Raw genomic sequence first — 42,228 nt, 5'->3', positions numbered from 1 at the left:
TCTGAGGCAGCACCTGGCACGGCTGGGACGGAAGTCGCTGTCGTTCTCAAAATCGGTGGAGCTGCATGACAAAGTCATCGGGCATTATCTGAACATAAAACACTATCAATAAGTTGGAGTCATTACCGCGATGCTGATGCGTCTTTATGTAGAATGTGACACAGGTGAGCGCAGGGGCAACGGCACTCAATCTGGCGTAGCAATGCCTTCTTGGCAAACCGTTGAAGAGGCACGTGTGTTGCTAGGGGTGAAATGATGCAGTTCTCGCCAGGGCAGTTTGTAATTCACAACAAGAAGCGCCTTGCGGAACGAAGGTAGACGTACTGACTGAGGTTCACTCCCCTCTCGACTGGTGGCGTAATGCCGCCAGGTTTTGATTCATATATGCCGTCCGTTAACGCATTTATATCTGACATACCTAATTTATCCTGATTCTTTTTTACACAAAGTAAAAGCATCACTTAATGCGATATGTGGATGCCGATAGTTTCAGGCTAATGTTATAAGTTTTGCAATCGTTGCCAGTTTGGACACCACAGAAATGTCAGATGTAATTCCAAAAAGAAAGATTTCCGTCCTGAACGCACAATAAGGTTTGTCGAAAGGCAAATTATAGATTTGTAATTTCGAGCACCATATGGAGAAGTTTTTTATACTTTTACGAACATAGTGACCTTTAGGAAAAGCTTAAAATAACACCAAACCTAAAGGGGAATAAGAATGAAACATCTCGCTTTTATTACTGCTGTAGCCGGACTCGGTATGTCTGTTCAGGCCCCAGCTCAGATATATGAATCGGCCTTTAAAGACACGAACGGTATTGAGATCCACGCCCCGTCTTCTCGTCTTATGCTTAATCCGGCATCACCGGTAACTTTGACACTTATTTCAGGTCTTGATCGTTTCGTTAATGTCAAAGTCACGAAAGACACTGGAACTGTCATTCTTAATACTACGACTACACGGACGGGTGTATCAGACCGACTAACAGCTGCTGACGGTAGTGAGTTCTACGGCAAAAAAGTAACTTTGCCTGCTTTGGGTGAAGGCAAATTTGTCGTTCAGATAAACGTGTTAGATCTCAATCAGAAGCCTGTAGCGACCTATAACTATAACTGGCTAATTGATGTCACCCCTCCAGCGGCAAATGCTCTTACCGCTAATACTGGTTCTGGCTCTACCGCTGGTGACGTGTGGAAGCTTGGATTAGAGGCAACGGGGCAGTATGACTTCACCTCTTCGGGCGTAAGTGATGCAAATGGTATTGATAAGGGCCTAATATATATTTACAGGCAGGACGGTAGCCTCTACAGCACTACACAGATGCAGTATGACGTATCCGGCCAAAAGATGTACCACACTTACTCTAAGAATTCAGTTAAGGGAACCGGAATACCAGACAGCAACCTGGATGAAGACTTTACTGCAAAAGTTGTTATCTTCGATAACGCAGGTAATAGCCGAACGCTGCCAACTCAAAAATTTCGCTACGACAACACGCTGGGTGAGATGACACTGTGGGCCGTTCATGATCCAAATACGTCTTCCAGCGTCGTACCCGGGGTTTCTAATTATCCGGCTTACAAAGCCGGTATGGTCGTTAACGAAAACCCTATTCGATTAGTCTACCGGATCCCAAAATCTAACTACCGTGCTTATTCAGAAGGTGGGCTTCAGTTCATCAATCAATATTCCGCCCCCAAAGAGATAGCTGTAGACAGCACTTATGCTTATGTTGAAATGACTCTTCCCTATGGCTCAATTAATGGGGATATGGCTCGTATGGCGAACTTTGGCCAGTGGGGAGGGTATTATCCGTCATACAGCCTCGTTCTAAACCCATCTGCAAACCAAACGCCTGCATTTGCGGGTACCTGGGTAGATTTCCTCGATGATAAGGGGAACTGGGTTAAGTGGAAGGATTTTGAGAGTGTGGCTTCATCACGACTGCCAATTAAAATTTCCCGACTTCGTTTTAACGTTGAAGCCCGGCCCTTTGCACAAGAGATCGGCGGTAAGGCGACCTGCACCATTCCGGCAGGAAAAACCTCGTGTGAAGCGCCTGAGACGTTTGATATGGCCTTGGGTACCCAGGGCTACAATAGGATCCTTTACTTCGTTCGCAGCATCAGCAATCCCATTTTGCGGTCTGAGCAATGGATTATGACACGCTGGAACAATAAACAACTGCCGGTAATAAACTCGATATCATATGACGAGACTAACAAGCAGCTGGATGTACTGGCGTCACTTGAAGGCGATGGTAACTGGTTCGACTCGGTCTCATTGAGGGAATTTTATCTTTCCGATAAGAACACCGGTACCCGGATGTCACCCACAGGCGTAATCAAATCTCGTATCTCAGGTAACTACACGATTGCTTATGATTTATCCCGTCAGTCTGAAGGAAAATACAACGTTGAGGTCAACATCAGGGACTTCTTCCAGAACCAGACCAATAAAACTTTCGGAGAAATTGCTCTGGATAACACTCCTCCGACAGTGGCCATAACATTCGACGGAAAGCCGGTAAAAGACGATACGGTAGTGTACGGCCTGGAGAACCTCAGGATCGCTCTGGCAGATAATCTGACAACCCCGAGGATAACCCGTCTTCAGCTCGTAGGTGGCCCCACAGCTGATAACGTTGAGCTTACGTGGTCACCGGCAGGCAAAGATACATACATGCCTGAGTATCCGAGGCTGTTCCCAAATTTCGAACCATCTGAAAATTATTCAATTAGCGTAACAGTTGCCGATAGTCAGTCGAATACCAAAACCTATACTCAGAAGTTCAGTTATCTACCGAATAACCTTGTGCAGTTACATAATCTACGCACATTATCGGTCAGTTCGCCTCTCAAAACGACAGATGGCGTACCCCTTGCGTACCTGTCCACTAACGTTCTGCGTAAGACAAATGGAGAAATTGCTAAAGGGGTCCAGAACGCAACGCTGACTGTGCGGAAGGATGCAGCCTTCGGTATTAAATTTAACGGGGCACAGGCGGCTCCAGGTGAGTCAGTTGAGGTGCAAATAGATATGGGCCAGGGGGATAATCTTCTGTTACCCGTTTATCCTTCCGAAAATGGGAAAGTTGGCACCTCAGAATTCATGATTCAGATCGACGAGTTGAAGTAACTACCCGGAGCCGACAGTAAAACTGACGGCTTCAATTTTACTGCCCTCCTTGACTCCGATCAGCCAGTACGTCTTCAGAGATTCGCAAGGAAGAACCGAAAGAAAAGTTACTTTAATCGTACGTTTCCAGCGATGCTTTTAAAAGACAATGCACACTCGTTGATTACGACAATGGGAGTGAGTGTCGAAACCCTTGAGTAAGGATACCCGGTAAATATACAGCCCCGGGGATCCTCTTCCTTCAACCGGGGATGACAACGGTAGTGAGTCCGGCAACTCACTCCCGTTGTCACTTCTCTGACATATCGTCATACGAGCTTACTCAAGTGCATCCACAAAGATGGGATCGTTTTGAATCTAAACTGGTACTGGTTAGCCAGTCACTTGCATCTATTCCCCCGTCGATACTTAAGTGACAATTGTAGTGATCTGCAATACTGGTGTCTCAGAAACACTGACGACGGTAGAGACTCAATACCCTAACCCCTGACAACAGGAGTGAGCTTAGAGGTGTTACGCTGCTGTCACTTAATGCTTGGGAATTGCCTGACTCACAACCATTGTCATCCGGAGCTACTGATTAACGTTGAACCGCTGGACTTTAATGACAGTGGTAGTGATGGATAGGCTCATTTCCATTGTCGTCATTTTATCGGACAAGCCTCTTCGTCCTACAGGTTTAAGCTGACAATGGTAGTGATTGGATGATCTCACTACTGTTGTCACTCAGTTCTTTGAGCGGACCCTTCCCTCGGTTGGTCGGCATTAACAACGGTAGTGACTCGATTGGCTCACTGCCATTGTCATCGTGTAAATGACGTACCTTATCAGCTCAGCTGAAAGCAATGACAACGGAAGTGACTCTAATTGCTCACTGCCATTGTCGTCGTGTCTATTGAGAGCCTTATCAGTGCACCTGAAAAGCAATGACAACGGTAGTGATTCTAATGGCTCACTACCGTTGTCACCGTGTGTATTGAGAGGATGGTCCACTTAACTGGACGTCTATGACAATGGTAGTGACTTTAATAGCTCACTACCATTGTCGGCGTGTGAATTGAGAGGATGATCAGCTCAGCTGTACGGCCATGACAATAGTAATGACTTAATGAGCTCACTACCGTTGTCACCCTGTTAATTAAGAGGCTCATCTGCTCTTCTGGAAGGCTATGACAACGGAAGTGACTTGCTGGGCTCAGTGCCATTGTCGCCGTATGAATTGAGAGGATCATCCGCTCTTCTGGATGGCAATGACAACGGTAATGACTTAATAGGCTCACTACCGTTGTCATCCTGTAAGTTAAGAGGTTGATCTGCTCAACGGGACGACTATGACAACGGTAGTGACTTGCTGGGCTCACTACCATTGTCACCCTGTGAATTGAGAGGTAGATCCGCTTAACCAGACGTCCATGACAACGGTAGTGACTTTCTGGGCTCAATACCGTTGTCACCCTGTGATTTAAGAGGTTGACCCGCTCTACTGGACGGCCATGACAACGGTAGTCACTTTCTGGGCTCACTACCGTTGTCGCCACATAGAATGAGAGGAGCATCAGCTCAGCTGAACGGCAATGACTACAGTAATGAGCTGGATGAAGCATAACCATTGACATCTGGCCCAACCGGAAGCCGTATTCGCCAATCCAATCGAGATTCACAATGGCCGTGACTCGCCGCATTAAGTTCCGGTGTCCTCCCAAAGCTGAACGCACACTCGGAGGACAATGACAATGCCAGTAAGGTACACATCATTACCATTGTCACTATAGCTACCAGAGAAGCCGGGATTTGAATGTCGATGGTAGTGAGTGGGTCAACTCACTGCCATTGTCACCCCGTTACGATATTTTCCGTTGGATGTACTGGCCAATGAAGTAAAGCGTAGAAACCGGGTGTTAACAGGTGACTCAGGAGAAAGCGTTGAATTCGCAATCTCGATCTACATAGGGTGGTAGAGAACAATGACAACGGTAATGACTTTTGACTCATTACCGTTGACGTGAAAGAGCGGGCTGGGACTAACGAAAATCGAAGAAGTAATTTAGCACCCGGAGCCTGAACCGCCGGGTTAACTTTAGCTGGCGTTGCTGTTCTTTTTCTGGCTTCGAAGACTACGAATATAGCGCAGTTCTTCAGCGGTTAAATCATGGACGGTAAGAACATCATCGCCGTCTATCGGGTCAGCTGGTGGGCATAACTCACCTTCTAAAACAGAAGACCCTGAGTTCTCTTCTTCATCTTCAACCACTTCTAAAGGAGGCTGAGTATTGTTCAAATTCAGATCGGGATCCCGCTTATGAATCTGGAAGTATACTTTTCCGTCTTTCTTAATTTCGGTGTACTGGAGGTATCCTATCGATGCCAACTCTTCAAGAGCCTTTCTCACGGTAGCATTCTGACTATTTGCTCGTGTTTTGAGGTTCAGACGATTTTTCAGCCGAGTAAGGGATATCGGTATAGGATTTGGCGGTAATGACTCTATGAACGTATAGAGAGCCTGGGCGCTTTCCTTCTTGGCCAACTCCTTAATTGCCTTCAGCTGCATCAAAACCTTATGATCGTATTGATAGAGCTCGAAAATCTTAGGATCAACCTGAAGGACAACCTGATCTGATTCCGGGTCTAACAGGGCAGACTGTACCAGATGCGTTGTATAGACTTTGGACGAGTTATTACTGGTGAACGACAAGGTAACGGATGCTAACCTGCGTAAGGAGGCGTCTATACGTTTTCTGGACGCTGTAGATGAGCGATAATTTTCAGGCGTACATAGCTTGAGGAATTCAGTGAATTTTAAGCTTATCGTGTCATTGTTAATCGGATGATTGGCATAGGTTCGAATGATGCCCATCCACGTCTTAAAATCTACTGACATATCAAGACGCTCACCGACAATTGAAATATTGGTGAACCCCTCGCTCTCCATTAAAGAGAGCGTCTGTAACTCTTTCGTTGCGTCAAAGCCAACCGTTTTATATTCCCGATTTTGACGCCCCACACTCTTTGGTGATGGGACGAACAGCCCGAGCCGCATCAAAGCAATAGACTGCACCGTACGGTTGCTGTTAGGACGCAAAATGATGTCTTTACCTGATTCTTTCTCTCTAACAGAGAAAGCCCTGGTGACCAGGTCCTGCTGCTCAGTATCTTTCTCTTTAGTCATAATAAGTTATCACTGAATGTGTAAACAGATTGGTGAATAGTAAGCCCCAGCGAACTCTATGTCACTGGATGGATCATTGTGATGATCCATATCTGTGCATAAGTTCTACCTAAAAAAACGACTCCACTCATTAAAACTTGGCAAAAACTCTTTGCATACAATGACCTGCAACTCTTATCAACAACGGATCAGATCAAGTTAAAAAGATCTAATGAAAAGTCACTACTATTGTCGCTCTGATCACTACTGATGTCAAAAAACTCATTACCAACGTTATAATAATCACTACCAATGTCAAAATAATCACTACTGTTGTCACTGATCACGTCTCAGGCCTTGTGCCGTCTGGCCTGGAGGCAGCGGGGATCTCTTTTGATCTATCAGGAACACTAAGGTACTAATTATTGGAACTACCTTGTGGAAAATGGGGATAAATAAATGCTTAGTTCTTATACAGGTCTCAACTTGCCTCCCTGATAAAAACTGTCGTCAAAGCTAAATCACAGCCACAGGCATTTTCGGTGGATAAATTTTTGAGAAATAGAAGCATACATGCAGACTCGTGTCGCAAGTAATTGAAAGTAATAATTTATTTAAATAATGCGAGTCACCTTACCTTACAGTGGAAGTTTAAGTCTAACCTCACTACCATTGTCACTTAAAATCATTACCAACGTCGAAATAGTCTCTACCATTGTCTTTTAAGTCACTCCCGTTGTCACTTATGTCGCTACTGTTGTCAGTGACAATGCTCCAGCCCAGTAACCATGCGGCCTACAGCGTACCGGGATCTTCTTTGTACTCTCTGGCACCTTTGGGATCATTTATTGGATCTACATGAGGGATAAAATCTTTTGACGATTTCGTAGTGCAGTTATACCAGCGACTTAGCAAGACAAAAGCTGCAATTTAGTGACGAGTTACTAGTCTGCCCAACAAGAGCAATGCAGAGAAGATATGTGGTGAAATGACCATGGTAGTGAGTCTAATCACTACCATGGTCCGCAGTAAGCGTTACTTACGCAATGAACGTCGGACTGATTTGCAACAACATGGGCTACGGCGCATCAGAAGACGGCCGTTGTGCTTCAGCAAAACAGCCCTGCTTTATTTTAATTCTTCAATGTTAATCATGAACTCAGATCTGCCTGTAAGGCCGGATACAGCAGGGAAAATAGGAAAGCTACGGCTGTCCCCGAGCCCCAAATCCAGTTGAAGCTCTTTGCTTTCACCTGGCATCGCAGAAACACCATTTACAGTCACGCCGAATGCAGCGTCCTTACGGACAGTAAGCACTGCGTCCTGAAGCCCTGTAGCGATTGAACCATCCTTTTTACGCAGCTGGCTGGCATACAGAACAGCCAGAGGAGTATTGTCAGATGTTTTGAGAGAAGCATTGACAGCTAAGGTTTTCAGATTCTCTAGCCTGACGAGATTGTTTGGAAGGTAGTTAAATTCGACTGAGCTTTCTTTAACGTTGTTCATCTCATCTTTGGCCTGAACTGTGAGAGTGTATGTTTCGCCTTCATTAAGAGACGGAAAGATCTTGGGATAATTAGGTGCATACAGGTTGTTTCCCAGATTCACCCAAGACAATTCCACCGCATCAGAAACAGGGCCACCGCGAAGAGTCATACGGCTTAAGGATGGTTTAGTTAGAGCATCGGTGAGCTGTATACGGACGTTCTCCAGCCCATATACTGTTACGTTTTTGCTGATCGGTTTTCCTTCGTAGCTAATACTTACAGATGGTGCTGTATTATCAACGACAACAGTTTGATAAGGGAGGTTACCGGTATTGTTGAATGTATCTTGGGCATTAATTACCACGTTATAACTGCCTTCTGGTACCTCTTTCATGTTGAACTCATACGTGTAGTTCCCAGACGCCATATTTCTACCTGTTTGTTTGCCGGTTACGCTTATTTCTGCGTTGTTACGGTTTTTATCTGACAACCAAACTCGATTTACATAAACATGGTCGAAATATGAACCATCTCCAGGTTGATTCACGTAAACCTGGAGAATGTTGGTGGTTTCAATGTAATCAAATCCAGTGACGGAGGGACCCAGTGTATGCCAGGCTATATTCTCCCATATAGGGGCAAAGAAGGTTGCTTCGGTGGTTGACCTTACTTCATAGCCACTATGAAGATAGCCGGTAGTGCCATTTATAATATCCTGGGGCAAAGAGACGGTACAGGTTGTTGAGCCAGCTGGAATACTGCATGTTGCTCCGCCAGTGATTTTTTGATCATATGGCCTAGCCTGTACATTGAACCGGATATTAGTAAGTTTTATAGGCATATCAGATGCCTTGAACAGGTTCCAGTTTACGCTGTTGAACCATGTTCCATCAGCCTTTTGTCGTTCTATGGGTGAACTTCCCCAAGCCGGACTCTTTACAGAGGCAGGATCCCAGTTGAGCCAGCTGGCATACTGACCAAGATCTCCTCCAGACCATTGATATGTATTCACAGGTCTATAGTAGTTTCCATCTAAGGCACCCTGTGGCAGCTTAACTTCCACGTAGACATAGGTGGCATCTTCGGAAAGGACCTGTACTCCGCCATAGTTATTGGTAATGCTCATGCCACCATTTCGATATGGCTTCCAGTTAGTTCTTGGGATACGTATAACCAACTTGTAGGGGTTTTCCAGCACTGTAAGGCCTCGTTTAAACGGGACGTATCCCGAAGAAATGCCGGGTACAACACTGGTGCTTACACGTGAGTCATGAACTGCAAATGGCGTAAATTCTCCCATTTGATCGTCATATAAAAACCGCTGGGGAGGAATGTTAAGCGTATTTCCTGCCAGGTCCGTAACGATGAAATTGAAGGTGAATTCTTCATCAAGATCACTTGAGGGCATGCCAGCCTGGGTGTTCATATCTTTAATCCACGGATAGAACGCACGTTTATTGGCTGTGTCATAACTCAGGTTATTGTCGGAGACCACAGAACCATTACTTCGTTTAATGACAAGACGGATCTTGGCAATTCCACTAGCATCCTCAATACCGTCTGCAAATATAGAAAACTGGCCACTACCGCCTCGGCCCAACTCCCAAAGTGGCCCAGAAAGTACCATGTCGTAACCTGCGTTTTGACTCGGATAAATACTCTTATAGCGTGGAGGAGTTGTATCAACGATGAAATGATAAGTAGATGTGCTCACTACAGTCTGGCGAATATCCAGAGTTTCATTGACTACAGTAAAGGTCCCTTCTCCGAGCGCCGGTAGAACCATATCCTTTCCATAGTATTCTGTTCCATCGGCAGCAACGATACGATCTGCAACGCTCGTTTTGGTCGAGACGGAGGAATACATAACCTTTTTATCGCTGTCTCGTGTGACCGTCACTCGCTCGTACCGATCAAGACCCGATATCAAGTTCAGAGTCAAAACACCAGCGGGATTAAGATATGTTTGTGTTGCAGGCTTAATATTCCGAACAGCCTTATTGGTATCTGTAAATGAGTAGCTAAATACCTGAGCATGTGCCGAAGATACAGTAGCAAGGGCAGTTGCAACCATGCAGCCAATTAGAGTTTTACGCATATGATGCTCCGGGAATAGGTTATAGCCTTATTCTACGGATTCAGCCTACAAGGTCCGGTCGGATAAAGTGATAATTTGCCTGTTAAAAGAGACATCAAGTGAGAAAGCAACCAACGTACAGAATGCAAAATGGCGGCAGTGCATCTGGATGACGCAAAAGTAACTTTTTGTACCCACTTTTTTGGATTTTAGCCTTCAAAATGAGTATTCAACCAATCATAAAAGTAACTTTTGATAGACGCTGCTCCTTTATGTTTGCCAATTGTGCTGATATGTTTTTAAATTCAAGGAAGCGAGATTTTAAAAGCATCTGTTGAGTCAAATTTATGTAAAATAACAGGGTAACCATCACTTCTAGGTTGAGGAAACCCAATGTTATACATGCTCTTATGCTGTTTTCTGATGCTCAACAGTACATTCGTTATGTTCAGAGCAATGTCTGCAATAAGTAAAGGATCCGCTAAAGAAAACCGGTCTGAAATATCGCTGATAGTCCTAGCAACACTTGGAATTGCATCACCATTCATTGTCGCAATGATTACTATTAATGAAAGTATGACATCTAAAACAGTAACAGATTTTTCTTTGGGTGCTCAGTGGTCCGGAATGGTTTCAGCGGTAGCGCTAATGGGGTTATATGCTCGACGCGTTTGGAAAGAGAAGAAGTCCTTATTTACTGGCGCTTTCCTGGCCTCTTCCTTAATGGCCTTTATTTTTACTGACAGCCTTGTTTTCGTATCCCAGAAGGACACCGGCGTTCTGGCTACTTTCGTACTCGATAAAAACGCTGGAGATATTGATTGTAGTCGCCCGGCTATGATTGTCCATTACAGTAAAGGTGTTCCAACGGACTGGCGTTGCCCAACCAGTATCATGTTGATGGCGTATTCTTCATATCCTTTTTTACCTTGGCCTGAGTATAGCCATGGTACCAGCCAGTCTCTTACGGTTGTTATTGATACATTTATGGAAAACGCTGTTAATCTCAGTCAAAAATAATAAATAAACCTCTCTAGTGAGAGGTTTTATAAACCTGAGCCACCAATCTAATTAACTCTATATTTTTGTTTTAGCTTTTTTAAAGGTAGACTTACCGAATAAAACAGCAATTATAGAGCAAAGGCCTGGCGTTAGGACAAAAGCTAATAATGCACTGCCAAAACTTGTCATTTCAGGCACCACGAACCAGCTGATAGGCCACGTCAGGGCAGGTAAATTTAGCGGATCATAAAGCGCATGTAGAGCGCTTAACACACAGTAAAGTGCTAAAAAGCAAACTAGATAAACAACGATCCACATTTTAATTTGCTCAGCAATTTCAAATTTAGGACTGCCCATGCTTTACCTCAGTGGCTGAATATTGATGGTTAATATCTTTAATCACCCGTAAGCACTTAGTGCATACCTTAGTTCGATTTGTCTGCTTGTCCAGAGTGTATTTAACTTCAAGTTGACCTCCAGCATTAAGCAAAGTGAGCATCTCATCTTCTAACACGCTTCGGTAAATGGTCTTGTCCGAGAGTGTGCCCGGTAACGAGTACTCAACATAATTGTTTGAAACTCTTACCGATTTAGGGATTTTACCACTGAGCTGGATTTCATTCGTTGAAGGCATTACAGTTACTTTAATCACAGTTGCCGGTGACCAGAAATCCTGATAACGCACTTTATGAATTTTATCAGCTCTAAGGCCTAACCACACATTTCCGGCGATAAGAACAATAAGCAATCCATAAACTGATCGTCGAATGTTACGCCTTTTAATCACAATGTCCCCCATCCCTCAAATATCATTCTAAATAACTGCACCAGGATATCATGAGCGTAATTAAAAGAATTCTTCATAACCGGGGTTTTCAGTTGAGTTTGCGGACTCTTTACTTTGCGGTTTCTCGCCCTCTATTTGAGTATCCCTGACAGGTTTGGATTTACCCATGCTCCTCTGAAAGGTATCCATAACAAACTCAATATCTTCTTCTGGCAGGCTGGTGGGTTGGTTGCTCATAGGACTTCCTCTTGTTGAATACGTTCGGCGTACAGGATGCGAACCGAAACGGTCGTGTTTTCAAACTCGTTCTCAAAAACGTCCATCCATTCCGTCCGGAATTCTTCCCCCAGAAGGTTATCGAGCCCCTGAAGAGATAATGGAAGAACGGCTGCTAGAGATCCCCCGGCTGCGAGATGAGATGCAGCTGCCTGGAGATGCAGCCTGGCCCGGTTATCGGCAAAAGGTGGGTTCATCACGACATAATCAAACTTCTTCTGTTGATTAGACTTAGACCATGTGAGGAAGTCAGCTTCTGTCGTATCGTATCCCTTAGCCCGGGAGATAAGGCAATTCAAAGTATCAAGCTCGATGCCAGTAACGATCACACCGGCAGGGAATGATTTAAGCAAATCCGCATGGCCAATATTAGGCTCCAGGAGGGTATCCCCTTCCCCTGCACCGAGCAGGGAATATACATATTCGCTGATTCGGCAAGATGAAGGGTAAAACTGATGCGATACAATATCAGGCATCTCCCCTATCTGGCCGATGTAACGAATAACCTCACACGGATCATAGGAAAATGTCACATCGTATTTTGTTACTGTTGCCCCTAAGAACCGAAGGGTGTCAGCGGCAACACTCGAAGATTTGCGTTCGGCGAGAGACCCTAAAGATGTCCAGCAACTCCATTTATTGTCCCCGTCATTTTTAAACATTAGTTCAGAAAGCTGCATCCGGGTATCAAAGTCGATGCACTGCTTAAGTACAGGGAATGCCTCCAAAGATTTCTTGCTATGAGCCATGCGGTCGGCAGGTAATGCCAGCGGTACGATAGCTGATAAAATATTGTTAAGCCGCTCGGCGATATCAGGGTGGACGTCAATATGCATTGATCCATTTTTGTAAACCCTGAAACGAATACTGTTGCCATCGATGCAGATCCATTTTCTGAACCCCTCATGTTCGACCAACGCCTCAACCAATGATTTGGTGTTATGGATCGCCTTCACCTGTTCGCCACGGAAGAATGCGCATATAACGCGGAGCTCGCTCAGTGGTGAAATGCCAGACTCTTTAAAATCCACCCTTAATTTCTGCCAGGGGTATTTAGACGGCTCGCAAACTCCGGTAGTGATCATGCGGGTGGAGAACCCAAAAGCTTTGTTTGTCTTATGACTGCGGCTCAGAGACTGGAAGACGTCGTAAACCCTTTCTTTAATAAATTGATTGCGGTCATTAAGCAAAGCAACGACTGTGCCTACTACAGCGTCAGCTGTGAAATCAGGGATCACCTGAGGCGGCATAATATAGCGGTCGGCCGTAAACTGCTTATCCCATTCGTTACGTTTGGCATCCGACATGATAGGCAAAACATCAGTGAGTGCCATAACGCGTTTCCAGTATTCAGATCTCAGAGCGTTTTCCGCGAACAAGGCATCCGCTTCAGAGATACTGTGGTTGTAGCCTGAGAGATAAGAATAAAGTTTCTGGTGATTGTGGGTTTTGAACTGGACAGCCATGTGTTTCAACAAGCAGAGTTCATCATTATAGGACTCAACAAGATCCGCGATAATGCCGAGCTCTTTGCGCATATCTGGAAGAAATGTTTCAGAAGAGCTAACCACCAGGCTATGAGAGGTTGTTAAAGCCAGTACGCTGTGACCTGCATTATCGGGTTTAGCTTCAGAATCAAGAGATGACATTTTACCGGTCCTTTAGAAAAAACTTTTACCAGGATAGCAACGTCGCTCTGTAACCTAATAGGTTCAGTGACACGAAAAAGTTTTTTATGTCTCTGAATAAAACTTAAAGATGTCAACTCATAGAAAGAAGCAAAAAAAAAGCCCCGCATAAACGGGGCAAGAACGATACATGGAGGTTTAAAAAAGGCGGGCAAAAAGCCTGAATCCTTAATGACTCTGACAAAACCAACACTTTGCCAAAAGTAAATTATTCTGCGTCCGGCTGTGGGTCAGTATCCTGATCGGTCTCTTCCCCTGCCTTCTTAGCATTTTTTTTACGTGGGTATTTTGGCTTCTCACCATTAAGTTTTGCCTGACGATTCTCCGCACGGCGAAGCTGCTTGTTCTCTGATTCTGTGATCTCTTTTGAAAGATTTCTCAGCATCTCCAGAGTACTGCGGTTCAACGTAATGTTGATTTCTTCGTCAGCACTTGAATCTGTCATCTCCGGCAATTCAATATCCCCCAGTTTCTGTAATAAGCTGGTGGTGATGAGTTTGACGCCTTCTACGGCTTTTGTGGCAATAACCGGCGGAATCCGTGCTGGCTTGAAGTCTGAAGGTCTGACTCGTACCTGACCATGTTGGGTTTTTTTCACCGTGATGCCATTCGCATCGGCCTGCTCAAGTTCCGCGATCATCTTCTTGATACGTGAAATTGCTTCTGTTTCACCGAGCTCATCGATCAGTGAAAGCACGTTAACATACGAAATAGCGTCAGCATGAATCCATTTCTTGATAACAACAGAACAGGTTGTCAGGCGGATAAGAGAACTGATGGTCGTCGGGCTTTTATTTTCACGTTGAGCAATTCGTTCGAGTGACCAGCCAGCAAGAGAATGTAGGCGACGATAGGACTCGCCAAGCGCAACAGGAGAAAGCGCAAGACCACGGTTACCATCAATGGTCGCGAGCTCACAGCCAATTTCATCTTCTTTAATCTCAACGCAAAGGATTGTGATGTCATGATCTTCATCACATGCCATCATTGCGGCTTTTAAACGGCAGTGCCCCTGGCGAACAAAAGGTACCCCATCAATGACACGTACTCGGATAGGGTCTACATAGTCACCTCGAATGTAGGCATTCTTGATGTTGTAGATGTGTTCTTCAACCTCAGGGAGCTTATAGTAATCGTCACCCATTCCCATTTCGCGGGAGTTGAAGCCTGGCGTGACCTGAATTACTGAAGGGTGGATAGCCCATGCTTTCTGGTCACTTACTTCAGTACAAAGTTCAGGGTTTGCATCACGGAACTGTTTAAGCCCAGTGACGTAACGACCTGTGCCAGTAACTACTGAAAAGGCAACATGGGCCGTTTTAAAGACCTTGTCATTAGCTTGCTGTGTAGGTTCTGTCAGTAAAACACTCATAGGGGCTCCGTTACATTTTTCTGCTTACTTTCTGCGTAGCGGGGATACTACCGAAAAAAAAATCCATAATTTTTCGCAAAAAAGGTACTTTTTGAGCCTATTCTGATTTTTCACAAAAAAAGAGGGCTCCCCATTTCTTGTGATGGCATCAAAATCGCTTCATAAACAAAGACATAAATCCAAAACATAAAGTTCAGGTATCAGTGAGGAAAAATCTTATAAATCCGCAATGCTGAAAGTCAAAACTGTGCGTCTTAAACAACTTTTTTTTGCTCCCTAAGTTATTAGTTAAAGCCCGTGGTTAGGTACGATACCAGCACCTAAATTTCTCTCTCAGGTATAGACACTTTGACTCGACATCTCAGACACATGCCGATAATCAAATGGGCTGGTGGAAAAACGAAACTGATGCCTTTCATCAGCCATCACTACCCACACGATCATAGTTGCCGGTGGGTAGAACCCTTTATAGGCGGTGGTGCCGTTTTTCTGAACATGTTTGCACAAAATGCATTGCTTGCAGATAGCAATCCAGACTTGATCAACCTATACAGGACTATTCAAAGACAGAAAACTAACTTTATAAATCAGGTCCAAAACCTAGCGGATAAAACCTTTGTCGAAAAGGACTACTATGAGATGAGGGACCGTTTCAACAAAACCTGTATTTCTGGTCAACCGCTTCAAAGAGCGGCTTTGTTTTACTCCCTGAATCGCCTGGGCTATAACGGTATGTGCCGCTATAACTCAGAAAGAATCTATTCAGTGCCCTGGGGGAAACATACAGAACTGAAGCTTGACTTCAATAAAATAGACTACCTTTCATTTCGTCTTTCAGGTATTGAACTGATCACCGCTGGTTTTGAGGAGACTCTGGCCGCAACCGGCGAAGGAGATCAGATTTATTGTGATCCGCCATATGACAAAACAAGCAAAACTAGTTTTGTCAGTTACGATGGTAAACCGTTCAGCCAAAGCGACCACGTGCTGTTAGCAAATATGCTCGTTGACGCTCACAGAAAAGGCGCTGCTGTTGCGATATCAAATAGCCTGACACCATTCACTTTGGGCCTCTATGAAGAGCGTGGATTCGTCATACACAGACTCAGCGCTTACCGATCCGTAGGAAGTAAGCCAAATACACGGAAAACGGAAACAGAAATACTGGCCGTGCTGAAATAGAGTTAATTCTAATCAACGGGGCTAATCCATTCCTGAAAAGTTAATACCTCAGGGTGAGTTCGTTGAACATAAGGTATAAACTGAAGCTCTTCTATTCTCCGGTCGCCCCTCTTTCCTTCGCAAATAAATGAAATGAGTCCTTGCTGAGAAAGCCCAGTAAGGACGCTCATAAGTCTTATATTTAGAGTTTTAAGCTGTAAGTCGTTATTAATGTCCTCCACTTTATGAGAGCTCTGGCCTGAACGTTTAAGATACTCGTAAACCATGAAATTCGAATTTCGTCGTTTTAACAATTTTTCGGTTATGCATTCCTGAATGAAACCGCCAAGAGCATCTAAAAGCGGACTGAGAACTACCGGGAAAGTTAATGTGTAACTTTGAGAAGTTTTAGACAAAGTAAATGAATTTAGAAAGCTAAAGTTAAGTCTCTTTTTTGAATATGGAGCGTAAGCGACAAGAGTAGTTGACATAACAGTAAGTAAAGCTTCAAGATGTTCCACTGTTATTAATGTGGTTTTATCTGTATTTCTTAGATTATGGAAATCAATAAACGCTACTCTTGAACGGCTAAGCCAATCTTGTACTTTAATGTCGATAGAAAATTGCGATATATGATTTGAACATTCATTTTGGTTGATAGGGCATGCAGACGAAAGATGGTTATGGATTATCATGCATAGCACAAAAAAAGGAAATCGGCAGGCTGTGGGGCATTGAAAACCGGTTAAAGAAAGCTTAGACGTTTCATATGCGCTTACCGGAAAAGTAACTTTTCTTAACGTTGGCTTTGACGATGTTCTTGCATTTTTACAAATGAAACCGAGACCCAGATCATTGTGCATTTTAAAGTCCATCTCCATCATCACCTTTTAGCCTTAACTGTATGGTATTGGTATACAAAAAATTAAAAATTATAATTAATAAGATTATCATTTTTTTACTATTGAAAAGGTTGTGATAGAGGGGAATTTAAATGTAAAAGATTTATACTCGCAGATCTTTATGAGGGATAAAACCCATTGCGTAAGCAACAATATTACGTGAGTGAGTCCTAACGACAGTTTAAGTCTTGGCTCTATATTTAAGCAGTAAAACATTTAACTGTCTTGGAGTTTACTTAACTTAAAAACTGTTATTGCAGCATAATTTTTCGAATCAAAATCATAGAATTTTCTGACTTTTCCAGTCAAATGATAACGTTCACCCAATAAAATGTGATCCTGTTTATCGGCCGTTAAAGCGATCCCGTCATTTCTAACTTTACCAGTAAATGTAAAAAAATAACTCCCTTTACTTTTTGCGTACGCGGCCCTGACTTCAGTAAATGTTAGTTCAATGCTTATGACCTGGCCGATATTGTAGCTATGTTTTAAAATTTCTTGTTCATTTTCCGGAGTTTCAGACAACATCACATCAAAGGTTGTAAAGAAACAATCCAGCTGGCGTTCTGTCAAAAAACGGTTATTGTCTAGTTGCGCCAATATACTATTAGAAAACTTAGTGTTAGCCTTTTTTGCTTTCTCAATAAGTACGTGGTTTCTGGATTTCCATGCTTCGAGTGTTGGGTTAACACGCAGTTCCGGAATGTTATCGAGAAAGGTAATTGGCTCTAGTACCACTAATTTTTCAATAATGGGTCCAACTGTTTGCACCCCATGACACTTTTCACATACATCAGCCCCTTTGTGGCCTGTGCCCGCACATTCGTTACATTCTCTTTCGATAGGTGCATAATAATTTCCATCTCCGTTAAGGGATACATTCACTGAGGCTGGTACCATATGACCATCAAGAGTAAAGAAAAGAGATTTCATTTTCGAAACACCTCCAAACGTGCCTCTACGATTGCTACAGCTTCTTTCACAGTTTTTTCATAGTGGTCATGCCCTTCAGGAAATTGGTCAAAACGTTTACCGTGTTCTAACTCTTCCATGTTGCGTTTAAGGACTTCATGAGTTAGAAGCAAATCATTATAATTATCGATAAGAGTCAGCTTTATAGGTTTAATCACTCAACTAATCCTCGGGTTTTTATTCCTTAAGGAGATCTCGAATTTCCAGAAGCTCTTCTAATTTTGGTTTAGAAAGAATGATTGCTGTATTTTCGTCGTTAAGTAAAGACAATAAAATATTTAGCTTTTCATCATTCAAGATTATTTGAACACCATCATCAGAAAATATTACATTTTTACTATCAACATTTTTGAACAAGTGTGCACTATCTCTACCAAATTTTAGTTCTGTTTGAGTATTCGTTATAGATTCCGTATGTGTACTTTCCACAAGCTCAAGAAATTCAGATTTTAGCCGTTCTGTTTTCTTATGCGAGAGGCGCTTAATACCCAAAGTCTTACGTGTGACTGCCGAATTTTTCTTTTCTGGTCCGCCTTTATTTAAGGTGTCTGGTCCTGCTCCAGCTGCATTGTGTTCAGGTATGCCTACAATTTTGCTCGTTGTAGTCTCAATATTCTTAACGCCAGGTAAGAAACCTTCTATATGTTTTAAAACCATTTTGTGATCGTTGGAATATTTTAACATTATTTCAATGGCGAGCGTTTTTTTGATTAGATTTAGGCTAATCAAACGTTGAAGCTCTAATGGCATATCAAGGATTTTTAGCATATTACGAATTGCGGTAGTTGATCGTTGATATCGCATTGCTAGTTCTTCAACCGAATACCCGAGACTAACAGCATGAGCTAATGCATGAGCTTGCCCAACCGGATTTAGCCCATTGCTTCTGTTACCATCGAGGTTCTCAAGGTATTCTTCAATTTCGTTTTTATAATCGATTAAGATAACAGATAATTTTGGAATATTAGCACCTTCAGAAATTGCTAATTTTAAGCCATGAAAACGAGTATGACCTTGACGAACTAAATATTTACCTTTTCTTTTTACGACCTTGATCATATCAACCTGCCTTCCTTCCTTAAAGGCTTGTTTGATTGACACAATCATCGATTTGACAGGTTCTTGTTCGTAACACAAATCTCCGATTACCGCCTCTCGGGGATTAAATCCCTTTTCAATTTCAACTAGATTAGTATCCACTTCAATGACTGTATGTTTGCTGTTGTTCATATCTTCCTCCTGTTTACTACATGATACATGAACCTCAAATTTGCCAAATAGGGCTGATACATCTAAAAGGTAAACTCAAAAAATTTGCTTAATAAAATTAAAATAAAAACTGTCTTGAATAAAACAATGATAGTAAACCCACTTTCATTTCCGTTTGCGATCTGTAGATATTGATAAAGGAGCGCTATTCCTTGTTTTATATGGACTTATCATTGTTTTCAACAGGTTAGATCAATTCTTTAGATCACTAAAGATCAATAGAGTTCAAGTAAAGATCACGGCATCTTTAACTCATTGATTATAGTAACTTTATGAAAGGATCCGGCATTCGGATGCATGCGAAAAGCATTTGAATGAATAAGGAAGGCATTTACTGGAATGCTTATGGCATTTAGGTAAATGCGTAAAAAGCATTTGCAAGAATATGTTATAAACAGTTTGCCAAATGAAAATCTTATCACCGACGAGTTAAGTTAATGATTAAAAACAACGAGTTAATCCATCCTTTTGACGTAACCAGTAATGAATCAGGTAAGACTTATCAACTGACGCCTAACTCGTCCAAGTCGGTTCAGCCCGTGGCCCTGCTGAGATTGAGTGTATTTACCCCTGTCGGCACAAAAGAAAACCGCGACCGAAACTTTGAAGTTGATGCCTCTGATGAGCTTTCGTGTATGGAAATTGCAAGATCGGAGGGTTATGACGACATCAAGATAACTGGTGTCAAACTATCTATGTCTACCGACTTTAAGTGCTGGCTCGGGATCATCATGGCTTTCAGTAAATATGGTTTTACTTCCGAGAAGATTAGCCTGACTTTTAACGAGTTTGCGAAGATGTGTGGTATCAGTTCAACAAACATCAACAAACGAACTCGTGCGCGCTTTAAAGAGTCATTAATGAACCTTGCATCGGTAGTGCTTGCCTTCTCAGACTCTCGTAGTGGTCGGTTCACAGTAACGCATCTGGTGCAGAAGGCTATGATTGATCCAAAAAGCGATACTGTTGAGCTGGTTGGGGATCCTTCTATGTGGGAACTGTATCGTTACGACCATAAGACATTGTTAAGCCTTCAGGTTCTATACATTTTGGCTAAAAAAGAAGCTGCGCAATCTCTCTATATTTATTTTGAAGCAATGCCAGCTGGTACGTTGTTCGTTAATATGAAACGGTTGAGGGAAAGGTTGCTTCTTACAACCCCTATTCGTACGCAAAACCAGATAATTCGTAAAGCAATGCGGGAACTTGAATCTATCGGATATCTCGATTATCAAGAAGTTAAGAAAGGTCGCGACATACAATTTCAGATCTTCAAAAGAAGCCCTAAGCTGGCCCTTGCCAAACAAGGTTGAAAGCTATCTGGTATGCACTGGTTATAACCTGCTGAAAAATAAGTTATTTATCAGTGCTATGCTTAGTGCTTCTTTTACTACTGGTCTTACATCTCGGCTTAATGTGCAAAAAAGTAACTTTTCAAACGAACTCCTGACTATTCATCTGTATGCCTTTCTGACTCAAGCGTACATGCTAGCCCATTCATTAAATGCCGTTGAGCAAGATGGTTTCGTGCGCACTCTATTCACGTGAATGCCTTTTGTGGATTACGCCTCTTACATTCATACAAATGCTTTTGATGTCGGTATCCCAAAAATTCATTCATTGAAATGCTTTTGTTTGCCACTGTATCCCGAGCATAGCTATGCAGTGGTATAAAAAGGCATTTTGGTGAATGGCATTAGGTCGAATGACACACAGTTCAGCTTTGTTAAGAGCGAGAATGGTCCAAGACATCTATGACATTGGGCATCAGAAGGACTATGTGCTTGATATGAGATCAAAAAAATATCAGAAGCATCACAACTCCAATGGCATTCAAAGAAATGCCTTTGTTTTGTTAGTACACCAAACAACCCAAAATTCATGCAGTTATATCAAAGACTCATTCGCAAAAGGACTCAGCCAGAAAGCATTTGCTTAAATAGCATTGGCCAAAAGCATTCGAATGAATGATGTTCGTATGGACAAGACAAAGTCCCACTCACGCCCAGAGGTGTAAAAGGCATTTAGATGAATGACGCACCGGCCCGAGGATTGTATGTAGTTTCTCCAACTGATAGTTGCCGAACCAGGGAGCACAGTGATATGCGGCCTTCTCAGAATCAAGAGATAGATAATAAGGGAACAAAAAAGATTAGATATGAAGCTTAGTTACCTGCCCGATATCTAGTTAGAGCTTTTCAAACCATCAAAAGTGACTTTTATGCTTGAGGAGTCTCATCAGCTTCAGGATTGAGCTTAACGTAATCTTACCCCCTCCCCTCTTTCAAACTTTTACTAAGCGTTCACTGGTACCTTTCAAAGATTATGCTTTAGGCCCTTTGCTTAAAAATTCACCAATCGCTAAACGTTAAAAAAAGGGGGTTTATGCGAACGGAAGGATCGGAATAAAAAAGTATTATTCATTCGCGTTTACGTGAACTCAAATCTACACGGAGTAATTATGGAACTTTCTTTAAATATTGGCCTTAGTGAAAAGAAATCTAACACGGCTGCACTTTTTAAAACAAAAAGCGCAAAAGTGATTTTGTTTGTTCTGCTGACCGTGCTTTTTTGCGGTCTGGCATATGCGGGTTCAGATGATGGGGCACTGGGAGATATTTGGTCATACATGAGTGAAAGTATGACTGGAGCTCCGGGCAAAATTCTGGCAGCCGCGATGTTGATCTCAAGCGTATATTTCTCTGTCCTTAAGCCTAACCCGGGCCTGGCACTGGTTTCATTATTCATGATGCTGGTAATGGCCAACGGCGAGAAAATTATCAGCACCTTTATGGATGCTGGCGTACCGCTGTAATTTATTGTTAATCATGCATGAGGGGGTTCATCCCCCTCTCTGGATTTTTAATGAGTAAGCAGAACGACGTTCCTCAGCATACCTATAGATTCCCTTTCAGGATCAACATGCCTCTACTGATTTTGTTTTGGGATGCCAAAAAATTAGGGCTTGCATTCATTCTGGTTGCATTTGGGAATATCTTCGAATGCTTCGGGTTTTCTGTTGTAGCAGCGGTTGTGTATTGGATTGCGTATAACAAAGCAGCTGAGTCAGGAATAAGAGGATTGCTAAAACACAAACTCTGGTGGCTCGGTTTTTTGCCAGGTAAAGCAGTTTTTAGTAGCCGTTATTTCAACGATCCATTTATCAGAGATTTGTATTCTTGATGGAGCTATGAATGAAAATGCTAAGTGGCATTAACATACCTTTTTTCAAAAAATCTAAAAAGGATGAAAACGGTGATCTTGAACAGTCATACGTAAAGAAAGATGAAAGTGCTAAGGGACGTTTTTTGGACATTAAAAAACGATTTAGCCCACAAGCTGAAGCGTCAGGTGCTGGAATTACATACAGCGCCCTGATTAATCGTGATACAAAACTTATCCGCATTAATACTGTTTCAATAGCCGTCATTGGGTTATTGGTTGCAAAGATTCTTTTTTTCACTGACCCAGTGACGATTGTTACCCCTCCAAACATGAATGAAGAGATCACGGTTGTTGGTAACAAAGCATCGGAATCTTATAAAACACAATGGGCTCTCTTTTTTAGTACCCTTTTAGGGAATATTAATCCAACTAATATTTCCTTTGTGACGGCCTATGTCCTCGATGCCCTTTCACCTGAACTACAGGCTAAAACGAGTGAGTCTTTACAGGAGCAGATAAATATCATGCAGGCTCGTGGTGTTGAGCAGACCTTTAAGCCTAATGATATTTACTTTGATCCAAAAAATGACATGGTCTATGTCTGGGGTACCAAAACGACTCGACTTGTAAATGTTCCGGACAAAACTGAATCATCGAAATGGACTTATGAATGGGTTCTCGGGATGAAAAATGGTCGCCCAAGAATTGCATATGTAAATCAATATTCCGGAACACCGAATATTAAAAAAATTACGATAAACGGCAAAGAGCAACTGGCAACGCTGGATAATCCGCCACCGTCTACAGGTAACAAGTGATGATTAAAAAAAAGGGCTTAGGCTTCAACGCAATTACAGCATTGATCATGCTCACGACTTCGAACTGCGTAATCGCTGAAGAATACCAATTGCCAGCAACAATTAATAACCCGGTTGTAATGCCAGTTGGTGCTGACGGATTTCAGAATGGAGCTGCAAAAGCCATTATTCCGGGTCAAGCTGGTTCTGAACAGTCAGGTGCACAAACAAACCTTAGTGAAGCCGGTAATGCGCAGGGACAAAAACCTACAACTGATCTCCCTACCGTGCAACTTTCCCCAGCCAGCAATGCTTCGCCTGCGGTAAGCGCTATTACTGGAGCATTATCAAATAATCCTAGTCTCCCCGGATTTGACGCACAGACCCGATCTGGTGCAATTGATAGCTATGGGAGACCAACAGGTACCTCTTCCCAGCAGAATGCAACCAATGCGACCGCCACGTCAAAAGCCGATGAACTTTATGTCGAAGCTCGTAACCGATATAAAGAAGTTCAGCGTGTAAATGTGCCGCCTGGTGGGAATGTGGTACTGCCAGTTTCACGAGGACTTCAAAACAGAATATCGACCAGCTTCAAGAATGCTTCTGTCAGTACTTCTACCCCTGCTGAAGAGGCAAGCATATTTGTTAATGGTGGCGATGTCTTTATTTCAACTAATACCGATAAACCAATCGGGATTATGTTGTCTGAAGATCAGGTACCTGAATCGACCTATAACCTGACCCTGGTACCGCTTGATGTTCCCGGTGCGATGATTTCAGTTACTACATCTTTAAGCCCATCTATGCAAGCCAAACGTGAAACCTCATTGGATAAGCAAAACTATGAGGAAATGTTGGCCCGCTCCCAGTCAGAAGAACTGGCTCCAACGGATCCAAAACAAGACGATCATAAACAAAGAATCATTGATTTATTGACTCCTGTGGCTCTTGGTGAGGTCCCTTCAGGATTCAGTTTACAACAGGACCGACTTTCTCGTATTCCTGCGCCAGAGCAGTCACCATGTAACTTTAATATGTATGCAAAGCTCGGTCAGAGACTGGTTGGCTCACGTGAACTTATTGATGTAATTCTTGTGAAAAACGATAAACCATACGGTCAAATCGTTGCTGATCAGCAGTGTATGGCAGAAGGCGTTATTGCAAGTGCTTTATTTGATAAAGCATACCTGCAACCGGGAGAAGAAACAGAGCTTTACATAGTCCGGGATAAATTGTTCAAGGAACGCGAGGCCCGGGTTACAACCAGACCAAGTCTAATCAGAAAATAATATGGGAAAAGTTACTTTGCCTGCTCTGCTTGGGGCCACCGTGATTGGTTTTGTCGTATTTGCTTTAACCAGCTTTTACTACAGGTCAGAATATATACCAAAAAGGAGTGTATTAATCGTTCCGGACGCACCCATTAGTATCGAAGATGGCAGTAACGCTTTTCCCGTTCAGACAGTAATAATGAACGATCCAACTCTTATTGATAAATTTGTAGGAGAGGGCAATATTAATGAGGAGAATGCTTTTGACTATCACAAAAGTAACGTTTTGGAACCTAATTACAAACATGAAATATCTAGAACGAGCCAGATAGATAAAGCTGAAATGAATCATCCATCTGTTCGTGAAAACTGGGCCAGAGCAGGTGAACCCTATATCGTTCCTCAGATGTCTGACAGCGAACGAAATCTAAAAATTAAACGATTCCAGAAACCTACAAGTGGAGCTAATCATGGACATTAAAAAGGCCTGGGAAAATAAGACCGTCAGACTTTCTGTTATTGGCGCTCTGCTGGTAGTGATTGTTTATATTATTAGCCAGTCTATTTTTTCCACACCAGTTAAGAAAGAAAAGAAAACACAGAAAAAAGACATGCAGACCAATTTGTTGTTAGATGATTCGCAAATGAACAAATTGAGTAATGAAGAAAGCCAGAAAGTATATAAAGAAATGGTTAAGCAAAACCGACTTGACCAAAATGCGGCGAAAGAGGACCGCGAAAAAGCAGAAAAAGCCCAACAGGAAACTAAAGCCCAAGTTGCAAGTTTAACTTCTCAACTTCAGCAGCTGTCTCAGCAAATTAATGATATGCAGACAAATCGAAACGGCAATCGTAACTTGGATGCTGGTAGTTCGCGTAAAACGATTAATGAGCAGGCACCGGCAGCTCCTTATCAGCTTAATGCTAATGCGCCGATTAATGGCGTAAACCCTAATTACGCTTCTATCACACCTACGCGTAATAGCCCAATGAGAACAATCACACAAAGTTCCATTAAGACTAATGGTACCGATGGTGTCATTCAGGTTATGCCCGTGTCTGAAAACAGAATCAAGGAAGGCAGAGAGGTCATTGCAGGAGATAAAGCGCCAACTCGGACTGTACGAGGTGATGGTACTGCGCCAGTTGATAGCAAAGCGCGGCATGCTGCCCGAAAAGATGAAATGTTTCTTCCGGCAACATCTATTATCACTGGTGTTCTGATTACCGGGCTTGAAGCGCCTACAAGCCTTTCTTCCAAATCAGAACCAATGCCAGTAACGATGCGTATTAAAAAAGATGTCATCATGCCCAATAATTTCACCATGGATTTGCGTGACTGTAACCTTCTGGGTTCAGCTGTTGGTGATCTGGCGTCACAGCGTGCTTACATACGTGCCACTTCTATCTCTTGTGTTAATTCAAAAGGGAAAGCTTTTGACGTAAAACTGGAAGCATATGCTGTAAGTGAAAATGACGGAAAAAATGGGATCCGAGGCACGCTTATCAGCCGAAATGGTAACGCAATTGCAGGAGCTGCATTTGCCGGTGGACTTTCTTCACTTGCCGGTAGCTTAAGTCCCAGTAAGGTATCTTCACTTAACATCGACCCTAATTCACAGGCTCAGTATCAGTCCCCTAATTTTGGTGCACTTGGGGCATTAGCCGGGGCTGGTGCAGCTCAAGGTGGTCTTAATCGACTCGTCGATTACTACACCGCAATTGCAGAACAACAGTGGCCAATCGTAGAAATTAGCCCTGGCCGAGCTATTACATTTGTCGTTCAGACCGGAACTACAATTCCAACGAATCTGACCAGTCGCTGAGGTTTAAATGGATAGTTTAGAAAAAAAAGAATCGCCTGAATCAGCTGGACCTGAAATCACTAAAAAAATGGTGCGAGAAAGGACAACAAAAAAAATTACCTTCGAAATTGATATTGAAAAAATATTGAAGTATTTATTTTTCTTCGCCTTTGCCGTATTGGTCATTATTTATGGTTATAAAGGCTTTATGAATGTTTACGATTACTTCAATAAACAATCCCAGCCTTCGTACAAGATTGCAGTGCTTGACATGTCTGAATTACGTAAGGAATTTTTCAAGCATCACGGAGGCCGTACTGCTGACAATGATAGATCTCAATTCGAAGAATATTTCAGAACATTAATGAAGATCTACCGTGACCGTGGCTATTTAATTATTGATGCAACGCTTGCCGTTACTGTACCGGATAGTGTTGAAATCGTCACTTATATGGAACTTGAAGATAGCTCTGAAGCGGTACAATCAAGTTCTTATAATGCAAAGAAGTAGAGGGCACCCAATAGTGAAAAAGTTACTTTTCCCTTTAATGGCGGCTTTCGCCATTATGGCGAATACGGTCACTTATGCTTCAGAGCAGGTCCTAACTAATAGTGATGCTGCTGCGTTAATGGCAAAGGCAAAGGAAGGTGGCGTTTCACCCAGTCAGATCTCGGGTGTGTTATCAAAAATGAAAGGATATAAACCTAAGGATGCCATATACATTCCTTCTGGTGGGCTATACCTCTTTCAGGACGAACGTTCGCAGCTAATGGCAGTAACGACCGATGGCCGATACTCCCTTACTGGGGGAAGCCTTGTTGATGTAATTAAACGTAAACCTGTTCTGACTGTAGAAGAAATCAGGAATTCCTATTTTATTAGTCTTGATGAGGCCCCCTTCCCTCTGGAAACTGTAGCGTCCATTCCTCTGGGAAATTCAAAGCTTAAAAGACAAGCAGCCATTTTCATAACACTTGATTGTGACGGTTGCATGGAACTTGTTAAGAAATTCTATGCAGATCGGGACAAGTATCGGATAGATATTGTTTTAGTTCCCTCACCCGGTGAGCCAAAAGAAGAGCTTAGAAGGCTCTGGTGTAGTAAAGAAAAAGGAAAAATAAACAACCTCGATATTCTTCGTTGGCTAATGGGAAGCAAATCCGACATTGAAAAAAGATTGCTCTCTCAAAAAGAAGCAGAAGAATGTCCGGCGGAACCTTTGGTAGCGTCATTGATGCTCGCAGGAATTTATAAATTGCAGGGTGTACCTTCAGTTGTCAGACAGGATGGTTTGGCTGGTAATGGCATTCCAAAAGATTTCGACTACTGGTTGAACCAAAGCGTTGAACCTCTCTTAAAAAATCCATTTGAGACAAATTAAGGCTAGTTTATGAACATCAAAAGATTGGTACTCAGTGCTCTGGTTGTAGGTACATCCTCATATCTTACGGGGTGCTCCATCGGTAGTTCCGAATCCGAATGTCCAGGCATTGAAAAGGGCGTTATCTGTAAAGGTCCTCGCGAAGTTATGGAGTTAACTAATAATCGAGATGATCTGTCTGCACTGGCGGGGGAAGAGTCGGAATCGGGAAAGGAGAAATCGGCTGTCAATGACAGCCGTTATCCAACTGAAATTAGCCCTCCAGGGGAAGTCAAATATCCACAGTCTACTACCCTTAAAAATCAGCCTGTGGCTTATTCAAAAACCGAAATTAAGCCAGTTGGTCAGTTACCTGTCATGTACGATAAAACTTTAAAAATGGGTGCCCCTACTTCATCCATTGGACCACGGCCTATTTCTGGTGTACCGGTTAATTCAAACGTAAGGATGACTAGCAGTTATAGCACTGCCTCTTCAACTGGTAACCCTTTCGTTCATCCGGCTGCGGAAGTCGTTAAACAAACAAGCTATCCGGTTTCTGCTGGAAATGCCCCACGCTACGTTGCACCTAATTCTGATATCAGCCCTGGTAAGGATATGTACTCTCTTTACAATGGCCAGCCCGTTAACCCGACTCTCAACCCTGGGCAGATCCAGCAATACCGTTCGCAAGGTTATAAACAAGCTGTAGTGGCTCCTGAACCACTTGCTGTTCTGCAACAGGGGAAAGTAATGAGAATTACTTTTGCACCTTATACCGATGATAACGATGCGCTTAATCTTCCCGGCTACGTTTATGTCAACGTAAAACCGCAAACATGGATTGCTGGCAAGAATTCGACCTCAAACCCAGCTCGCATAGTTCCTTTAGAAGTACAGGATGCGGCCCGGGAAAATATGCAGCAGCAACAAAAAGCAACTAAAGCTGTCTCTTCGAACGGCATTGTTAGACAACTGTAAGGTCAAATATGGAAGCTATCAATAATTACAATAGCGGTTTAAATCGCCATCAATTAGGTGGGTTTATCCCTGTTTACGATCAATTAGCAGGGACTCACTATTTTTTGATTGATGGCAACAGATTAGGGTTTATGTTTATCTGTAATCCATCCCCTGGAGTTTTTGATAATCAGCAAGATGTTCTTGCTGAAATGTTCAAAATGGATTTCCCTACAGATACTGTCTGTCAAATATCTCTGACTGCATTGCCAGACCTGACTTTACAGCTTAGTGCTTGGTCAGCTGTGCGAGGTGGGCGTATGACTGGGAACGATAAGCTTAAAGCAGATCTGCTTAATGGTTATCAGTTGGACTACTACGACAGAAGTATGCATAAGCCTTTAAAACCTGATCATGATAACCTTATGTTGAGGGATTTTCAGGTATGGATCTCGCTATCGATTCCTTTACAGTCTGCCCTTCCTACCGAGCTGGAACATTCGCGTATCGATTCACTTTACTCTGAACTTGTAAGTAAGTTAATTACGATTGGATTGCATCCGTTTAAGGTCGATGCAGAAAACTGGCTCTATTGTATAGATAAGGTCGTAAACCCCGGAAAGAACTCCCGGTGGGCTGAAGGTTTCATAGACGTTAACACTATGAAAAGGCTTAATGAACAAGTTAACGTTCCCGGCCGTAAGTATACAGTCACAGAAAATCATTTCTCATCAGTCACACAAAGTGACGACGAATCTGAGCATCGTTACTTCAAACAACTTTCCGTTGTAAAGTTTCCTGAATACGTCAATTTCGGTTGTATGTATGAGTTAGTAGTTAACTGGATGCATGGACGTAAGACAATTTTCAGCCCATTTATGATCACTCAGACTGTTCAGTTTGCCGATCCGCTCAAGTTGTCAAAAGAAAACGTCCGCTACAAAGCAATCACTAATAAACAGGCAAGTATACCTTCAGTTGTCACATTCTGCCCTCGCCTGCGGGATATGGATAATGACTACATGGCCGTAACTCGCGAGCTTGAGGATGGCGCAAAGCTTTTAAGAGGGTATCTTACTTTCACTGTTATGGGTAGTAATGCCAATTCTGTGCAGACAGCAGCTAACGATCTCAAATCCTTTTACCTCGAAAGCCGGGTCAAAGTAGCAGATGATTCCTTTATCGTTTTCCCGTCATTTATGTCATGTCTGCCAATGTGCAATGACCCAAAGACAATTTTCGACCTTGACCGTTCCGAAGTAGTGAGCAACACCGGAGCGGCTCATATGACACCGATCTTTGGGCCCTGGAAAGGTAATACAGATAGACCAGTACTGAGTTTAGTTTCTCGTGAAGGTCAACTCATGGGACTTGATATTTTCAAGACTTCTGCAAGCTATAACATGGTTATTGGTGCAACGTCAGGTGCAGGGAAGTCATTCTGGACAGCATATCTAATCAATAACTATCTTGGAGCTGGACCGCGATCTAATAACCTCGTTCATTATCGCTCAACATTTAAGCATTTTTTAGAAAACGAATACCCAGATGATGATCCTGACGGTGCTCAAGTATTTGTTGTGGACGTGGGCCGTTCTTACCAGGGGATTGCGGAACAATATACAAACAGTCAATTTATTGATTTCGGTAAAACCCCTGACTTCACCCTAAATCCCTTTGCCTTCCTAACTGACATCACTGTTAACGACGATGTATTTAACGAAGCACCTGAATTTACCGGTGAATCAACTTCAAACGATGCAGAAAAAGACAAAGTTGCTCAGACCATAATGGTTTTGAATCAGCTAAAAATTATGGCTTCAGAGAAAGGCCTTATCGATGATTATCAACAATCAGTGATGCTTCAGCTTATTGCAGAAGAGTACCAAGAATCCAGAAAATCAGGTCGGACCGGTTCAATAACCGGCTTTGCTCTGCGTTGCAAGAAGCATGAAGACAAACGTATAAAGGATATTGGGGAGCAACTCGGAGCATGGTGCGAAGGTGGAATTTATGGGCACCGGTTTACCGATACGTTGCCTCCAATCAACTTCGACAGCAGATTTATTGTTTTGGAACTGGAGGAGCTAAAAGGCACCCCCCACCTTCAGACAGTTGTATTAATGTCTATCATTCAGGCTGCTCAGCATGCAATGTTCATCAAAAAAGATGGGCGTCGTCGCTTGTTCATCCTTGATGAAGCATGGGAGTACATTCGTCCTGATAATTCATCAGGTGCCGGAAATCAATCAAACCAATTCTTCTCTTCCTTCCTCGAAGCGGCATGGCGTAGGTTCAGGAAAACAAACTGCGCTGGCATCTGTATCACACAGTCGTTTGAAGATTATTTTACTTCTTCTGTTGGCCGGGCCCTGACTGCTAACTCGCCTTGGAAGATAATCATGAAACAAGAAAAAGAAAGCATTGAAGCAATGAAGGCTAATAAATATTTTTCTACTTCAGATGCAGAATATGAACGTATGAAAAATATTCGTACAGTCAAAAAGGTGTTTTCAGAGATGTTAGTCAGGTTCGAAAACTTCCAAGAGATCTGTCGGTTATACGTAGACCGGAAAATGGAGCTTTGTTTTACTACGGATAGTGCTGACAGGAGTAAATTATGGGAAATTCAAAGCCGCGAGAATTGTAGCTATGGCGAGGCAATAGAAATTCTCTATGCTCAAGAAGTAGCAGCGGGTTTGGCCGCGTAGAGTAAATATCTTCAAGCAAAAATAATTAAACCAGATGTCTCATAAGAATCTGGTTTTTTATTGTATGCCTTAAGTAAACAAATGAGGTTGTGACTTAATGAGTTCATCACTGTGCTGCAAATTTTGGTTTTATAATTAATGTGGTGTAAAAACAGTGACATAAATACAAATCGCAGTTAGGTTGTGTACGCATTAAGTAAACAAAATTTATAACTTCAATACTGACATTATAAGATGAAAATCACGTAAATTACATTTTTGTTTACCAAAGGTAATCAAAGTAGCGCGGCATTATTAGTGAAAACAGATCACTGGTGTCATTTTGCATACAAAACTTAATATCCTTTAATCATTCTTCTAAAAGTTTATTATTAACGGTTTGGTTTCTGAAAATTTATCCAATTTGCTCACCGAAGACTTTTAACTTATTTAACCCCCTTTATCGCCAAACTGTGATTTTCTAATGTTAGTCTACAGTTCTAGGGCCCTTGCTCCCATGATGCGAATCCTGCCACCTAATAAAGATTAACGCCTCATTCCTGTATGCCGGTCTTACGACGCCAGTGCACGGACTATTTTTGGTCATCACAAGGACAGGCGGGAGATTTAATCAGGGCGTGGTGTTGCTGAGCAGCAGCTGCGGCACTGTAAGCCGAAGGCGGAATTAACTCCTTTATCACCATCTGGGGACGTCATTATGGGTAGCCCTTTTAACTTGCTCAGGACCATTAAGCTAAAATTCCGGATAGCGATTGACGTAAGATTTAGGCTAAGCAGGTAAAGTGATCCCCGCTCCCGGGGTGACAACTTTATACAAAAGGCCGAGCGGAAGATTGTCCTTAGGGAATATTTCTTTAACACAGCACGGGCACTTACTCACGCTGCCGGATTTAACCCCCTTAATCGCCAAACTGGGGTTCTGTCCTCATGCTGGCCTTCAGTTCTGGGCGGGGTTGCTATCACTTGCTCCCTAATGCGAGATGTACCTGCTGATACAGATTAACGTCATATTCCTGCGTGCCGGTCTGCCGACACCAGTGCACGGGCTTTTTTCGGTCATCACATTACCGGGCAGGAGATTTTATCAGGACGTGGTGTGACTGAGCAGCAGCTGGGGCACTGTCATCCGCTTGCAGATTTAACCCCCTTAATCGCCAAACTGGCGTTCAGTCCTGATAGTGTCCTTCCGTCCTGGGCAGGGTTGCTAACACTGGCTCCCTTAATACGAAATGCGCCTGCTGATAAAGATTAAAGTCACATCACTGCATACCGGTTTGCCGACTCCGGTGCATGGCCTTTTCCGATAATCACAAGGACGGACGGGTGATTATATCTGTGCATAGTATGTCTGAGCAGCATCAGAAGGCACTGTCAGCCACTGGCAGATTTAACCCCCTTAATCGCCAAACTGGCGTTCAGTCCTGATAGTGTCCTTCCGTCCTGGGCAGGGTTGCTAACACTTGCTCCCTTAATACGAAATGCGCCTGCTGATAAAGATTAAAGTCACATCACTGCATACCGGTCTGCCGACTCCGGTGCATGGCCTTTTCCGATAATCACAAGGACGGACGGGTGATTATATCTGTGCATAGTATGTCTGAGCAGCATCAGAAGGCACTGTCAGCCGCTGGCAGATTTAACCCCCTTAATCGCCAAACTGGGATCAGTCCTGATAGTGTCCTTCCGTCCTGGAGAGGGTTGCTAACACTTGTTCCCATGATACGAAATGCGCCAGCTGATACAGATTAACGTCTCATTGCCCATGCCGGTCTGCCGACACCGGTGCATGGCCTTTTCCGATATTCGCAAGCACAGATGCTTGATTTTTTCAGGGTGTAATATACCTGAGCAGCATCTGAAGGCACTTTCAGTCGCTGTCAGATTTAACACCCTTAATCGCCAATCTGGGATTTTATGATGTTAACCTCCAGTTCAAGACCCTTGCTCCCATGATGCGAACCTTGCCACCTGATAAAGATTTACGCCTCATTCCTGTATGCAGGTCTTACGACTCTAGTGCACGGACAATTTTCGGTCATAACAAGACCTGGCGGAAGATTTAATCAGGCGTGGTGTGACTGAGCAGAAGCTGGGGCAATGTCAGCCGCTGGCAGAAAAAACCCTTATTCGCCATCTCAAACCGTCATTATGGGTAGTCCTTTTAACTTTCTCAGGACCATTAAGCTTAAACTCCGTTTAGAGAATGACGTAAGATTTAGGCTAAGCAGGTTAAGTGATCCCTCTCCCGGGTTGAACACTATATTCATCGTACGAGCGGAAGATTGTCCTTCGGGAAATATTTCTTAAACACCGCTCGGGATCTTATTGCCACTGGCGGATTTAACCCCCTTAATCGCCATACTGGGGTTCTGTCCTGATGCTGGCCTTCAGTTCTGGGCTTGGGTTGCTATCGCTTGCTCCCATAATGCGAAATGTGCCTCCTGATACAGATTAACGTCATATTCCTGCGTGCCGGTCTGCCGACACCAGTGCACGGGCTTTTTTCGGTCATCACATTTCCGGGCAGGAGATTCTATCAGGGCGTGGTGTGACTGAGCAGCAACTGGGGCACTGTCAGCAGCTTGCAGATTTAACACCCTTAATCGCCAAACTGGGATTCTGTTCTGATGTTGACCTTCCGTTCTGGGCGGGCTTTGGTTTACTAACACTTACTTCCATAATACGAAATGTGCTTGATGATGCAGATTAAATTCACATTACTGCATACCGGTCTGCCGACACCGGTGCATGGGCGATTTCCGACGATCTCAAGAACATATGGGAGATTATATCAGGGAGAGTAGTATGCCTGAGCAGCATCTGAAGGCACTGTCAGCCGCTGTGAGATTTAACCCCCTTAATCGCCAAACTGGGGTTCTGTCCTCATGCTGGCCTTCAGTTCCGGGCTGGGTTGCTATCACTTGCTCACATAATGCGAAATGTACCTGCTGATACAGATTAACGTCATATTCCTATATGCCGGTCTGCCGACATCAGTGCTTGGGCTATTTTCGGTCAAAACAAGACCTGGCGAGAGATTTAATCAAGCGTGGTGTGACTGAGCAGCAGCTGGGGGCACTGTCATCCGCTTGCAAATTTAACCCCCTTAATCGCCAAACTTGGGTTCAGTCCTGATGTTGGCATTCCGTTCTGGGCGGCGTTGCTATCACTTGCTCCCATTATGCGAAAAGTGCCTGCTGATACAGATTAACGTCATATTCATGCATGCCGGTCTGCCGACACCAGTGCACGGGTTTTTTTCGGTCATTACAATACCGGGCAGGGGATTAAATCAGGGCGTGGTGTGACTGAGCAGCAGCTGGGACACTGTCAGCCGCTGGCAGATTTAACCCCCTTAATCTCCACACTGGGGTTGCCTCCTTAAGTTGGGTTTCATTTCGGGGTGAGGTTGCTAACTCTGCTCCCATAATTCGTAGTGTGCCTCCTCAAGAGATTAACACCTCATATCTTTAGACTGGACTGACGACAACGGTTCACAGTTAGGAAACGTATATCAGCACACCGGTGAGATAGATTTTAGGGTCTAAGCAAGAAATAGGGTAGGCGTGAAGATTCATTAATGGAGCTCTTAACTTCAAAGCGTAGAGAAGGAGACAAGAATCGTGGTTTAAACAGGTTGTGCATTAGGTATGGACTAGAGAGTCTGAGCTCACATCTGCAAGTTAAGCTCACAAAAAATCATAAAAAAGTAAACAAACATTAGCTTAAGATTGAAACTAAGGATAGAATTGTACGCATAACAAGGAAATGGACGCATTATACGTAAAGTTTACATATATGCGTAAAAGTCGGTTTTCAGTGCAAAAAGGTCATAACCATGAATTTACTTGAAAAGATCGCCCTCGTTGGTCAGCGCATGAAAAGCGAGCAGATTTCTCTAAAGGAATCTCTGATGGCTTCATCAAGAGTATCTGTTTCTGATGATAGTGTTGATGGTGTTGATAGACTGATCTATAACCACTGTTTGAATAAAAAAAATCTCTCTGATTTTTTTGGGAAGTCACGAGTAACGTTCAATAAAATACTTTCGGACTTAGAAGAAAAAGAACTTGTTGGTGCACCTATTTATCAAAACAAAAATCATCTTTACACCCGCTGGGATGTTCAAAAAATAATGGATGCCCTGGGTTATCCCAAGTACCGCGATCATTACTTTAGCAGAGCTATTGTTACTCAGAATCATAAAGGCGGTACAGGGAAAAGCACTACATCTGTAGCTTTAGCAGTAGCAGCTGCTTTAGATCTACAACTCAATGCACGTGTATTAATGATCGAATGGGACCCACAAGGTTCGATTGGAAGCAGCATGATTCAAAGTGTCTCAGAAGATGATGTCTTCCTTACAGCAATTGATGCAATCCTTGGAATTTATGAAGAAAATTCTGAGTATAAAAAATATTTAGATTCAGGATTCTCTGAAGAAGAAATCATCACTAATATGCCTTTTTCAACGCATCTGCCAAACTTGGACGTAATAACGGCTTTTCCGACAGATGCTCGTTTTAAAGATAAATACTGGCAATGTTCTAGAGAAGAACGTACGTCTTTGTTACTACGTTTCAAGGAAGTTATCTTACCGGTACTGAAGCAGAACTATGATTTGATTATTATAGACACTCCACCTGAAGATTCACCTTTGATCTGGGCTGCTGACGAAGCGGCCGATGGGATTCTTGTCGCAGTGTCACCACGTGAATATGATTACGCCTCTACTACAGACTTCATGCTTACAATAAGTGAAAGGTTTAAACAATCACCAAGTAAGGGCGACAATTTAAAATGGTTCAAAGTTCTTGCTGTCAATGTAGATGACAAAAGTCCATATGAAAGAATAGTTTTGGATAAATTAATCAGAACTGTTCAGGACCTTTTGATGTCCGCTAACATAAAAAATTCTGAAGCATTTAAGGCAGCTGCTTCCAAAGGGCGTACAGTGCTTGATATCAAAAAATCAGAGGAACTTTGTTCCGCAAAGCAGCTTGATGTCGCAGAAGAATCTGTATTACAGGTATATCAGCAATTTATAAATGAAATAAAAAGTTTTTCAGCTAAGCAAGGAGTTAACGCATGAGCGATGAGCAACATATCGGGAATGATAAATCTCGATATTTAAACGCACCAAAGCGGACAGAAGTCGGTCACCGTTCAGGTCTTGCGGGTTTGAAAACAGCACCTCGCATAAAAAAGTTATTCACTCTTCATAAGGGCCGGAGACTTGAAGCGGAACATGTGATTGTTCCAGCCCAGAGAGTGGAGAAGGAGACCTTAGTCCATCCAGCGAACCCACGAAATCAAGAAGCCCTTACAGATTATTCTGTTAGAGATATTCTTAAGCAGATTGAAGAAAGAGGGGTCGATACCGAAGGGATCGCTGTAAAAAGAGATGGGGTTTATTTATTAATAGAAGGAAGTCGCAGACGTTTCTGCTGTATAAAGGCAGAAAAGGATCTCCCCCTGTGGGTTCTTCCGGATGAACTAACCGAAGATGATATAAATTCAATTATATCCGCAGCACAAACATCTCGAAAATTTTCATATAGAGAAGTTGGGTTTCAATTTATCAAAAAAATGGAAGAAAAAGGATTTTCTACTAATGAAGAACTCGCAGCATATCTTGGGATTAGTCATGTATCGGTAGCCAAAAGAATCCAGGCGGCCCGTATTGACGAAACATTGATCTCTTTATTCCCGGATTATGAAGGAATCCCGAACTCCTATTATAGTCGCTTGTCTCGTTTACAGAAATATGTGCAAAAAAATCTATTTCCTTTAGATGAAGTAATAGATAATGTTAAAGAGGAAACAAAAGATTTAGACATTGGAGATCTCCAGGTTGCTCAAAAAGTTGTAATGGAAAAAATCACACAATCTGTGGAAAGTGTTTGTGAAAAAACTTATTCCACAAAATGGGAAACAAGTGATCTTATTACTTTTGATAACAAAGATAAGTATGCAAGAATCAGTAAAAACAATACTGGTAGAAAAATTCGCTTTGAATTCAATAGGATAAATGCGGGTTTTATTAAGGAACTAGAGGAGTTCATAAAAGAAAAATTAAAAGTATCAGAATAAATATTGAACTGCATCTTTATGATGCAGTTCATATGATTTATATTTTTAATTTCTTGTTATATTAATATGGGGTGTGCGCAGGTTCAGACATATAAGGTCTTAGTTCTATATGAACAGAAGCGCCATTCCCATCATTTACTACGTTTAAAGGTGCTTTTCCCGGCAATGACATAGTTGCAACGTCAGGTCCAGAAACAGCAAAATTATTTTCTGCTGAAGGCATTACTGTAAAAATCTTTATAGCAACATTTTCATGTCTAAATAATGAAATCCCAAAAGTAGAACCAGCTTCGGTATTGCTCACGTCCACAACCACAGGGGTTTTTCCTAGATATTCATTAGTTAGTATGTTTTTTACTAATGCCCCTTCCGGGACAGTATAGATACGGTATGGATATGCTAAAGCCGTGTGACAAAAACATATTAAAATAACAATTAATGTTTGTTTCATAGATTATCCTCATTCAAAAATAAAAGATATAACTCTTGAAAATCGTGGTTAGTAATTAGGTCCGCTTTTCCGGGAAAATCGTAACTAACAGAAAATAAAAGCGAAAGCGAATCTTTTCCTTTTGCTTTGGGAGAGATTCTGCTAAAAGCACGGTTAATAAACATAAGTTGATCTTCATTGTTGAAGCAAAGTCCAAGCATTCCAACCGTAGGAACTACGAATGTGCTTACGCTGCCTGGGGGCAAAAGTTGCTTACTACGGGCATTGTAAGCACAACGACTACCACCTAGCGTTAGGCCTGAAAGCTCAATAAAACTTCTGGTTCCATTCTTGGCGACAAGCCAAACATCAGTTCCTGAACTTTCGACACGTAAAGTAACTTTTCCGTCAGTAAAGGCCTCACTTTTATTGTATAGAATAGGGTCAAAACCAACTGTCGGGAGTTCTTCGATTTTACTTTCTACTGACTGACAACCAGTCAGTAATGCAAACAATAAAAGTGTGATAACTTTAATCATCCCGCTTCCTTAGATTGTTTTTGGCGCTCGTTATAAAAGATAATGATTCACCGGGGTAGAGAATTGTTTCTTTCGTCCAATAACCATAACCACCGAGGATATTTTTTCTTTTCTCAATATAAACGGGTTCAGAAAATACTAAATGTTGATATTTAGGAAGAGATAAGATTTCATATTTTCCTTGTCCAACTAAGAGGTAATTCTTCTCTTTAGGATTGATGGTTACTGAATTACCAACACTTTGAGGTATGTTAAGTTTTTTTATATTTAGGTCAGAATAGTCAGGAACGGACACTTGATCATTAGACGTATTTCCGGGAAGAGTAAACCCTTTACCCTGATCCGGTCCAAAGATGGCAATTATATCTTTGTTGTTTCTTGTGATCGAAACGATAGCCTGAAGGGGCGTATTAGCAAGGTCATTTATAAACGATATAGTTAGACTTGATTTTGGCTCGACCCAAACAATGCTTTTTCCGGATGTGCCTTCGCTTAATGCAATTTTTTCATTTAGTAAGATTTTATTTTTGGCAATGATATTATACTCAAGTTTTGGTATCACAATAAAAAGTGATTCTTTATTTGAAACATTCATGATTTCTAAGAAATTGGTTTTGGTCATGCTGGTCTTTAGAACAGGCCTATATTTACCATTTATAAACCACCTTCCGTTTATAAGCTCCGCTTTAGCAGATATAAGTGAATCACTTTTCTGTGCGGCAGAAGAAAAAGCATCTTTTCTATGCTCTTTCTCTTGATGTGGTGCAGCTGCTGCGTGAAGATGCAAAAGTAATGTTGAAATTGAGATAATCTTCCAATTTATCTTCATCTTGTTACCTCAATGTTGTTTTCAATCGAATCGAGTTCTAAAGGATAGGTTTTAAGTGAATAAAACTTGTTTGTTGTTTGTATTAGCTGATGACACAATAAAACTGGATTGTTCTTCATGATTATTTCTACTAATGTAAGTGCTGGTGAGTCAGTTTGCGGTATACCCGGAGCAACTATTACCTGGTCTTCTAATTTTGACATATAGAGTGATCCAGTATTTATATGCAAACAATTACCGATCAGTACTGGAAGATTGTTTTGAGTACGACCATGGGCTTTTCGAATGCTGTTTACAGGATTCCTACCTAGGACCATAAGGTTGACGTCATTTATCATCATTGGTATTACGGCATGGTCCATACCGAATAGAAACTGGCTCTGAAAAATATTCACATTGGCATAGTTGAATGCTTGAAGCGCATTATAAGTATCAGTGAATGATGTGCGGATAGGGGCGTAATCAGAAGGGCAAACCCCAATTTTTATATCGCCTTTTAGTAAAATCTGCATCATCGTACCAAGCTGGGTATTAAGAAGTTTTTTTACCTCTTCCTCTAAATAGTAACGATTCACAGCTTTATGCCACTTTCCGCCCATTACACACCATCTCTCATTGAGGTATGTGCTGGGGTAAAATGTTCTCCGGTCTTTGTTTAATGGTAACAATTTTTTTAACATTTCTTCTCCGGCTCCGGCAGCTGAGAAATGCCTCACAAAACGTCCATCGAAAAAGCCACTGTTTATCGCCTTCATCAATTCTATGGGTTCCGGCCCATAGTCAAACAAATTTCCAGTAGAGAAAATTACTATCTCTTCTTCTGGCTTTGTAACTGATTGGATCAAGTTGCACAGCGCAGAGTAATGTCCATGAGGATCTGCCAGAAAGAAAATCCTTCCGGAGAAGTTTGTAAGGTCTATAGTTTGGACGTGCTCAGCTGCCATAAATTCCTCTACGTATGTTTACATCGATGATACGGTATTTCGAACTATGATTTTTTTACAAAAAGGCGTCATTTTGGATTCTAAGCCTAAGGACCTTTGTTACTTACAGGTAAAGGCCCCAGTCCTGGCTCTCAAACAGTTCATACTTAGGATGCAAAGTAACTTTCTGATTATAATTGGCTCCTTTATAAACATGGTTAATACATGAATACAGGAAATTTAACGGTAAGGTATTTAAAATGGAAGGATGCTGAAATAACATAGACTTACGTATTTTTTTAATAGTGTTAATGTTGATAATAGGTCACCATTAATGTATAAAGTTAATATCTAATATGGTCCTATTAATAAAAGAGAGTTTTTATGGCTGAACTATTAAAATCTGAAAGTCCTGTTTCACCATCAGTGCAGGATATCACTGAAGCTTTAAAAATCGTTGTCGATGATGGAAGTAAAGCTGCAAAACTGGTTTGTCTTAATGAAAGAAACGAATTAGTTCCCTTGCTTACACAAAATAGTTTTGTTCCAGATTTCCGTGTTCGCCATGAGGGTCTCAATCCTTTTAACTATCTTATTGATGGGCTGGAAAGGTTTTCGCATCACAGCGAATCTAGTAACTCACTGGAATCGACTGATGTATCTCACCAATACGATGAAATTAGCCGGTTAAATGTTCACCATGCACTTCATGCTTCTGGTTTAGTTCCTCAGGATGTTCACCTCTTTGTTACTTTACCACTTAGCCAGTTCTATACTGCTTTAGGGGAAACGAATATTGAAAATATTCAGAGAAAAAAAGATAATCTGATGAAACCAGTAGAGCGTTATCTTGACGGTAAACGCTATTCTTTTAACGTTTTGTCTGTGACTGTTTTCCCTGAATCTTTACCAGCTGTGACCCGGGCAGATGAAATTGAGGATATTGCTTCATTTGAATCAAGTTTGGTAATTGATCTTGGTGGTACTACTCTTGATGTTGCAAGTATTACTGGGCAATTAGAACAGATTTCGAAAGTAAAAGGTTTTGACCGTATTGGTTGTTCTATTGTTTACGATGAGATCAGCAGGTATCTTGAATCTGAGAAACTGAATACGAGTAATGCTTACATTCATCATCTTGTTGATAATCGTCATGATAAATCAGCTTTGAAGGTTGCAGAGGACAAGCGTGACGGTGTTTTTGATGCGGTAAACTCTGCGGTACAGAAGTTGCAAAGTAAAGTAATCAGAGCGGTTACACAAGTCGAAGAGAGGCCTCATAATGTTTTCCTTGTTGGGGGAGGTTCATATCTCATCGAAACAGCTATTCGTAAACATTTTGAAACGGCTAAAGTTATCATGGTAGACAATCCGCAGTTCGCATTATCTTTGGCAATTGCTGATACTATTTATTCAGAATAATGAGCTAGAACATGGCTAAATACCCTATCTCAAATAAGGCAGATAACGACCGGATTCAGATCCGGTCTTTCTGGATATCCGAAAGAAAAGCACCCTATGTTTATAGTTTCTTGAAAAAAACAGAACTTTGTCATAGGGGTGACCAACTGGATTTAATTAGGTCGGCTATTAGTACCGGGTTGGTATTAAATAATTTATTTCCTGACTTGGCAAATTTTATAAATGGTTTAAACGAAAGATTAACACTTGCAGATCTTAATAGGTTTCTGAATGATGGAAATACTATAGATACTGAACCTAAGCCTCCTATTAATGTATTGCTAGAGAATGTCTTAGATCAAAAGTTTAAGGAGTATTTAACACCTCTACAATTAGATAATTCAAAGCAGGATTCTGTTTCTGTAAAAGAAACCTTCCTTGTACAAAAGGAACATGCCTGCTTTGGTGTGAAGATTGAAAATGAGGGAAGCGATACCTCTATACCATCTGAAAGCCCACTTTCTTCAGGTGCATGGCTTTGTTGAATAAATCGAACTTTTGCTGAGTTGAAGGATCAGATCACGCATCTTCCCGACAACGCAGACCGTTCCGTGGCAAAGCAAAAGTTCAAAATCACCAACTGGCCCACCTACAATAAAGC

Annotated in this window: 36 protein-coding genes; 21 read left to right on the top strand and 15 right to left on the bottom strand. The window is 42.2% G+C overall.

All coding sequences use genetic code 11. The features are described 5' to 3' along the window. On the top strand, positions 1 to 112 hold a 112-nt coding region (locus DD606_RS14870), incomplete at its 5' end, for an IS1 family transposase (protein WP_001691633.1). A 608-nt stretch (positions 113 to 720) separates the two neighbouring features. After that, entirely contained in the window at positions 721 to 3,141 is a 2,421-nt protein-coding gene (locus DD606_RS14865) for an Ig-like domain-containing protein (protein ID WP_000681217.1), read from the top strand. Positions 3,142 to 5,218: 2,077 nt separating this feature from the next. Here the strand turns inward: DD606_RS14865 and repHI2 are convergent. Both repHI2 and DD606_RS14850 read right to left on the bottom strand, forming a co-directional pair. Continuing rightward, a complete protein-coding gene (gene repHI2 / locus DD606_RS14855) occupies positions 5,219 to 6,307 on the bottom strand; it encodes an IncHI-type plasmid replication initiator protein RepHI2 (protein ID WP_000159528.1) in 1,089 nt (362 codons plus the stop codon). A 1,107-nt stretch (positions 6,308 to 7,414) separates the two neighbouring features. Beyond that, complete coding sequence (locus DD606_RS14850; protein ID WP_001232713.1) at positions 7,415 to 9,871, bottom strand: Ig-like domain-containing protein; 2,457 nt, start codon at positions 9,869 to 9,871, stop codon at positions 7,415 to 7,417. 372 nt (positions 9,872 to 10,243) lie between these two features. Here DD606_RS14850 and DD606_RS14845 point away from each other — a divergent pair, with 372 nt between their 5' ends. After that, entirely contained in the window at positions 10,244 to 10,870 is a 627-nt protein-coding gene (locus DD606_RS14845; RefSeq protein WP_000966518.1) for a hypothetical protein, read from the top strand. A gap of 57 nt (positions 10,871 to 10,927) precedes the next feature. On the opposite strand, the gene DD606_RS14840 is transcribed toward DD606_RS14845, so the two are convergent. From DD606_RS14840 to DD606_RS14825, 5 genes are all read right to left on the bottom strand, one after another. Then, the gene (locus DD606_RS14840; RefSeq protein WP_000535423.1) at positions 10,928 to 11,209 is read right to left on the bottom strand and encodes a hypothetical protein; all 282 of its coding nucleotides are present in this window, start codon (positions 11,207 to 11,209) and stop codon (positions 10,928 to 10,930) included. Then, positions 11,196 to 11,639 carry a hypothetical protein gene (locus tag DD606_RS14835; protein WP_001805248.1) on the bottom strand — a complete coding sequence of 148 codons (444 nt, stop codon included), beginning with the start codon at positions 11,637 to 11,639 and terminating at the stop codon, positions 11,196 to 11,198. The genes DD606_RS14840 and DD606_RS14835 overlap by 14 nt, the downstream gene beginning before the upstream one ends. Positions 11,640 to 11,699: 60 nt before the next feature. Next, positions 11,700 to 11,876 (bottom strand): hypothetical protein, encoded by a 177-nt coding sequence (locus tag DD606_RS25985; RefSeq protein WP_000070862.1) that lies wholly within the window; start codon positions 11,874 to 11,876, stop codon positions 11,700 to 11,702. Next, on the bottom strand, positions 11,873 to 13,564 hold the full coding sequence (locus DD606_RS14830) for a DUF4942 domain-containing protein (RefSeq protein ID WP_000096325.1): 1,692 nt from the start codon (positions 13,562 to 13,564) through the stop codon (positions 11,873 to 11,875). The genes DD606_RS25985 and DD606_RS14830 overlap by 4 nt, the downstream gene beginning before the upstream one ends. A gap of 247 nt (positions 13,565 to 13,811) precedes the next feature. Continuing rightward, complete coding sequence (locus tag DD606_RS14825) at positions 13,812 to 14,975, bottom strand: hypothetical protein (RefSeq protein ID WP_000114860.1); 1,164 nt, start codon at positions 14,973 to 14,975, stop codon at positions 13,812 to 13,814. A 369-nt stretch (positions 14,976 to 15,344) separates the two neighbouring features. On the opposite strand from DD606_RS14825, the gene DD606_RS14820 reads away from it, so the two are divergent. Continuing rightward, positions 15,345 to 16,157 (top strand): Dam family site-specific DNA-(adenine-N6)-methyltransferase, encoded by an 813-nt coding sequence (locus DD606_RS14820; RefSeq protein WP_001121574.1) that lies wholly within the window; start codon positions 15,345 to 15,347, stop codon positions 16,155 to 16,157. 8 nt (positions 16,158 to 16,165) lie between these two features. Here the strand turns inward: DD606_RS14820 and DD606_RS14815 are convergent, their stop codons facing one another. The 4 genes from DD606_RS14815 to DD606_RS14800 all read right to left on the bottom strand — a co-directional run bounded on the left by DD606_RS14815 (position 16,166) and on the right by DD606_RS14800 (position 19,240). Further along, positions 16,166 to 17,020 (bottom strand): hypothetical protein, encoded by an 855-nt coding sequence (locus DD606_RS14815; protein WP_000970401.1) that lies wholly within the window; start codon positions 17,018 to 17,020, stop codon positions 16,166 to 16,168. 234 nt (positions 17,021 to 17,254) lie between these two features. Further along, the gene (locus DD606_RS14810; RefSeq protein WP_000838219.1) at positions 17,255 to 17,971 is read right to left on the bottom strand and encodes a zinc finger-like domain-containing protein; all 717 of its coding nucleotides are present in this window, start codon (positions 17,969 to 17,971) and stop codon (positions 17,255 to 17,257) included. Further along, positions 17,968 to 18,168: a hypothetical protein gene (locus DD606_RS14805; protein WP_000594930.1), complete on the bottom strand. Its 201-nt coding sequence runs from the start codon at positions 18,166 to 18,168 to the stop codon at positions 17,968 to 17,970. Before DD606_RS14805 ends, DD606_RS14810 begins: the two co-directional genes overlap by 4 nt. A 19-nt stretch (positions 18,169 to 18,187) precedes the next feature. Beyond that, positions 18,188 to 19,240 carry a hypothetical protein gene (locus DD606_RS14800; RefSeq protein WP_001065778.1) on the bottom strand — a complete coding sequence of 351 codons (1,053 nt, stop codon included), beginning with the start codon at positions 19,238 to 19,240 and terminating at the stop codon, positions 18,188 to 18,190. A 476-nt stretch (positions 19,241 to 19,716) separates the two neighbouring features. Here DD606_RS14800 and DD606_RS14795 point away from each other — a divergent pair, with 476 nt between their 5' ends. The 14 genes from DD606_RS14795 (at position 19,717) to DD606_RS14730 (ending at position 37,445) form a co-directional block, all read left to right on the top strand. Beyond that, entirely contained in the window at positions 19,717 to 20,592 is an 876-nt protein-coding gene (locus tag DD606_RS14795) for a RepB family plasmid replication initiator protein (protein ID WP_000594611.1), read from the top strand. A gap of 1,148 nt (positions 20,593 to 21,740) precedes the next feature. Then, positions 21,741 to 22,094 (top strand): hypothetical protein, encoded by a 354-nt coding sequence (locus DD606_RS14785; RefSeq protein WP_000423602.1) that lies wholly within the window; start codon positions 21,741 to 21,743, stop codon positions 22,092 to 22,094. A 17-nt stretch (positions 22,095 to 22,111) separates the two neighbouring features. Continuing rightward, positions 22,112 to 22,462, top strand: a complete 351-nt coding sequence (locus DD606_RS14780; protein WP_001447770.1) for a type IV conjugative transfer system protein TraL — start codon at positions 22,112 to 22,114, stop codon at positions 22,460 to 22,462. Between the two features lie 11 nt (positions 22,463 to 22,473). Further along, entirely contained in the window at positions 22,474 to 23,262 is a 789-nt protein-coding gene (locus DD606_RS14775) for a TraE/TraK family type IV conjugative transfer system protein (RefSeq protein WP_000783153.1), read from the top strand. After that, on the top strand, positions 23,262 to 24,533 hold the full coding sequence (locus DD606_RS14770) for a type-F conjugative transfer system secretin TraK (protein ID WP_000592092.1): 1,272 nt from the start codon (positions 23,262 to 23,264) through the stop codon (positions 24,531 to 24,533). The genes DD606_RS14775 and DD606_RS14770 overlap by 1 nt, the downstream gene beginning before the upstream one ends. Position 24,534: 1 nt before the next feature. Then, on the top strand, positions 24,535 to 24,996 hold the full coding sequence (gene htdO / locus DD606_RS14765; protein WP_000521242.1) for a plasmid transfer protein HtdO: 462 nt from the start codon (positions 24,535 to 24,537) through the stop codon (positions 24,994 to 24,996). Continuing rightward, positions 24,986 to 26,341 (top strand): IncHI-type conjugal transfer protein TrhB, encoded by a 1,356-nt coding sequence (gene trhB / locus DD606_RS14760; RefSeq protein WP_000351841.1) that lies wholly within the window; start codon positions 24,986 to 24,988, stop codon positions 26,339 to 26,341. Before htdO ends, trhB begins: the two co-directional genes overlap by 11 nt. A 7-nt stretch (positions 26,342 to 26,348) precedes the next feature. Then, positions 26,349 to 26,831, top strand: a complete 483-nt coding sequence (locus DD606_RS14755) for a hypothetical protein (protein ID WP_058685169.1) — start codon at positions 26,349 to 26,351, stop codon at positions 26,829 to 26,831. Between the two features lie 118 nt (positions 26,832 to 26,949). After that, positions 26,950 to 27,702: a protein-disulfide isomerase HtdT gene (gene htdT / locus DD606_RS14750; protein WP_182911723.1), complete on the top strand. Its 753-nt coding sequence runs from the start codon at positions 26,950 to 26,952 to the stop codon at positions 27,700 to 27,702. Between the two features lie 9 nt (positions 27,703 to 27,711). Beyond that, a complete protein-coding gene (trhV, locus tag DD606_RS14745; protein ID WP_001022588.1) occupies positions 27,712 to 28,662 on the top strand; it encodes an IncHI-type conjugal transfer lipoprotein TrhV in 951 nt (316 codons plus the stop codon). Between the two features lie 8 nt (positions 28,663 to 28,670). Then, positions 28,671 to 31,352, top strand: coding sequence for a TraC family protein (locus DD606_RS14740; RefSeq protein WP_000387412.1), 2,682 nt, complete (start codon positions 28,671 to 28,673; stop codon positions 31,350 to 31,352). Positions 31,353 to 33,900: 2,548 nt separating this feature from the next. Further along, entirely contained in the window at positions 33,901 to 34,062 is a 162-nt protein-coding gene (locus tag DD606_RS25980; protein WP_001371949.1) for a hypothetical protein, read from the top strand. A 1,128-nt stretch (positions 34,063 to 35,190) separates the two neighbouring features. Then, positions 35,191 to 36,444: a ParA family protein gene (locus DD606_RS14735; RefSeq protein WP_001050364.1), complete on the top strand. Its 1,254-nt coding sequence runs from the start codon at positions 35,191 to 35,193 to the stop codon at positions 36,442 to 36,444. Continuing rightward, entirely contained in the window at positions 36,441 to 37,445 is a 1,005-nt protein-coding gene (locus tag DD606_RS14730) for a ParB family protein (protein ID WP_001278838.1), read from the top strand. Before DD606_RS14735 ends, DD606_RS14730 begins: the two co-directional genes overlap by 4 nt. Before the next feature lie 61 nt (positions 37,446 to 37,506). On the opposite strand, the gene DD606_RS14725 is transcribed toward DD606_RS14730, so the two are convergent. The 4 genes from DD606_RS14725 to DD606_RS14710 are packed head-to-tail and all read right to left on the bottom strand — an operon-like array spanning position 37,507 to position 40,187. Then, positions 37,507 to 37,896, bottom strand: coding sequence for a hypothetical protein (locus DD606_RS14725; RefSeq protein ID WP_000815011.1), 390 nt, complete (start codon positions 37,894 to 37,896; stop codon positions 37,507 to 37,509). Continuing rightward, the gene (locus tag DD606_RS14720) at positions 37,893 to 38,414 is read right to left on the bottom strand and encodes a hypothetical protein (protein WP_000598517.1); all 522 of its coding nucleotides are present in this window, start codon (positions 38,412 to 38,414) and stop codon (positions 37,893 to 37,895) included. The genes DD606_RS14725 and DD606_RS14720 overlap by 4 nt, the downstream gene beginning before the upstream one ends. Beyond that, positions 38,407 to 39,243, bottom strand: coding sequence for a hypothetical protein (locus DD606_RS14715; protein WP_129258804.1), 837 nt, complete (start codon positions 39,241 to 39,243; stop codon positions 38,407 to 38,409). Before DD606_RS14715 ends, DD606_RS14720 begins: the two co-directional genes overlap by 8 nt. Next, entirely contained in the window at positions 39,240 to 40,187 is a 948-nt protein-coding gene (locus tag DD606_RS14710; RefSeq protein WP_000718595.1) for a metallophosphoesterase, read from the bottom strand. The genes DD606_RS14715 and DD606_RS14710 overlap by 4 nt, the downstream gene beginning before the upstream one ends. Before the next feature lie 363 nt (positions 40,188 to 40,550). On the opposite strand from DD606_RS14710, the gene parM reads away from it, so the two are divergent. The 3 genes from parM to DD606_RS26465 form a co-directional block, all read left to right on the top strand. Next, complete coding sequence (gene parM, locus DD606_RS14705; RefSeq protein ID WP_000818954.1) at positions 40,551 to 41,588, top strand: plasmid segregation protein ParM domain-containing protein; 1,038 nt, start codon at positions 40,551 to 40,553, stop codon at positions 41,586 to 41,588. Positions 41,589 to 41,599: 11 nt separating this feature from the next. Further along, the gene (locus DD606_RS14700) at positions 41,600 to 42,112 is read left to right on the top strand and encodes a hypothetical protein (RefSeq protein ID WP_001151875.1); all 513 of its coding nucleotides are present in this window, start codon (positions 41,600 to 41,602) and stop codon (positions 42,110 to 42,112) included. Positions 42,113 to 42,133: 21 nt separating this feature from the next. Further along, positions 42,134 to 42,228: hypothetical protein (locus DD606_RS26465; protein WP_047353200.1), on the top strand; the 95-nt coding region annotated here is incomplete at its 3' end.

It is taken from the genome of Enterobacter cloacae complex sp. GF14B (assembly GCF_004136805.1).
Classification (GTDB): Bacteria; Pseudomonadota; Gammaproteobacteria; order Enterobacterales; family Enterobacteriaceae; genus Enterobacter; species Enterobacter hormaechei_C.
This window is presented reverse-complemented; position numbering and strand designations above follow the sequence as displayed.

Coding starts and splice junctions, on each gene's coding strand:
- DD606_RS14755 (WP_058685169.1), top strand. CDS start 26,349: ATGGATAGTTTAGAAAAAAAAGAATCGCCTGAATCAGCTGGACCTGAA.
- DD606_RS14720 (WP_000598517.1), bottom strand. CDS start 38,414: ATGATTAAAGTTATCACACTTTTATTGTTTGCATTACTGACTGGTTGT.
- htdO (WP_000521242.1), top strand. CDS start 24,535: ATGGGAAAAGTTACTTTGCCTGCTCTGCTTGGGGCCACCGTGATTGGT.
- DD606_RS14865 (WP_000681217.1), top strand. CDS start 721: ATGAAACATCTCGCTTTTATTACTGCTGTAGCCGGACTCGGTATGTCT.
- DD606_RS14785 (WP_000423602.1), top strand. CDS start 21,741: ATGGAACTTTCTTTAAATATTGGCCTTAGTGAAAAGAAATCTAACACG.
- DD606_RS14840 (WP_000535423.1), bottom strand. CDS start 11,209: ATGGGCAGTCCTAAATTTGAAATTGCTGAGCAAATTAAAATGTGGATC.
- DD606_RS14715 (WP_129258804.1), bottom strand. CDS start 39,243: ATGAAGATAAATTGGAAGATTATCTCAATTTCAACATTACTTTTGCAT.
- DD606_RS14740 (WP_000387412.1), top strand. CDS start 28,671: ATGGAAGCTATCAATAATTACAATAGCGGTTTAAATCGCCATCAATTA.
- DD606_RS14770 (WP_000592092.1), top strand. CDS start 23,262: ATGATTAAAAAAAAGGGCTTAGGCTTCAACGCAATTACAGCATTGATC.
- DD606_RS14825 (WP_000114860.1), bottom strand. CDS start 14,975: ATGAGTGTTTTACTGACAGAACCTACACAGCAAGCTAATGACAAGGTC.
- DD606_RS14725 (WP_000815011.1), bottom strand. CDS start 37,896: ATGAAACAAACATTAATTGTTATTTTAATATGTTTTTGTCACACGGCT.
- DD606_RS14735 (WP_001050364.1), top strand. CDS start 35,191: ATGAATTTACTTGAAAAGATCGCCCTCGTTGGTCAGCGCATGAAAAGC.
- parM (WP_000818954.1), top strand. CDS start 40,551: ATGGCTGAACTATTAAAATCTGAAAGTCCTGTTTCACCATCAGTGCAG.
- DD606_RS14830 (WP_000096325.1), bottom strand. CDS start 13,564: ATGTCATCTCTTGATTCTGAAGCTAAACCCGATAATGCAGGTCACAGC.
- DD606_RS14700 (WP_001151875.1), top strand. CDS start 41,600: ATGGCTAAATACCCTATCTCAAATAAGGCAGATAACGACCGGATTCAG.
- DD606_RS14795 (WP_000594611.1), top strand. CDS start 19,717: ATGATTAAAAACAACGAGTTAATCCATCCTTTTGACGTAACCAGTAAT.
- DD606_RS25985 (WP_000070862.1), bottom strand. CDS start 11,876: ATGAGCAACCAACCCACCAGCCTGCCAGAAGAAGATATTGAGTTTGTT.
- DD606_RS14815 (WP_000970401.1), bottom strand. CDS start 17,020: ATGATGGAGATGGACTTTAAAATGCACAATGATCTGGGTCTCGGTTTC.
- trhB (WP_000351841.1), top strand. CDS start 24,986: ATGGACATTAAAAAGGCCTGGGAAAATAAGACCGTCAGACTTTCTGTT.
- DD606_RS14850 (WP_001232713.1), bottom strand. CDS start 9,871: ATGCGTAAAACTCTAATTGGCTGCATGGTTGCAACTGCCCTTGCTACT.
- DD606_RS14845 (WP_000966518.1), top strand. CDS start 10,244: ATGTTATACATGCTCTTATGCTGTTTTCTGATGCTCAACAGTACATTC.
- htdT (WP_182911723.1), top strand. CDS start 26,950: ATGGCAAAGGCAAAGGAAGGTGGCGTTTCACCCAGTCAGATCTCGGGT.
- DD606_RS14780 (WP_001447770.1), top strand. CDS start 22,112: ATGAGGGGGTTCATCCCCCTCTCTGGATTTTTAATGAGTAAGCAGAAC.
- DD606_RS14710 (WP_000718595.1), bottom strand. CDS start 40,187: ATGGCAGCTGAGCACGTCCAAACTATAGACCTTACAAACTTCTCCGGA.
- DD606_RS14730 (WP_001278838.1), top strand. CDS start 36,441: ATGAGCGATGAGCAACATATCGGGAATGATAAATCTCGATATTTAAAC.
- DD606_RS14800 (WP_001065778.1), bottom strand. CDS start 19,240: ATGAACAACAGCAAACATACAGTCATTGAAGTGGATACTAATCTAGTT.
- DD606_RS14775 (WP_000783153.1), top strand. CDS start 22,474: ATGAAAATGCTAAGTGGCATTAACATACCTTTTTTCAAAAAATCTAAA.
- DD606_RS14820 (WP_001121574.1), top strand. CDS start 15,345: ATGCCGATAATCAAATGGGCTGGTGGAAAAACGAAACTGATGCCTTTC.
- repHI2 (WP_000159528.1), bottom strand. CDS start 6,307: ATGACTAAAGAGAAAGATACTGAGCAGCAGGACCTGGTCACCAGGGCT.
- trhV (WP_001022588.1), top strand. CDS start 27,712: ATGAACATCAAAAGATTGGTACTCAGTGCTCTGGTTGTAGGTACATCC.
- DD606_RS14810 (WP_000838219.1), bottom strand. CDS start 17,971: ATGAAATCTCTTTTCTTTACTCTTGATGGTCATATGGTACCAGCCTCA.